The sequence below is a fragment of the Corynebacterium sp. HMSC074A01 genome, from assembly GCF_001831515.1.
In the GTDB taxonomy this organism is placed as follows: domain Bacteria; phylum Actinomycetota; class Actinomycetes; order Mycobacteriales; family Mycobacteriaceae; genus Corynebacterium.
Genome location: NZ_KV825615.1, coordinates 17,014 through 74,684 on the forward strand (window position 1 = coordinate 17,014; position 57,671 = coordinate 74,684).

At 65.6% G+C, this 57,671-nt stretch carries 46 protein-coding genes and 1 riboswitch (1 of these 47 running past the window's edge); of the genes, 24 read left to right on the forward strand and 22 right to left on the reverse strand.

Annotated features, from left to right (window positions below; genetic code table 11):
- The first annotated feature begins 100 nt into the window (after positions 1-100).
- From HMPREF2550_RS03900 to HMPREF2550_RS03930, 7 genes are all read left to right on the forward strand, one after another.
- Positions 101-382: a hypothetical protein gene (locus HMPREF2550_RS03900; protein ID WP_070789823.1), complete on the forward strand. Its 282-nt coding sequence runs from the start codon at positions 101-103 to the stop codon at positions 380-382.
- 29 nt (positions 383-411) lie between these two features.
- Positions 412-507, forward strand: a riboswitch (TPP riboswitch).
- Entirely contained in the window at positions 499-2,007 is a 1,509-nt protein-coding gene (locus tag HMPREF2550_RS03905) for a bifunctional hydroxymethylpyrimidine kinase/phosphomethylpyrimidine kinase (RefSeq protein WP_070789825.1), read from the forward strand. (Overlaps the previous riboswitch by 9 nt.)
- On the forward strand, positions 2,000-2,650 hold the full coding sequence (locus tag HMPREF2550_RS03910) for a thiamine phosphate synthase (RefSeq protein ID WP_070789827.1): 651 nt from the start codon (positions 2,000-2,002) through the stop codon (positions 2,648-2,650). Before HMPREF2550_RS03905 ends, HMPREF2550_RS03910 begins: the two co-directional genes overlap by 8 nt.
- Complete coding sequence (thiO, locus tag HMPREF2550_RS03915) at positions 2,647-3,732, forward strand: glycine oxidase ThiO (protein WP_070789830.1); 1,086 nt, start codon at positions 2,647-2,649, stop codon at positions 3,730-3,732. Before HMPREF2550_RS03910 ends, thiO begins: the two co-directional genes overlap by 4 nt.
- An 8-nt stretch (positions 3,733-3,740) precedes the next feature.
- Positions 3,741-3,938, forward strand: a complete 198-nt coding sequence (thiS, locus tag HMPREF2550_RS03920; RefSeq protein WP_070789832.1) for a sulfur carrier protein ThiS — start codon at positions 3,741-3,743, stop codon at positions 3,936-3,938.
- A 2-nt stretch (positions 3,939-3,940) separates the two neighbouring features.
- Positions 3,941-4,732, forward strand: a complete 792-nt coding sequence (locus tag HMPREF2550_RS03925; RefSeq protein ID WP_070789834.1) for a thiazole synthase — start codon at positions 3,941-3,943, stop codon at positions 4,730-4,732.
- Positions 4,729-5,817, forward strand: a complete 1,089-nt coding sequence (locus tag HMPREF2550_RS03930; protein WP_070789836.1) for a ThiF family adenylyltransferase — start codon at positions 4,729-4,731, stop codon at positions 5,815-5,817. Before HMPREF2550_RS03925 ends, HMPREF2550_RS03930 begins: the two co-directional genes overlap by 4 nt.
- On the opposite strand, the gene HMPREF2550_RS03935 is transcribed toward HMPREF2550_RS03930, so the two are convergent.
- From HMPREF2550_RS03935 to HMPREF2550_RS03955, 5 genes are all read right to left on the reverse strand, one after another.
- Complete coding sequence (locus HMPREF2550_RS03935; protein ID WP_070789838.1) at positions 5,814-6,164, reverse strand: DUF4282 domain-containing protein; 351 nt, start codon at positions 6,162-6,164, stop codon at positions 5,814-5,816. The two genes, HMPREF2550_RS03930 and HMPREF2550_RS03935, sit on opposite strands and share 4 nt — an antisense overlap.
- Positions 6,165-6,239: 75 nt before the next feature.
- The gene (locus tag HMPREF2550_RS03940) at positions 6,240-6,857 is read right to left on the reverse strand and encodes a DUF305 domain-containing protein (RefSeq protein ID WP_070789839.1); all 618 of its coding nucleotides are present in this window, start codon (positions 6,855-6,857) and stop codon (positions 6,240-6,242) included.
- A 60-nt stretch (positions 6,858-6,917) separates the two neighbouring features.
- The gene (locus HMPREF2550_RS03945) at positions 6,918-7,397 is read right to left on the reverse strand and encodes a YdcF family protein (protein WP_070789840.1); all 480 of its coding nucleotides are present in this window, start codon (positions 7,395-7,397) and stop codon (positions 6,918-6,920) included.
- Positions 7,390-7,893 carry a 5-(carboxyamino)imidazole ribonucleotide mutase gene (purE, locus tag HMPREF2550_RS03950; protein ID WP_070789842.1) on the reverse strand — a complete coding sequence of 168 codons (504 nt, stop codon included), beginning with the start codon at positions 7,891-7,893 and terminating at the stop codon, positions 7,390-7,392. The genes HMPREF2550_RS03945 and purE overlap by 8 nt, the downstream gene beginning before the upstream one ends.
- 16 nt (positions 7,894-7,909) lie before the next feature.
- Complete coding sequence (locus HMPREF2550_RS03955; RefSeq protein ID WP_070789844.1) at positions 7,910-9,070, reverse strand: 5-(carboxyamino)imidazole ribonucleotide synthase; 1,161 nt, start codon at positions 9,068-9,070, stop codon at positions 7,910-7,912.
- 41 nt (positions 9,071-9,111) lie between these two features.
- On the opposite strand from HMPREF2550_RS03955, the gene budA reads away from it, so the two are divergent.
- The gene (gene budA, locus HMPREF2550_RS03960; protein WP_070789845.1) at positions 9,112-9,864 is read left to right on the forward strand and encodes an acetolactate decarboxylase; all 753 of its coding nucleotides are present in this window, start codon (positions 9,112-9,114) and stop codon (positions 9,862-9,864) included.
- Here the strand turns inward: budA and HMPREF2550_RS03965 are convergent.
- Genes HMPREF2550_RS03965 through HMPREF2550_RS03975 form a run of 3 tightly spaced genes read right to left on the reverse strand, consistent with a single transcriptional unit; the run spans position 9,854 to position 11,432 of the window.
- Positions 9,854-10,309: a hypothetical protein gene (locus HMPREF2550_RS03965; RefSeq protein ID WP_371441168.1), complete on the reverse strand. Its 456-nt coding sequence runs from the start codon at positions 10,307-10,309 to the stop codon at positions 9,854-9,856. The genes budA and HMPREF2550_RS03965 overlap by 11 nt on opposite strands.
- Positions 10,310-10,318: 9 nt before the next feature.
- Positions 10,319-11,041, reverse strand: coding sequence for a biotin--[acetyl-CoA-carboxylase] ligase (locus HMPREF2550_RS03970; RefSeq protein WP_070789847.1), 723 nt, complete (start codon positions 11,039-11,041; stop codon positions 10,319-10,321).
- A gap of 10 nt (positions 11,042-11,051) precedes the next feature.
- Complete coding sequence (locus tag HMPREF2550_RS03975; protein ID WP_070789849.1) at positions 11,052-11,432, reverse strand: holo-ACP synthase AcpS; 381 nt, start codon at positions 11,430-11,432, stop codon at positions 11,052-11,054.
- A 142-nt stretch (positions 11,433-11,574) separates the two neighbouring features.
- Between HMPREF2550_RS03975 and HMPREF2550_RS03980 the strand changes: the two genes are divergently transcribed.
- Together HMPREF2550_RS03980 and HMPREF2550_RS03985 are read left to right on the forward strand one after the other, a co-directional pair.
- Positions 11,575-13,185, forward strand: a complete 1,611-nt coding sequence (locus HMPREF2550_RS03980) for an acyl-CoA carboxylase subunit beta (protein WP_371441169.1) — start codon at positions 11,575-11,577, stop codon at positions 13,183-13,185.
- A gap of 28 nt (positions 13,186-13,213) precedes the next feature.
- Complete coding sequence (locus HMPREF2550_RS03985) at positions 13,214-22,285, forward strand: type I polyketide synthase (RefSeq protein WP_070789853.1); 9,072 nt, start codon at positions 13,214-13,216, stop codon at positions 22,283-22,285.
- A 126-nt stretch (positions 22,286-22,411) separates the two neighbouring features.
- On the opposite strand, the gene HMPREF2550_RS12440 is transcribed toward HMPREF2550_RS03985, so the two are convergent.
- Positions 22,412-22,762, reverse strand: coding sequence for a restriction endonuclease (locus tag HMPREF2550_RS12440; RefSeq protein ID WP_246819749.1), 351 nt, complete (start codon positions 22,760-22,762; stop codon positions 22,412-22,414).
- Positions 22,763-22,783: 21 nt separating this feature from the next.
- Here HMPREF2550_RS12440 and HMPREF2550_RS03990 point away from each other — a divergent pair, with 21 nt between their 5' ends.
- Complete coding sequence (locus HMPREF2550_RS03990) at positions 22,784-23,257, forward strand: integrase core domain-containing protein (protein WP_246819750.1); 474 nt, start codon at positions 22,784-22,786, stop codon at positions 23,255-23,257.
- A gap of 18 nt (positions 23,258-23,275) precedes the next feature.
- Here the strand turns inward: HMPREF2550_RS03990 and HMPREF2550_RS03995 are convergent, their stop codons facing one another.
- The 6 genes from HMPREF2550_RS03995 to HMPREF2550_RS04020 all read right to left on the reverse strand — a co-directional run bounded on the left by HMPREF2550_RS03995 (position 23,276) and on the right by HMPREF2550_RS04020 (position 30,679).
- Positions 23,276-23,635 (reverse strand): ImmA/IrrE family metallo-endopeptidase, encoded by a 360-nt coding sequence (locus tag HMPREF2550_RS03995; protein ID WP_070789856.1) that lies wholly within the window; start codon positions 23,633-23,635, stop codon positions 23,276-23,278.
- 84 nt (positions 23,636-23,719) lie between these two features.
- Entirely contained in the window at positions 23,720-23,962 is a 243-nt protein-coding gene (locus HMPREF2550_RS04000) for a hypothetical protein (protein ID WP_246819751.1), read from the reverse strand.
- Between the two features lie 202 nt (positions 23,963-24,164).
- Complete coding sequence (locus HMPREF2550_RS04005; protein WP_210400211.1) at positions 24,165-27,152, reverse strand: type I restriction endonuclease subunit R; 2,988 nt, start codon at positions 27,150-27,152, stop codon at positions 24,165-24,167.
- Positions 27,152-28,432, reverse strand: coding sequence for a restriction endonuclease subunit S (locus HMPREF2550_RS12055; RefSeq protein WP_141760519.1), 1,281 nt, complete (start codon positions 28,430-28,432; stop codon positions 27,152-27,154). Before HMPREF2550_RS12055 ends, HMPREF2550_RS04005 begins: the two co-directional genes overlap by 1 nt.
- Positions 28,429-30,450, reverse strand: a complete 2,022-nt coding sequence (locus HMPREF2550_RS04015; RefSeq protein WP_246819752.1) for a type I restriction-modification system subunit M — start codon at positions 30,448-30,450, stop codon at positions 28,429-28,431. The genes HMPREF2550_RS12055 and HMPREF2550_RS04015 overlap by 4 nt, the downstream gene beginning before the upstream one ends.
- A 22-nt stretch (positions 30,451-30,472) precedes the next feature.
- Positions 30,473-30,679, reverse strand: coding sequence for a type II toxin-antitoxin system Phd/YefM family antitoxin (locus tag HMPREF2550_RS04020; RefSeq protein ID WP_070789863.1), 207 nt, complete (start codon positions 30,677-30,679; stop codon positions 30,473-30,475).
- 735 nt (positions 30,680-31,414) lie between these two features.
- Here HMPREF2550_RS04020 and HMPREF2550_RS04025 point away from each other — a divergent pair.
- A complete protein-coding gene (locus HMPREF2550_RS04025) occupies positions 31,415-32,485 on the forward strand; it encodes a 2,3-butanediol dehydrogenase (RefSeq protein ID WP_070789865.1) in 1,071 nt (356 codons plus the stop codon).
- Between the two features lie 7 nt (positions 32,486-32,492).
- Here HMPREF2550_RS04025 and HMPREF2550_RS04030 read toward each other — a convergent pair whose 3' ends face one another.
- On the reverse strand, positions 32,493-33,164 hold the full coding sequence (locus HMPREF2550_RS04030; RefSeq protein ID WP_070789867.1) for a Fic family protein: 672 nt from the start codon (positions 33,162-33,164) through the stop codon (positions 32,493-32,495).
- 164 nt (positions 33,165-33,328) lie between these two features.
- On the opposite strand from HMPREF2550_RS04030, the gene HMPREF2550_RS04035 reads away from it, so the two are divergent.
- The 6 genes from HMPREF2550_RS04035 to HMPREF2550_RS04060 all read left to right on the forward strand — a co-directional run bounded on the left by HMPREF2550_RS04035 (position 33,329) and on the right by HMPREF2550_RS04060 (position 43,885).
- Positions 33,329-35,131, forward strand: a complete 1,803-nt coding sequence (locus tag HMPREF2550_RS04035; RefSeq protein ID WP_070789868.1) for a flavin-containing monooxygenase — start codon at positions 33,329-33,331, stop codon at positions 35,129-35,131.
- Positions 35,132-35,207: 76 nt separating this feature from the next.
- Positions 35,208-38,039, forward strand: a complete 2,832-nt coding sequence (locus HMPREF2550_RS04040; protein WP_070789870.1) for a PD-(D/E)XK nuclease family protein — start codon at positions 35,208-35,210, stop codon at positions 38,037-38,039.
- Between the two features lie 21 nt (positions 38,040-38,060).
- Positions 38,061-41,420 (forward strand): UvrD-helicase domain-containing protein, encoded by a 3,360-nt coding sequence (locus HMPREF2550_RS04045; RefSeq protein ID WP_070789872.1) that lies wholly within the window; start codon positions 38,061-38,063, stop codon positions 41,418-41,420.
- Positions 41,421-41,512: 92 nt separating this feature from the next.
- The gene (locus tag HMPREF2550_RS04050) at positions 41,513-43,027 is read left to right on the forward strand and encodes an acyl-CoA carboxylase subunit beta (RefSeq protein ID WP_070789874.1); all 1,515 of its coding nucleotides are present in this window, start codon (positions 41,513-41,515) and stop codon (positions 43,025-43,027) included.
- Between the two features lie 48 nt (positions 43,028-43,075).
- Positions 43,076-43,291, forward strand: coding sequence for an acyl-CoA carboxylase subunit epsilon (locus tag HMPREF2550_RS04055; protein WP_070789876.1), 216 nt, complete (start codon positions 43,076-43,078; stop codon positions 43,289-43,291).
- A gap of 3 nt (positions 43,292-43,294) precedes the next feature.
- Positions 43,295-43,885, forward strand: coding sequence for a Maf family protein (locus HMPREF2550_RS04060; protein WP_070789877.1), 591 nt, complete (start codon positions 43,295-43,297; stop codon positions 43,883-43,885).
- Here the strand turns inward: HMPREF2550_RS04060 and HMPREF2550_RS04065 are convergent.
- Positions 43,882-44,406 (reverse strand): ankyrin repeat domain-containing protein, encoded by a 525-nt coding sequence (locus HMPREF2550_RS04065; RefSeq protein ID WP_070764631.1) that lies wholly within the window; start codon positions 44,404-44,406, stop codon positions 43,882-43,884. The genes HMPREF2550_RS04060 and HMPREF2550_RS04065 overlap by 4 nt on opposite strands.
- Before the next feature lie 89 nt (positions 44,407-44,495).
- Here HMPREF2550_RS04065 and HMPREF2550_RS04070 point away from each other — a divergent pair, with 89 nt between their 5' ends.
- A complete protein-coding gene (locus tag HMPREF2550_RS04070) occupies positions 44,496-44,891 on the forward strand; it encodes a DUF3151 domain-containing protein (protein ID WP_070789879.1) in 396 nt (131 codons plus the stop codon).
- A 6-nt stretch (positions 44,892-44,897) separates the two neighbouring features.
- Positions 44,898-45,548: a hypothetical protein gene (locus tag HMPREF2550_RS04075; RefSeq protein ID WP_070789880.1), complete on the forward strand. Its 651-nt coding sequence runs from the start codon at positions 44,898-44,900 to the stop codon at positions 45,546-45,548.
- A gap of 6 nt (positions 45,549-45,554) precedes the next feature.
- On the opposite strand, the gene HMPREF2550_RS04080 is transcribed toward HMPREF2550_RS04075, so the two are convergent.
- A complete protein-coding gene (locus tag HMPREF2550_RS04080) occupies positions 45,555-46,616 on the reverse strand; it encodes a Cj0069 family protein (protein ID WP_070789882.1) in 1,062 nt (353 codons plus the stop codon).
- A gap of 268 nt (positions 46,617-46,884) precedes the next feature.
- Here HMPREF2550_RS04080 and HMPREF2550_RS04085 point away from each other — a divergent pair, with 268 nt between their 5' ends.
- Positions 46,885-47,766, forward strand: a complete 882-nt coding sequence (locus tag HMPREF2550_RS04085; protein WP_070789884.1) for a sulfurtransferase — start codon at positions 46,885-46,887, stop codon at positions 47,764-47,766.
- Between the two features lie 129 nt (positions 47,767-47,895).
- Entirely contained in the window at positions 47,896-49,692 is a 1,797-nt protein-coding gene (locus HMPREF2550_RS04090) for an acetyl/propionyl/methylcrotonyl-CoA carboxylase subunit alpha (protein ID WP_246819753.1), read from the forward strand.
- Here HMPREF2550_RS04090 and HMPREF2550_RS04095 read toward each other — a convergent pair whose 3' ends face one another.
- Positions 49,693-50,586 (reverse strand): chymotrypsin family serine protease, encoded by an 894-nt coding sequence (locus HMPREF2550_RS04095; protein WP_070789886.1) that lies wholly within the window; start codon positions 50,584-50,586, stop codon positions 49,693-49,695.
- Between the two features lie 42 nt (positions 50,587-50,628).
- Between HMPREF2550_RS04095 and HMPREF2550_RS04100 the strand changes: the two genes are divergently transcribed.
- Entirely contained in the window at positions 50,629-51,117 is a 489-nt protein-coding gene (locus HMPREF2550_RS04100; protein WP_070789888.1) for a GNAT family N-acetyltransferase, read from the forward strand.
- Between the two features lie 38 nt (positions 51,118-51,155).
- Complete coding sequence (locus HMPREF2550_RS04105) at positions 51,156-52,268, forward strand: HNH endonuclease signature motif containing protein (protein ID WP_141760521.1); 1,113 nt, start codon at positions 51,156-51,158, stop codon at positions 52,266-52,268.
- On the opposite strand, the gene HMPREF2550_RS04110 is transcribed toward HMPREF2550_RS04105, so the two are convergent.
- The 3 genes from HMPREF2550_RS04110 to HMPREF2550_RS04120 form a co-directional block, all read right to left on the reverse strand.
- Positions 52,252-53,091: a chymotrypsin family serine protease gene (locus HMPREF2550_RS04110; protein ID WP_141760522.1), complete on the reverse strand. Its 840-nt coding sequence runs from the start codon at positions 53,089-53,091 to the stop codon at positions 52,252-52,254. The two genes, HMPREF2550_RS04105 and HMPREF2550_RS04110, sit on opposite strands and share 17 nt — an antisense overlap.
- Before the next feature lie 42 nt (positions 53,092-53,133).
- Positions 53,134-56,556 carry a pyruvate carboxylase gene (locus HMPREF2550_RS04115; protein ID WP_083319771.1) on the reverse strand — a complete coding sequence of 1,141 codons (3,423 nt, stop codon included), beginning with the start codon at positions 56,554-56,556 and terminating at the stop codon, positions 53,134-53,136.
- A gap of 212 nt (positions 56,557-56,768) precedes the next feature.
- Positions 56,769-57,671, reverse strand: the 3' portion of a protein-coding gene (locus tag HMPREF2550_RS04120; protein WP_070789896.1) for a bifunctional 2-methylcitrate synthase/citrate synthase. Its footprint extends 237 nt past the window's final position; only the last 903 of its 1,140 coding nucleotides appear in the window; the start codon falls outside the window, past its right edge; its stop codon occupies positions 56,769-56,771.

Here is a 57,671-nt window from a genome sequence, read left to right on the forward strand (position 1 = left end):
CAAATGTGAGAAGTATTCCACTTTCGCCCCAAAAGGGAACCGGCAGCCCAATTCATGCGTCTAATAGGGATACCCTTTTCCGCCTGCTACTAGTAGAAGCATGAAGTGCATCACCGCAACGTTCACCTCCTTGGCACTGCTCGCCGCCGCGCAACCGGCGCTCGCGCAGGACACGACCGACAGCAACGAGGTGGTCGTCAACGTCAACAACGTCAACGTCGACTCGAACGACACAGCTCCCGCCGAGACCACAAACGTGAACGTCGGCAAGAGCCTGGACGTCCTCGGCGCAGTGCTCGGCCTGCTCGCCGTCTTCGGCGCGCTCGCAGCCGGCTGGCTGTACTTCTCCGCCCCGGCGCTCGGCATCGCGCTCCCCTTCTAAGTGCGGCAGGGGCGCTGTGCTAGCGTCGCCAGTGTGACACGGGGTGCACCCAACATGGTGCTGAGATGAGACCCGTCGAACCTGCTCTAGCTCGAACTAGCGAAGGGATGTCCCACATGAATACACCTGCCCTGCCCCGCATTCTGACTATCGCCGGCACCGACCCGACCGGAGGCGCAGGAGTCCAGGCCGATATCAAATCGATCCAGGCCGCCGGCGGTTTTTCCTACAGCGTGGTGACCTCGCTCGTCGCCCAGAACACCACCGGCGTGCAGGAGATTTTCACCCCGCCGATCGATTTTCTGCGCGCGCAGCTGCGCTCGATCACCGACGACGTAGCGATCGACGCGATCAAGATCGGCATGCTCGGCACCACCGAAATCATCGAGGTGATGCGCGAGTTCCTCACCACACACGCGCGCGACTGCAAGGTGGTGTTGGATCCGGTGATGGTGGCGTCGTCAAGCGATAGGCTCCTCACGCGCGAGGCGGAAGAGGCGCTGCGCGAGCTCGCCTCGCTTGCCGACGTCATCACGCCCAACCTCCCCGAACTCGCCGTCCTCGCTGGCGTTGACCCGGCCGAAAACTTCGACGCCGCGATCGCGCAGGCGCAAGGCCTGGCGCATAAGCTGGGCACGACCGTCATTGTCAAAGGCGGGCACCTTTCCGGCCCGCGCGCGGACAACGCCGTGGTCACCGCGGACAGCGTGCACCACGTGCCGGTGACCCGGGTGGAGACGAAGAACACGCACGGCACGGGCTGCTCGTTTTCCTCGGCGCTGGCCACGCGCCTGGGGGCCGGCTTCGATACGCCCGCGGCGACCGAGTGGGCGTCGCGCTGGCTGCACGAGGCGATCGCGCACGCCGACGCGCTCGCCGTCGGGCACGGCCGCGGCCCCGTCGACCACGACCATGTGGGCCGCCGCATGCAGCGCGCCGCCGACTGCAACCCCGAGCACTTCTTGCTTATCGACGCCGGCCCAACCCCACCGCTCGCGCAACCTGCCGGCCCCCACACCCAGGCGCTGTGGGACGCCTCGGCGCCGTACCTCACCGCGATCATGGAGCTGCCGTTTATCCGCACGCTCGGCGACGGCACGCTCGACCACGCCGACTTCATGTTCTACCTCGAGCAGGACGCCTACTACCTGACCAAGTACGCGCGCTCCCTGCGTGCGCTCGGCGGCGCGTGGGCATCGGATGCGGACGCCGCGATCGCCGACGAGCAGGAGATGCAGCGCACCTGGCTCGCTGACCTGGGCCGCGAGACGCTGCCTTCGCAGGTCACGCGCGCGTACACCGACTTCCTGCTCGCTTCGACGTTGGGCGAGTCGGCCGCGATCGGGCAGGCGGCGGTGCTGCCCTGCTACTGGCTCTACTACGAAGTCGGCGCGCGACTGGCTGAGCGCAACCACGACGCGCACCCCTACCGCGACTGGCTGGCCACCTACGCGGGCGACGGCTTCTACGAGGCGGTGCGCGGCGCGATCGAGCGTTGCGAGGCCACGCTCGCGGCGAACCCCGACGCGCTGGATGCGGCGGTGCGCGCGTGCGCGGTCGCCTCGCGCTACGAGCTCGATTTCTTCGACCAGGCCGACCGCGCGTGGGTGGTGCGCGATGCCTAAGGCGGTCGACTTGCGCTGCTACTTCGTCACGGGCCAGCCTGCCGCCGATGTTGCGCGCGTCGCCGCTTCGGCCGCAGCCGGCGGGGCGGGTGTGATCCAGGTGCGCAGCAAGCCGATCGCCGAGCCAGCGCTCGAGCGGCTCGCCTGCGAGGTCGCCGATGCGGTCGCCGCGGCGAACCCGCGCACGCGCGTGCTTATCGACGACAACGTCCCCCTCGCCGCCCGCCTCATGGAAACCCACCACATCCACGGGGCGCATATCGGCCAGGACGACATGGACCCGCGCGCGGCCCGCGAGCTGCTTGGACCCAACGCGATCCTCGGGCTGACCACCGGCACGCTCGCGCTGGTGGAGGCGGCAAACGCGTACGCCGACGTGATCGATTACGTCGGCGCGGGCCCCTTCCGCCCCACCCCGACGAAAGACTCCGGGCGTGCCCCGCTCGGCCTCGACGGCTACCCGCCGCTGGTCGCCGCCTCGAAGGTGCCAGTCGTGGCGATCGGCGACGTGCACGCCTCGGACGCCGCAGCACTCGCCGCCACGGGCGTGGCCGGCGTGGCGATCGTGCGCGGGTTCATGCGCGCCGAGGACCCGCGCGCGATGGCGGCGGGCATCGTGAAGGATTTCGAGGCTGCGTCGTGAAAAGCTTTGCACACCTCATCGTCGGCGCCGGCATCATCGGCCTGACCACCGCCTTCGAGCTCACACGCCGCGGCGTCGACCCGCGCCAGATCGCGCTGGTCGACCCGGCCCCGGCAAGCGGCGCGACCAACGTCGCCGGCGGTATGCTCGCCCCGGCCGCGGAGGTGCAGTACCGCCAGGAGCCGCTCTACCCGCTGATGCTGGAGTCGGCGGCGTTGTACCCTGCGCTCATCGCGGACCTGCCGGGAGCGGAGGTCGGGTACCGCACGGAGTCGACCTTCGTTGTCGCCGCCGACCGCGCCGACGCCACCCACCTGCGCGAACTCACCGAGCACCAGCACGCCCACGGCATGGACGTCGACCGCCTCACGCTGCGCCAAGCCCGCGCGCAGGAGCCGGGCCTCAGCCCGCAGCTCGCCGGCGTGGTGGAGATCCCGGGCGACCACCAGGTCAACCCGCGCATGTTCGCCGCCGCCCTGCTGCGCGAGCTGCAATCGCGCGGCGCCACCCTCGTGCGCGAAAAAGCAAAAGCATTGCGCTGGGAGGGCGATAGGTGCGTCGGCGTCGATACCCTGCGCGGCGACACCGTCTATGTATGCAACGGCCTCGGTGCCAGCGCGCTCGGCTTGCCGCTGAACCTGCGCCCGGTGCGCGGCGACATGCTGCGCCTTGCCGGCCGCATGCCGGTCGGCCGCGTCGTGCGCGCCTTCGTCGAGGATCGCCCCGTCTACATCATTCCGCGCACCGACGGCACCGTCGCCGTGGGCGCGACCAGCCGCGAGGACGCGCGCGTACGTCCCGCGGTCGACGGCGTGTACACGCTGCTTCGCGACGCCATCCGCGTCGTCCCCGCCATCGAGGACTGCGAGCTTGTGGAGGCGCTCGTCGGCAATCGCCCCGGCACGCCCGACGACCTGCCCTACCTGGGCCTGCGCGGTGAGAACCTGGTGGTCTCGACCGGCTATTTCCGCCACGGGATCCTGCTGGCGGCGCTCGGCGCGCGCGTCGGCGCTGACCTCGGGCTCGAGCGCGAAACGGCCGTCGATATCTCCGCGTGCGACCCCGCCCGCCACGAATCTTAAGGAGCATCATGCGCATCACCATCAACGATCAGCCCCGCACCTTCGACACCGCGCCGACCGTGCAGTCGCTCGTCGACGAGGTCGTCGGCCACTCGAAGGGCGTCGCCGTCGCGGTCAATGGCAAGGTCGTGCCCGCAAGTCGCTGGGGCACCTCGCTTGCCGACGCCGACACCGTCGACATCCTCACCGCCGTCCAAGGAGGCTAGCCGTGCTACAGATCGCCGACAAGGAATTCGACTCCCACCTGATCATGGGCACCGGCGGGGCGACCAGCCAGCAGTTGCTCGAGGACGCGCTGGTCGCCAGCGGCACGCAGCTGACCACCGTGGCGATGCGTCGGCACGCTGCCCGCGCCGACGGTGGCGAGAGTGTCTTCGAGATGCTCACCCGGCTCGGCATCGACCCCCTGCCGAACACCGCGGGCTGCCGCACCGCCCGCGACGCGGTGCTCACCGCGCAGCTGGCGCGCGAGGCGCTCGGCACGAACTGGGTCAAGGTAGAGGTCATCGCGGACGACCACACGCTGCTGCCGGATGTCGTCGAGCTCGTCGACGCCTGCGAGCTGCTCGTCGCCGAAGGCTTCGTCGTGCTTGCCTACACCTCCGACGACCCGGTCGTCGCCGCCCGCCTGGAGCAGGTCGGGGTGCACGCGGTGATGCCGCTCGGCTCGCCGATCGGCACAGGTCTTGGCATTTTGAACCCGCACAACATCGAGCTGATCTGCGCGCGTGCGCAGGTGCCCGTGCTTCTCGACGCCGGCGTCGGCACCGCCTCCGACGCCACCGCCGCCATGGAACTCGGCTGCGACGGCGTGCTGCTCGCGAGCGCGGTCAACCGTTGCCAGGATCCGGTCGCGATGGCGCGCGCGATGCGCCACGCGGTCGAGGCGGGTCGGCTGGCCCGAGGGGCGGGGCGGATTCCGCGGCGGACGCATGCGGAGGGGGCGTTGGCGTCGTCAAGCTTTGAAGGCCTGGCGAGCTGGGCGGATGAGGTCCTATGAGCCTGCCTCACGCTGAGCTGCGGCGCACTGCGCGCCAAACACTGTTACCGGGCTTCGGGGTGGAGGGCCAGGAGGCGCTGAACCGGGCGCGGGTGCTCGTCGTCGGCGCGGGCGGGCTCGGCTGCCCGGTGATGCAGGCGCTGGTGGCCACCGGTGTCGGCACGCTCACGGTGATCGACGACGACGTGGTGGATGACACGAACATCCACCGCCAAATCCTGTTCAGCGCCGCCGACGTGGGCCGGCCGAAGGTGGAGGTGGCGGCCGAGCAGCTGCGTCGCCACCGCGCCGACGCCACGATCGTGCCGCTGCGCGAACGCCTCGATGCTTCCAACGCGCCCGAGCTCTTCCGCGAGCACGACCTGGTCATCGACGGCTCGGATACGTTTGGCACCAAGTTTCTTTCCGCCGACGCCGCCGAAATTACCGGCACGCCCTTGGTGTGGGGCTCGGTGCTGCGCTTCCACGGCGAGCTCGCGCTGTGGCGCTCGGGTCCGGAGGATCGCGGGGTGGGGCTGCGCGACCTCTACCCCACCCACCCGGCACCCGAAGACACGCCGGACTGCGCCACCGCGGGCGTGCTCGGGGTGACCACCTCGGTCGTCGGCGGGATGATGGCCACCGAGGCCGTGAAGTACCTCGCGGGCATGGACGCCGAGGTCGGCGTGCTGCACGTCTACGAGGCGCTCGCCGGGACGGTGCGGCGCTTCGAGGTCGCCGCCGACCCGGAGCGCGAGCTGGTCACCGAACTGGAAGTTCAAACTCCGTCGTGCGCGCTGCCGCAGGACGGTGAGAAAACGCGCCTGCTCGCGCAGGTCGCCGGCGGTAACGCCACCGCGCTGGACGTGCGCGAACTCGGCGAGAAGGCGATCAAGGACCTGCCGCAACAGTCTGTACACCTGCCCGCCTCGGTATGGCGCGAAGACCCGGACACCGCGACCTCGCTCCTCGATACGCTGCGTGGCGCGGGTGACGTCGTGGTCTACTGCGCCTCGGGAAAGCGCTCGGCCGATTTCGTGGAGCGCTTCGGCGAGGCCGCGAACGCGCGCGGACTCACGCTACACAGCCTGCCGGGTGGGCTTTAGCGGCGCTGCGCCTCTGCGATCTCGGAGGTGTTCTGCGCCGTCTTGATCGCCGAGACCATGAATTCCAGCGTGACCCGCGCACTGATCAGCGAGACCAGCGCGGCCAGCGTGCCGACGATGAGGAAGCCGATGAGCGCAAACAGGCCGGAGCCAAAGCCGTCGCTGAACGCTGCGAGCGACACGAGCAGGCCGAAGACCCAGCACAGACCGATGAGCACGGCGGAGATCAGGTAGATCACCCGCGCGAACTTCAGGGTGATGTACTGGGAGAACGAGAAGTCGAAGAGTGCGGAGAAGAAGCCGTCGGCAGTCTGCTTGCTTTGCGCGGCATTGAAGTTCGAAGTCATGTGCGTTCCTTTACAGTCGTACTACTGGTGCACTACGAACTTATACCCGGTTTGGCACTCCCCCGCGTCTTTTCTTTACTCAGTCAGCACGCTTTCGCCTTTGGCTTCTAAGCGTTCTTCCATCTCGTGCATCTCAGCGGTTTGGACGTCGACCATCTGCTGTGCCAGGTCCACGAGAGGCTGGTAGCCGCCGTTATCGATTTGGTCTTGAGTCATGGCAACGGCACCTGCGTGGTGAAAATGCATCAGCTGGAGGAACCGGGTGTCTGCATCCTCTCCAGAAAGCGTTTTCAGCTGGTCCATCTGCTCCGGAGTGAGCATGCCATTGGCAATGTGCGGGGCGTGGTGTGCCATTAAGTCGCCTTGGTCCCATTGTTCCGCCCAGCCGACCATGGTGTCGATTTCTTCTTGTTGCCCGACCTTAATCCGCTCGGCCAAGTCCGCTGTCGCTTCGCTGATGCCGTCGGCGGCCAGGATGATCTCGCTCATGTCCACGGCTTGCTGGTGATGCGGTGTCATCATCGCAATAAAATGCAAATCTACCCCGTTGACTTCTGCGGGTTGGCTGGCCCCGGCAGTCACCGCGGTACCGTCCTTGTCGGTCTGCGGCGCATTTGTGGCGCATGAGGCCACGCTGGCCCCCAGTAGTGCAACGGTGATCAAGCCGGCGATGCGGCGCTGTAAGTGTGCCATGAATGGAGCCCTCCTAGGCCTGAAGTACATGGTGCCAAAAGTAGCACCATCGGATTTACTCTAGCGCATTTTGTGCATAAGTCGCCGCCACACAACCCGCGCCGCGGAGTGCGGCAGCGCGATAAGCTCGCGCGCGTAGTTCTTCGGCCGGGAGCGGCGCGGGGTACGCGCGGGCACCATCTCCACCGGAATGCCTAGGTGCCAGGCCCACACGCGCGTGCGGCGGACGTGGAAGTTACTGGTCACCACGATCATGCGCGGCGCATGCGGGAAGAGCGCACGGGTGCGCTCGAGGTTTTCGTTCGTCGAGGTGGCGCAGGGCTCCTCAACGATGAGTTCGCGGGGCACGCCGCGCCCGGCGAGCCAGCTCGCCATCACTGCCGCTTCCCCGCGGCCGGTGACCACGATTCTGCGGCGCACACCGGCACGCGCGTCGGTGCGCCAGCGCACCAGCGCGGCGCAGAGACGGGCGTGCAGCATGCGCGACGGGTGGCCGTCGACAATGCGCGCGCCCAGCACCACGATTGGGCTGCTACTCACCCAGCAACCTGCTGCGCAGCGCCTCGTCCTTCTTCTCCACGGCCGCAGCCATGTCCTCCTGGTAGCGCACCATCTTCTCCTGCAGCTGCGCATCGGCCGCGCCCAGGATGCGGGCGGCGAGCAGGCCGGCGTTCTTCGCACCGCCGATGGACACGGTGGCAACCGGCACGCCGCCCGGCATCTGCACGATGGACAGCAAGGAATCCATGCCGTCGAGCGTGTCGAGCGCGCGCGGGATGCCGATGACCGGCAGCGGGGTCGCCGCCGCCACCATGCCGGGCAGGTGCGCGGCACCGCCGGCGCACGCGATGATCACGCGCAAGCCCCGCTCGTGCGCCTGCTTGGCATACGCGAGCATCTTCTCAGGCGTGCGGTGCGCGGACACGACGCCGACCTCGAAGGGAATGCCGAACTCGGCGAGTACTTCGGCGGCGGGTTTGACGGTGTCCCAGTCAGAATCGGAGCCCATAATCAGGCCGACGAGGGGTGCAGACATAGGTGCGAAAGCCTTTCTAGTTCCAGCGGGCCGTAATCAGGTACTTCGCGGCGTGCTCCGCGATCTTGCGGGTGGTGACCACGTCGTATCCGGTCACGTTCACGTGCCCGATCTTGCGGCCCGGACGCCAGCTCTTGCCGTAGAGGTGGATCTTGGCCTCCGGGTAGCGCAGCATCACTTCCTTGACGCGGTTTTCCATCGACATCTCCGGGTCCTCTTCGCCGCCGAGGACATTGACCATCACGGTGACCGGGGCGACGGTCTCGGTCTCACCCAGCGGCCAGTCCAGCACGGCACGCAAGTGCTGCTCGAACTGGGAGGTCAGCGAGCCGTCCTGGGTCCAGTGGCCGGTGTTGTGCGGGCGCATCGCCAGCTCGTTGATGGACACGGCGGTGCCGGTTTCCGTCTTGTACTCGAACAGCTCCACCGCCATCACGCCGGTGACATCCAGCTTGCGCGCAATCAGGCGCGCAAGCTTCTTGCACTCGCGCGCGAGCCGCGACGGCAGGTCCGGGGCGGGCGCGATCGCGACGCGGCAGATACCGTTGTCCTGGCGCGACTCCACCACCGGCCACACGCGCATCTCGCCGGAGCGGGAGCGCGCCACCATGATCGACAGTTCGCGGACGAAGTCGACCTTCTCCTCCGCGTAGAGCTCCATGCCGCGGCCCAGCAGGTCCTCGACCAGGTCGAGCAGCTCGCCCTGGGAGTCGGGGAACCAGACGCCTTTACCGTCGTAGCCACCGCGCGTGGTCTTCAGGCAGACACGGTGCTCGTGCTGCTCCCAGAAGGCACGAGCCGCGTCCACGGAGTCAATCGCGGCGTACTCCGGCACGGGCAGGCCCAGTTCTTCGAGTTTGCGGCGTTGCGCCAGCTTGTCCTGGGCGTACAGGAGTGCGCTGGGGCGTGGTTCGACGAGCACGTGCTCGTCGAGAAGCTGCTCCAAGTGCTCATTCGGCACGTGCTCATGGTCGAAGGTCACTGCCGACGCCCCGCGGACTACCTCCCGCAGGTCCTCCAGCTTGTGGTAGTCGCCGAGGCGCACATCACTGTAGACTTGGGCGGCGGATGCGTCCTCGCTCCCGGCGAGCAATCGCATGTGCAAACCGAGCTCGATCGCCTCGGTGTGCATCATGCGGGCGAGTTGGCCGTCGCCGACGACCACGACAATTGGCATTCCTTGTGCGTCATTCACACACCACACCTTACCCTGGTGCTATGTCCACGAACTCTCAGGCGGTTTCGCGCCACACGATTTTCCAGAACTCGCTCATGACCGCGCTCCTCGACGGCATCTACGATGGCGAGCTGACCATCGGCGACATCCTGGCCAAAGGCAACTTCGGGCTCGGCACCTTCGATGGCCTCGACGGCGAGATGATCATCCTCGACGGCACCTGCTACCAGCTCACCAGCGACGGCAAAGCCCGTATCGCGGACCTCGACCAGCGCACGCCGTTTACGGTGGTGACGAACTTCGTGCCGCGCATCACCGTCGACGCGCCGCAGGGCATGCGCCGCGGCGAACTGTCCTCCTTCATCGACTCGCTCGAGCCCAGCCGCAACTTCTTCTACGCCGTGCGCATCACCGGTACCTTCGACGAGGTGGTCACCCGCACCGTGAGCAAGCAGGAAAAGCCCTACCGCCCCATGACCGAAGCAATTAACGACGACGCCGAGCACCATTTCGAAAACGTCACCGGCATCATCGGCGGCTTCCGCACCCCGGCCTACGCCAAGGGCATCAGCGTGCCCGGCTGCCACGTGCACTTCATCGACGAGGCGCGCACCTCCGGCGGCCACGTCCTCGACTACACCGTGCGCGACGCCCGCATCGAACTGTGCCCCGGCACCGACATGGACCTGCACCTGCCGGTCACCGCGGAGTTCCAGCAGGGCGACCTCACGCCGGAGGACCTGGACAACCAGCTGCACGACACGGAAATCAAGGGCGCGCAGATCAACGGTTAAGCGCTTTCTGCAGCGCCTTGTCGACGGCGCGCGCCTTGCCCACCTGCTCGAAAACCAGCGGGCGGTCGTAGCCGTAGACCGCCACCGAGATCCCACCTTTGACGCGGCGGGCGGAGTGAATCTGCTCCAAGGGGATGGAGTCGACCGCGCCGCGGCGCCCGCGGGCGAGGATGCGGCGGTCGGTGAGCATGAAGCGCCGCCGTCGAGAGGCCACCAGCGGGCCGACGAAGCGCCACAGTGCGAGTAGCGCCCACAGCGCCACGGCGAGGTTGCGCAGCGCGGGGTCGATGCCCGGGGTCACATCCATCCAGCCGATCGCGATCCAGGCCACGCCCGTAATCACGATCAGCTCCATCAAAGGGAAGGTGAGGGTGGAAAGGGGTGCGCAGACGTCGACAAGCACTTGCTCGCCGTCGTGAGTTTGAAACCGCACCTTTTTTGACACGCGACCAGGCTACTGTTTCGGGCGCAGGTGATGCACATCGCCGACGGAGTAGGCGGTGCCGTCGATGATGACTTCGCCGTGCTCGTTGATGCCGTCGACCACGCCGTGGACATCGCGGTCGTGCAGCTCCATGCGCACGGTCTGGCCGATGGTGGAGCAGACCTTGCGGTAGTCGCTAAGCAGCTGCGGGTCGCCGTCCTGCCACTGCTTCAAGCGGCGGCCCATGGCGCGCAGGATGTCGATGGTGAATTCGTCGAAGTCGACGTCGATGCCCTCGAGGTTGAGCGCGGTCGCGGTGTCGACGGGCAGCTGCTCGGGGCGGAAGTTGACGTTAATGCCGATGCCCACGACCACGTTCGGCAGTGCGAGGTTGGACAGGATGCCCGCGATTTTCTTGCCGCCGATCTGCACGTCGTTCGGCCATTTCAGGCGCGCCTGCGGGACGACGTCGGTGACGGCCACGCCCGGCGCGATGGACAGCAGGCCGTAGTGGTTGGGGTCTGTACCTGCGTCGATGACCATACTCATGGCCAGCTGCGCGCCCTTCGGTGTGACCCACGTGCGGTTCAAGCGCCCCTTGGACGCGGTCTGCTCGTTTGCGATGAGCACCATGCCCGCCTCACCTTCTTTGACCATGTCGGCGTTGGTGGAGCCGGTGGTCTCGACGTAGCGCACCTGTGGCCAGTAGGAGGCGACGGCGTCTTGGATGCGGGCGAGGTCTGTGACTGTCATGCCGACAAGTTTAAGCGGTGGCGACAAGGCAGGTGGCAGTGGCGTAGTCGCCGTCGTGGCTCAGCGAAACCGACGCGACCGCCGGTGCACCCGCAGCAGCAAGCTGCGAACTCACTGTGAGGGTGGGGCGGGAGTGGGCGTCGATAAGCACTTCGAGCTGGCGAAAATCGATGGCCTCGAGCACGGGCGGGAGCCCGAAGCGGCTGGATCCCCACGCTTTGATGTACGCCTCTTTGGCGGCCCAGCGCGCGGCGAGTGAGGCGTCGCGGTCGGGCTTGGCCGCGCAGTCGCGCAGCTCGCGGTCTGTAAACGCGCGGGCGAAGGTGGTGCCGGGGGTGGCGAGCTGCGCGCGGAAGGTGGGGATGTGGACGAGATCGGTGCCGATGTGCACGCGTGGCCTCCCTTCGTAACACAAACGTGATCAAACTCACAGCGGGACGTTCTCCCACCTTAACGGGCGGGCGCACGCCCTGAAACCTACCGAAGCGTAGGTTATTCATGTTTTGTATAGCTAATTATTAGCACGAAAGCTTATGCTACCCCGCATGACAGTTTCAGCGAAGATGTCACACACGACACAAACCACCGCAGAAAAGCTCGACGACCTGCGCGCCCGCCGCGCCGAAGCGCTCGCCCCCATGGGCGAGCAAGCACACGACAAGGTGCGCGACGCCGGCCGACTCACCGCCCGTGAGCGGCTCGACTACATCCTGGACGAGGGATCCTTCGTGGAAACCGACATGCTCGCCCGCCACCGCACCCACGACTTCGGCATGTACGCCAAGCGCCCGGTCACCGACGGCATCGTCACCGGCTGGGGCACCATCGACGGCCGCGAGGTCTGCATCTTCTCCCAGGACGGCACCGTCTTCGGCGGCGCGCTCGGCGAGGTCTACGGCGAGAAGATGATCAAGATCCAGAAGCTGGCCATTGCCACCGGCCGCCCGCTGATCGGCCTCTACGAGGGGGCGGGCGCGCGCATCCAGGACGGCGCGGTCTCGCTCGACTGGATCGCCCAGACCTTCTACCAGAACGTGCAGGCCAGCGGCGTGGTGCCGCAGATCTCCGTGATCCTGGGCGCCTGCGCCGGCGGCAACGCGTACTCGCCCGCGCTCACCGACTTCGTGGTGATGGTGGACAAGACCTCCAAGATGTTTGTCACCGGCCCGGACGTGATCAAGACCGTCACCGGCGAGGAGATCAGCCAGGAGGAGCTCGGCGGTGCGTGGACGCACATGGCCACCGCGGGCAACTGCCACTACGTCGCCGAAAACGACCAGGAGGCGCTGGACTGGGTCATGGACCTGGTGAGCTACCTGCCGGCGAATAGTCGGGAGAAGGTGGACACGAAGGCGTCGATAAGCAATGAGCCCAAAGAAGCGCTGGATCAGCTCATCCCCGACTCCCCCAATACCCCCTACGACGTGCGCGAGGTCATCGCCGAGCTTGCCGACGACGGCGAGTACCTCGAGATCATGGAGCAGCGCGCCGAGAACGTCGTCACCGCGTTCGGGCACATTGACGACCAGGTCGTCGGTTTTGTGGCGAACCAGCCGCAGGTCTTCGCCGGCTGCCTGGACATCGACTCTTCTGAGAAGGCCGCGCGCTTCGTGCGTACCTGCGACGCTTTCAACATCCCGATTGTCATGCTGGTGGACGTGCCCGGGTTTTTGCCCGGCGCGGGCCAGGAGTACGGCGGCATCCTGCGCCGCGGCGCGAAGCTGCTCTACGCCTACGGCGAGGCGACCGTACCGAAAATCACCGTGACCATGCGCAAGGCCTACGGCGGCGCGTACTGCGTCATGGGCTCGAAGGGCCTGGGCGCGGACGTGAACCTCGCGTGGCCGACCGCGCAGATCGCGGTGATGGGCGCGGCCGGCGCCGTCGGGTTTATCAACCGCAAGGAGATCAAGGCCGCCCGCGAGTCCGGGATGGACGAGCAGGCCCTTAACGAGCTGATCGCCAGCTTCGAGCGCGAGTACGAAGACACCATCTTGAACCCCTACAACGCCGCCGAGCGCGGGCTCATTGACGCGGTGATCTTGCCCTCGGAGACCCGCGACGCGATCGCCGCGAACCTGCGTCTCTACCGCGACAAGACTGTCGCCCGCCCCGCCCGCAAGCACGGCAACATGCCGCTGTAAACCTCTCACCACCCTAAAAGGACGATTCATGACGATTAATCCCATTGCCGCGCTCAATTCCGCCCGCCCCGCGCTCATCTTCCAGGGCCAGGGAAGCCCCTGGCAGCGCGCCCTGCATGACGCCGTCTCGCCCACCGCGCGCGTCACACTGCGCTCGCTTCTCGACGCCGCACTTTCCCTCACCGGCCCCGTCGCCCGCCCCCTGGCCTCTGCGGTGCCGGGCACGGTCGACCGTCTCGGCGCGATCTTGAACGCCGACGAAGAGGTCGGGTCGCTGCCCATGGACGCGCACCCGGCGGTCTCGGTGCCCGGCATCGTGCTCGCCCAGCTCGCGGCGGTGCAGCACCTGCGTGACCTCGGCTTGGAGGTCGAAAACGTCGATCTCGCCGGCCATTCCCAGGGCGCGCTCGGCGTGGCCGCGGTGAAGCACCCGGAGCACGCGCTCGCCTTCGCGCTCATTCTCGGCGCTGCCGCTTCGACTGCCTACGGCGCGCGCGATACGGCCCCGCGGATGCTCAGCGTGCGCGGCATCCCGGTCCCGGCACTTTCCGACCTGCTCGTCGAGCAGGACGCCGACAAGCTGCTGTCCGTAGTCAACGGCCCGCGCCACGCAGTCCTCGCAGGCGAGCCCGCCGAGCTGGCGCAAGTCCGCGAGGCCATCGAGAAGCATGCGGAGGCCTTCAACGCCAAGCTGGAAGCAGCCGAGTTCGGCGGCTCCGAGCTCACCCCCATCTTCGACGAGCTGCCGGTTGCCTACCCCTTCCACCACGCAAGCGAGGCCAACACCCGCGCCGTCGAGCTGGCCGCCGAGTGGGCAAAGCAGTGTGGCCTGGATCTGGGCGAGGATTCCCCGCGCGCGCTCGCGCAGGCCATCCTGGTCGACCGCCACGACTGGCCCGTCTCCGTGCGCGGCCTGCTCGAGGACGGAGCAACGCACGTCGTCTCGCTCGACTCCGCGCTCAGCGGGATTACCTCCAAGCTCGTCGCCGGCTCCGGCGTGCCCGTGATCACCGCCGATAACGCGCGTGCCCGCGACGCGCTTGCCACCCCGGGCACCGAGATCCCCGAGGCGGTCTCCTACGAGAAGTTCGCCCCGCGCCTGGTGCGCCTGCCGGACGGCAAAGTCTACACCCAGACCCGCTTCTCGCAGGTCACCGGCCTGTCCCCCATCATCCTGGGCGGCATGACGCCTACCTCGGCGGACGGCGAGATCGTCGCCGCCGCCGCTAACGCCGGCTACTGGACCGAGCTCGCCGGCGGCGGCATGTACTCCGAGGAGGTGTTCAACGAGCACCGCGACACGCTCGCCGCACACCTCGCGCCGGGTCGCACCGCCCAGTTCAACACCATGTTCTTCGACCGCTTCCTGTGGAACATGCACTTCGGCCAGACCCGCATGGTGCCCAAGGCTCGTGCCGCCGGCGCCCCGTTTAACGGCGTGTGCATCTCCGCGGGCATCCCCGAGGTCGACGAGGCCACCGAGATCATCGACGGCTTGCGCGCCGACGGCTTCCCCTACATCGCGTTCAAGCCGGGCACCCCGACCCAGGTCCGCGACGCGGTCGCGATCGCCGCGGCCAACCCTGATGTGCCGGTGATCCTCATGGTCGAGGACGGCCACGCCGGCGGCCACCACTCCTGGGTGGACCTGGACGACATGCTGGTGGACACCTACGCGCAGGTCCGCGAGCACGACAACGCGATCCTTACCGTCGGAGGTGGGGTGTACTCGCCGGAGCGCGCCGCGGAGCTGCTCACCGGCGCGTGGGCGCAGCGCTTCGAGATGCCGCACATGCCGGTCGACGCCGTCTTCTTGGGCACCGTCGCGATGGCCACCAAGGAGGCAAAAGCCACCGATTCGGTGAAAGACCTGCTGGTCAACACGAAGGGGCTCAGTCCCGCGGACAACGGTGGCTGGGTGTCGCGTGGTTCGGGGCGCAACGGCGTGGCGTCGTCGCAAAGCCACTTGCTCGCCGACATCCACGACCTGGACAACTCTTTTGCCAAGGCCTCCCGCCTGATCACCAACATGCCGGCCGAGGAGTACCAGGAGCGCCGCGAGGAGATCATCGCCGCACTGGCTAAGACCTCCAAGCCTTTCTTCGGCGACATCGAGGACATGACGTATGCCGAGTGGGTTGAGCGCTTCGTCGAGCTGGCGCACCCGTTTGTCGACGCCTCGTGGGACGCCCGTTTTGTCTCCACGCTGCGCCGCATCGAGGCGCGCCTTGCGCCGCAGGACAGCGGCGAGATTGTCAGCCAGTTTGCCGACGGCCCGCAGGACCCGCACGAGGCGCTCGCCCGGCTCATCGAGGCCTACCCGCAGGCCCGCGAGATCCGCGTCTCCCCGCGTGATGCCGCCTGGTGGATCTCCCTGCACTACGAATATCCCAAGCCCATGCCGTGGGTCCCGGCGATCGACGGCGACCTGAAGATGTGGTTTGGCAAGGACACGCTCTGGCAGGCCCAAGACCCGCGCTATACCGCCGACGAGGTCCGCATCATCCCCGGCCCCGTCGCAGTCGCCGGCATTACCCGCAAGAACGAGCCGGTCGCAGAGCTGCTCGGCCGCTTCGAGGCCGCCACGACGCAGGCGCTTCTCGACGCCGACGTCACCCCCACCGACCGCTTCGCCCGCCTCGCTGACGCCGTGAGCGTCGAGGACTACCTGCGCGCGGCCCCGACCCTGTTCTGGCATGGGCACCTCATGGACAACCCGGCCTACACCATGGACGACGCGAGCTTCGAGATCGTCCACGACTTCTACGGCTCCGACGCCTCCGACGGGGACAACGGGCTGGCCATCCGCATCCACACCGACTCCTATTGGGACGACCTGCCGGAGGACCAGCGACCCTTCTACGTGCGCGACGTGACTATCCCGATCCACCTGCCCGAGGGCGTGCACACCGGTGCCTCGCCGGTCGTCGACGACGCGCGCCTGCCGAAGGCCGTCTTCGACCTGCTCGCGGGTCTGGCCGGCGTGGGCTCGGTTTCTGAGGCTGGCGATGCGATCACCGAGCTGCCGTCGATTATCGCGGGTTCTGAGGATACGGCGCACCCCTTCGGGCTTGCGCGCACCAGCTTCCACGTCCCCGCCTCCCTGCTTAAGGCGCACACCGCGGTCACCGGTGCCGCCCTTGGCACCGACGTGCCCGACGGCACGCCCGACGCGCTGGTCGGCCCATGCTGGCCGGCGATCTATACCGCGCTCGGCTCCGCCACGCTCACAGACGGCTACCCAGTCATCGAGGGCCTGCTCAACGCCGTCCACCTCGACCACCTCATCGCGCTTGCACCAGGCACGGACCTGCACGCGCTTGCTGACGGCCGCGAGCTCGCCGTCACCTCCTGGTGCAGCGGCATCGAGGAGTCGGTCTCCGGGCGCATCGTCACGGTCGAGCTGCGCATTGCAGACGGTGAGCGCGACGCGGTCAAGCAAATGCACCGCTTTGCCATCCGCGGCCGGGCGACGACCTCTACCCCGCCGAGTGTCGCACCCGAGTTCGGCGGCGTCGAGGCCGCAATCGAGGCGACCCCGCGCTCCTTTGTCGACCGCGCAACAGTGACGGCCCCTGCCGACATGACGCCTTTCGCCCTGGTCTCGGGCGACTACAACCCGATCCACTCCTCCTACAACGCCTCCGGGCTCGTCGGCTTAAGCGCGCCACTGGTGCACGGCATGTGGCTGTCTGCCACCGCACAGCACCTCGCCGGACGCCACGGGCGCGTGACCGGCTGGACCTACTCCATGTACGGCATGGTGCAGCTGAACGACGAGGTGGAGCTGACCGTCGAGCGCGTCGGCCGCGCCGGCATCCAGCCCGCGCTCGAGGTGACCTGCCGGATCGGCGGCGAAGTCGTCTCCCGCGGCCAGGCGCTGCTCGCGCAGCCGGCGACCGCCTACCTCTACCCGGGCCAGGGCATCCAGTCCGAGGGCATGGGTGCCGGCGACCGCGCGGCCAGCCCCGCCGCCCGCGAAATCTGGCGACGCGCCGACGCGCACACCCGCGAAAACCTGGGCTTTTCCATCCAGCGCATCGTGGACGCCAACCCGACGGAGCTCACCGTGCGCGGCGAAGTGTTCAAGCACCCCGACGGCGTCCTGCACCTGACGCAGTTCACGCAGGTCGCCCTCGCCGTGGTGGCCTACGCGCAGACCACGCGGCTTCGCGACGCGAACGCGCTGGCCACCGGTGCCATGTACGCGGGCCACTCGCTGGGCGAGTACACCGCGCTCGCCTCGCTGGGCAACATCTTCGACCTGGAATCCGTCATTGATGTGGTCTACTCCCGCGGCTCCTCCATGGGCTCGCTGGTCCCGCGCGATGCGGAGGGTAACTCCGACTACGGCATGGGTGCGCTGCGCCCCAACATGATCGGGGTGTCCGACGCTGAGGTCGCCGACTACGTCGCCAAGGTGGCGGCAGACACCGGCGAGTTCCTGGAGATTGTCAACTACAACATCAAGGGCCAGCAGTACTCCGTCGCCGGCACGAAGCGCGGCCTCGCCGTCCTCGCCGAGCGCGCGGGCGCTGTGCACGAGCGTGCCTACGTGCCGGTGCCGGGCATCGACGTGCCCTTCCACTCGCGCGTGCTGCGCTCCGGCGTGGCCGACTTCGCCGCCAAGCTCAACGAGCTGTTGCCCGCGCGCATCGACGTCGACGCCCTCGAGCACCGCTACGTCCCCAACCTGGTCGCGCGCCCCTTCGAGCTCACGCAGGAATTCATCGACGCCGTGCGCGCCGAAGTGCCTGCCGACGACCGCGCCTCCCAGGACGCACTCGCCGCGCTCAACCCAGACACCATGGACCGCTCCGACGTCGCTCGCGTCCTGCTGATCCAGCTTCTGGCCTGGCAGTTCGCCTCGCCGGTGCGCTGGATTGAGACCCAGGACCTCATCTTCGCCCGCGTCGAGCAGGCCATCGAGGTGGGCCTGGCGTCCGCGCCGACTTTGACCAACCTGGCCAAGCGCGAGATGGCGGTGACCGGCCACCACATCCCGGTGGTCAACGCGGAGGCGAACTGGGAGCAGGTCACGCTCAGCGACACCGTCGCCGCGCCCGAGCCGGAGGCCGCGGAAGAGGACACCACCGAGGCAGAAGCACCGGCCGAGTCCGCGCCTGCCGAGCCCGCACCGGCCGCACCTGCAGCCCCCGCCGCGGCACCGGCAGCCGCGCCCGCGCAACCGGCCTCCGACCTGCCGTTTCACGCCGCCGACGCAATCAACGTGCTCTTCGCCTTCCAGAACAAGATCCGCCCCGAGCAGATCACAGACGCCGACACCATCGAGGAGCTCACCGGCGGCGTCTCCTCGCGCCGCAACCAGCTGCTCATGGACATGTCCGCGGAGCTCGGCGTGCCCGCCATCGACGGCGCCGCCGAAGCCGACGTGGTCACCCTGCGCGAGCGCGTGAACACCGCAGCACCCAGCTACACCCCCTTCGGCCCGGTGCTCACCGAGGCGATCGGCACGCGCCTGCGCCAGGTCCTCGGTGCCGCGAGCCTGGCCCCCTCCCACGTCGCCGACTACGTCACCGGCACCTGGGCGCTGCCCGCAAGCTGGGTCCCGCACGTCGAGGCCGCCGTCCTGCTGGGTACCCGCGAGGAGGACTCGGTCCGCGGCGGCACCCTTGCCACCCTCCCGCCGGCCAGCTCGAAGGCCGAGGTCGCCACGCTTCTCGACGCCGCCGTCGAACTCGTCGCCAAAAACCACAACCAGGAAGTCGCCAAGGCTTCTGCCGCGGCGTCCTCCGGCGGCGGGGTCGTCGACTCCGCAGCGCTCGACGCCTACCGTGAGGAGGTTTCCGACACGCTCGTCGCCACCGCACGCACCCTGCTGGAGAAGCTCGGCGTGGAGTCCGCGGCCGCGGACACCTCCGTCGACGCCGAGGCCGCCGCCGAGGCCCGCACCGTCCTCGACACCATCGAGGCCGAGCTCGGCACGAACTGGGTCGCGCAGGTCTCCCCGGTCTTCGACGCCCGCCGCGCAATCCTTTTCGACGACCGCTGGGCCCAGGCCCGCGAGGACCTCGCCCGCATCGCCACCGGCGACACCGGCGAAAACACTTCCCGCTTCGCGCCCGCACGTTTCACCGGCACCGGCCAGACGATCGCCGACCAGGCACGCTGGTACGCCGCGCACACCGAGGGCGCACCGCGCAAGGTCCTGGAGGACATCGCGGCCAACGCGCTCGAGACTCCAGAGCTCGAGTACGCAGGCGACGTCGCGCTTGTTACCGGCGCCGCACCTGGCTCCATCGCCACCGCTCTGGTCGAGCGCCTGCTCGAGGGAGGCGCGACCGTCATCATGACGGCCTCGCGGATCACCCAGTCCCGCAAGGAGTTCGCGCGCAAACTCTTCCGCGACCACGGCACCCCGGGTGCCGCGCTCTGGCTGGTCCCGGCGAACCTGTCGTCCTACCGCGACGTCGATGCGCTCATCGACTGGATTGGTTCTGCCCAGCGCGAGACCGTGGGCAACGAGGTCAAGCTGATCAAGCCCGCCCTCGTCCCCACGCTCGCCTTCCCCTTTGCCGCGCCTGGTGTCTCCGGCTCGCTGGCCGAGGTCGGCGGGAACACCGAAACCCAGGCAAGGCTGCTGCTCTGGTCGCTGGAGCGCACCATCGCCGGTCTGGCCCGTCTCGCCCAAGACGCGGACGTGCCCACCCGCGCACACATCGTGCTTCCGGGCTCGCCGAACCGCGGCACCTTCGGCGGCGACGGCGCGTACGGCGAGGTCAAGGCCGCGCTCGACGCGATCGTGAACAAGTGGCACGCCGAGACCGGCTGGCCCGAAGGCGTGACGCTGGCCCAGGCGCGCATCGGCTGGGTCGCGGGCACGCACCTGATGGGCGGCAACGACGTGCTCATCCCTGCCGCCCGCGAAGCCGGCATCCACGTCTGGGACCCGGAGGAGATCTCCTCCAAGCTCATGGGCCTGGCAAGCGCCGAGTCGCGCAAAACGGCGCAGGAGCACCCGCTGGACCTCGACCTCACCGGCGGACTCGCAGACTCCGGCGTGTCGATCGCCGAGCTCGCCCGCGAGACGAGCATCGAGGCTGCCCCGGCTCAGGTAAACAACCCAGACACCGACGCCCCGCGCATCAAGGCGCTGCCGAACGTGGCCAACCCCGCCCAGCCGGACGGCTCGGCGATCGGCCAGCTCGGCGAGGTCACTTGCCCGCTGGACGACATGATCGTCATCGCCGGTATCGGCGAGGTCTCCTCCTGGGGCTCCGGCCGCACGCGCACGGAAGCCGAGTACGGCATCCAGCGCGACGGCACGGTCGAGCTCACCGCCGCCGGCGTGCTCGAGCTCGCCTGGATGACGGGCCTTGTCCACTGGGCCGAGGACCCCACCCCGGGCTGGTACGACGCCGACGGCCAGGAAGTGGCCGAAGAGGACATCGCGAACCGCTTCCGCGACGAGGTCATCGCGCGCGCCGGTGTGCGCCGCCTGAGCGACAAGTACTTCCTCACCGACGGCGGCTCCATCGACCTCACCGAGGTCTTCTTGGACCGCGACGTCACCTTCAGCGTCGCCAACGAAGCCGAGGCCCGCGAATTCGCCGAGGCCGATCCGGACAAGACCCGCATCACCTGCACTGACGGCGAGTGGCAGGTCACCCGCCTGGCAGGTGCCACCGCGCAGCTGCCACGCAAGGCCACGCTTTCTCGCTCCGTCGCAGGCCAGATGCCGGAGGGCTTCGACCCCGCCAAGTGGGGCATCCCCGCCCAGATGGTGGACAATATGGACCGCATCGCGGTGTGGAACCTGGTCACCGCAGTCGACGCGTTCATCTCCGCGGGCTTCACCCCCGCTGAGCTGCTGCGCGCGATCCACCCGGCGGATGTCGCGTCCACCCAGGGCACCGGCATCGGCGGCATGGAGTCCCTGCACCAGGTCTTCGTCTCCCGCTTCATTGGCGAGGAGCGCCAGTCCGACATCTTGCAGGAGGCCCTGCCGAACGTGGTGGCCGCGCATGTGATGCAGTCGCTGGTGGGCGGCTACGGATCCATGATCCACCCGGTCGCCGCCTGCGCTACCGCCGCGGTATCCGTGGAGGAGGCCGTGGACAAGATCAAGCTTGGCAAGGCCGACTTCGTCGTCGCCGGCGGCATCGACGATGTCCAGGTCGAGTCGCTCCAGGGCTTCGGCGACATGAACGCCACCGCTGAGACCGCGAAGATGACCGCGCAGGGCATCGACGACCGCTTCATCTCTCGCGCGAACGACCGCCGTCGCGGCGGATTCCTCGAGGGCGAGGGCGGCGGCACCCTGCTCGTGGTGCGCGGCTCGCTCGCCGCGGAGCTGGGCCTGCCGGTGCATGCTGTGGTCGCCTACGCCGATTCCTTCGGCGATGGCGCGCACACCTCCATCCCGGCACCAGGCCTGGGCGTGCTCGCCGCGGCTCGCGGTGGCAAGCACTCGCGCCTGACCCGCAGCATCACCTCGCTCGGGCTTTCGCTTGACGACGTCAACGTCGTCTCCAAGCACGACACCTCCACCAACGCCAACGACCCGAACGAGTCCGAGCTGCACTCCCTGCTCTGGCCCGCCGCCGGCCGCGACCCGCACGCGCCGATGTACGTCATCTCGCAGAAGTCGCTCACCGGTCACGCTAAGGCGGGCGCAGCTCTGTTCCAGATCGGCGGGCTGATCGAGGTCTTACGCACCGGCCGCCTGCCGCAGAATGCCTCGCTGGACTGCGTCGATCCGCTCATCGGGCCGAAGGCCACCAACCTGGTCTGGCTGCGCGACACCCTCGACCTTGGCGAGGGCGCAGTGAAAGCAGCGGCGCTGACCTCGCTGGGCTTCGGCCACGTCGGCGCGCTCGTCGTACTCGCCCACCCAGGTGTGTTCGAGGCGGCACTCGCTGCCGAGGGGCGCGACGTCGAGGCCTGGCGCGCACGCGCCACCGAGCGCCTGCGCTCCGGTGCGGGCCACCTGGAGGCAGGCATGGTCGGACGTGCCGCCCTGTTCGAGCAGGTGCACAACCGCCGCTTCGCCGAGGGCCACACCCACAACAGTGAGATCGCCCTTCTGCTGGACGCGGACGCCCGCTTGGGCGAGGACGGTGTGTACCCGGTCGCGTAGCACCACCGGCGGTGTGTGCCGCCGGTAACACCATCCGAACTTGCAGGGATAGATCCTCTGCACACACGTAACGGGGTGGGCCACTTCCCCGGCCCACCCCGTTGGTGTGTGTTGGGGGCGACGTATCTATACGTTCCAATTCTTCGGCGAAGACTTCGCGTAATCAATACCAATAGCTTCGAAGTGTTTCTCCGCCGCAGCGATCTTGGCACGCTCAGTCGGACGAAGCAGGTTCGGGTCAGCCGTACTCTTCGTCTCACGAACCATGTAGATCTTGTCTTCACCGTCCTCGTGCTTCACAATCGCCCAATCCGGGTTATACGGGCCGACTGGAATATCAATCTTGAACTTCGCAAGACCACACGCACCACCGTTGCTGATCCCTCCGCCGAGCGTTTCCCGGATCGTATTCAACGGGCCTGATCGCAGGCTCAGCGCCCCGATCAGTAGTGGGTCGCGGATTTCACGTATGTGCACACCAGCTGCGGTTTCAGCTACGTGGCTTTTGTCACCGACGTGTTCACCCGTGAGATCCTGGCGTATGTCGTGGACACCCGAACCACGACATCGTTGGTCATCCGTGCGCTGCGACAGGCACTGGCGCTACGCCAGCGCCGGGACCCGTACTTTGAGTCGGCCGGGGTGATCCATCACTCGGATGCGGGCTCACAGTACACCTCCACAGATCTCCGCCGGCTGCTGGCCGTCCACCAGATGGACGGGTCTATTGGCACCGTCGGCGACGCCTACGACAACGGTCTAATGGAGTCAACGATCGGGCTGTACAAGTCTAAGCTCATTGATTTCGAGGCAGGGACGTGGGCGGACTGGGGTGAGGTGGAACGCGCCACAGCCGGATGGGTCCACTGGTACAATCACGAGCGGTTGCATTCCTCGCTCGGGCATATCCCGCCGATCGAGCACTACACCAACTACCAACGAGAAAACTTCGCAGACCTTCACGCCGCATAACACGCCACTCTCAAAAAATCAGGCCGATTCAATTAGCGGATCTCGATAGTAGATGTTTTGATGCAAGATCAGGTGTGCGCATTCGTGGGCGATAGTGAATCGGGCACGACTCGCCGGAGAATCCCGTAGCGCCTCATGGTCGATGACGATTGTCTGCGCTGGGAATACGATGTCAGCTTTGGCCCCACCTTCGCGAACGATTGATTTCTTGAGGTCCTGGAACACCGACATTTCGAGGATGCTTCCTTCCAAGGTGAGTTCTTGGTAGTCAATGTTGGCGTCAAGCTGAAACTCGGCAAAATGCCCAATATCGAGTGGTATTGCCTCGCGCAGGTGAGCGCCATCGCGGTACTTGGCAAGCAGTCTTTCCGCCTTCATTTCAAGCTTATTCTTGCTGAGGTAGGGGTGGCTGGAGGGGCACTAGTTTGAATCCCCGCCTTCAATAATGTTGATGATATTCTCCTACTGCCTGTCACTGAGATCCTGCTCTTTGGCGCGGCGAAGGGCAACGCGAGCAACTTCGGTTTCCATGATGTAGCCGGACAGATCTGCGGAAACTTGGTTCTCGCGAGTCAGTGCGGCGAGGTCAAACATTTGCTCGCGCTCAGCCTTACTCAGCTTCAGAGCAGTTGCAATCTCCTCCAGCTTGCCATCGGGTGCGGCGCGACGGCCTTTCTCAATATCACTGCGATAAGGCGCAGTCACGCAGTCACGCCGAGCATGTCAACGAAACGTCTCATGGCGCATTCATGCCGTTTACGACGTTCGGCGACGAATCTCCCGAACTCAACTTGGTCGCTCATGTATCCTCCTAGCGTGTTCGCTACCATGCGAACACGCGAATCCAGCGGGCTGCAAGAGGCCTTCTTGGGGCGCGTCGTGCGGTCCCTACAGGCTGTCCGGGCAGCTACTCCCTGCAGCTGAGACGATCGTGAATCAGGGGCAAGAGCACGCGGTCAATATCTGCTTTGAACTGCGGGTCGGAGAGGTACTTGATCGCAAAATCCTGGTTCTGGTTCATGCGTTCAAGCACGATGTCTTTGATGCGCTCGTCGTAAACGATGGCGAACATGTCCAGCGAGTTGCGAGCACGTGACTGAATCTCAGGGTCGTCAACCATGTCCTCGGTCAGCTGCTCAATGACTTTGTCCATGTGGGTGAACTCGGTACCCCAACGGTCGTTGAGCTTGGAGAGGATGTTTGACAAAGTGTCCTTCTCGTCCTCGCTGGCCCCACCCGTATCGGGATTGTTCGACAGTTCGCCTTCCTCATCAGCGAGGTCGATCGAACCTTCGTACACCTGCTGCAGGCGGTAGTACTGCAAGGCGACCTCGCCCTCAAGGCTCGGCGCGGGGTCACCGTCGATGTGGAGCTTACGCACTAGGAGCCTGGCGTATGCGGCAAAGCGGTGGAGGCGCTCGTCGTCGTAGCGGATGATGTGGGTCAGGAAGTCATAGTTGCGGGTGAACTTGTTCATCCTCGCGCGCACGTCAAGTTTGTCTTCTTCGTCAAGCTCGTTGAACCGGCCTACCGCCGGGTCAAGGTAGGCGTTGAGCTTGCTGAAGTCGAGATTCGTTTGCTTCTTCTGCTCGGTGAAGAACACCTTGGCAAAACCCTCGATTTCCTTGTCTGTCCATAAATGGTAAGAGGCAAGGAAGTGGTACAGGTCGTAAACGATATTGGGGTCGGTTTCTTCCGTGATACCAGTCGAGATGTAGTAGTCCTGGAAGGACCTTTGAATGTCCTCTGCGGAGTTGACGAAGTCGAGCACGAAGGTGTCGGTCTTTCCCGGGTGCATCCGGTTGATCCGTGACAGCGTCTGAACGGATTTCACTCCGTGGAGTTTCTTATCCACGTACATGGTGTGCAACAAGGGCTGATCAAAGCCTGTCTGGTATTTCTCGGCAACCAGCAGCAGCTGGTACTCGCCGGTAGCAAACCTCTCGGGTAGTTCAGCTTCTGGGATCTGATTGAGCTGTTCTTCGGTGTACTCGGCACCCTCGTCTACGACAGTTCCAGAGAATGCCACCAACACACCAAGATCAGCGTAACCTCTCTGCGCAATATAGTCGCGGAAAGCGAAGTAGTAGCGCACCGCATGTAGCCGAGAGCCGGTAACGAGCATTGCCTTAGCGTTCCCGCCGATCTTGTGGGCAACGTTGGTACGGAAGTGCTCGATGATGATCTCCGCTTTTTGCCGTAGGTTATACGGGTGCAGGCTCAGATACTTGCCCAGGGCTTTGTTCGCCTGCTTCGTGGAATACTCGGGGTCATCAGTCGTGGTCTTCCCGACCCGGTAATATGTCTGGTACGTGGTGTAGTTCTTCAACACGTCGAGGATGAATCCCTCTTCGATCGCCTGACGCATTGAATACACGTGGTAAGGGCGTGGAGTAGCATCCGGTACCGGAGTGCCGAAGATCTCTAGCGTCTTCTGTTTCGGCGTCGCAGTGAACGCGAAGAACGACAGGTTCTGCTGACGTCCCTGTGTGCGCAGCTCCTCGGCGATCTGCTCATCAATCTCGAGCTGTTCCGCTTCAACCTGGGCTTCGGCGGCCGCGTAGCGTTCAAGCAGGTCCTCCTCAGACTCCTTGCCAGCAGTGGCGGTGTCTGCGAGCACTTGCTTGAGCTTCTCCGACGCCTCGCCTGTCTGTGACGAGTGAGCCTCATCAACGATGACGGCGAAGCGCTTACCAGTCGTCGCCACATTACTCACGTCGACAAAGGGGAACTTCTGCAACGTGGAGATGATGATCTTCGCGCCATCGGCGAGCGCCTCTGTTAGTTGGCGTGCGTTCTTGTCTACCCTCACCACCACGCCAGCGGTGTGGTCCATCGCGTAGATCGTATCCTGCAGCTGTTTATCCAGCACGCGCCGGTCTGTGATCACAATGATCGAATCAAAGACTGCGCGCTGCTGGTCATCATGAAGGTTCGACAAGTGGTGGGCAAGCCAAGCAATCGTGTTCGACTTACCCGACCCAGCAGAGTGCTGCACCAAATAGTTCTTCCCGGCACCATGCGTCTTCGCGTCGGCCACGAGCGCGCGGACGGCATCAAGCTGGTGGTAGCGCGGGAAGATCAACTTGTCTTTGCGCCGGTCACTCTCATGCGGGATGAACTGGACGAAACGATGCAAAATGTCGAGCAAAGAATCTTTGGCCAGCACCTCTTCCCACAGGTAAGACGTCTTGTACTTACCTGGTACTGGCGGATTCCCAGCACCATTTTCAAAGCCACGGTTAAACGGCAGAAACACCGTATCCATCCCTGCCAGCTTGGTAGTCATCCACACTTCGTCAGTATCAACAGCGAAGTGCACCACCGCGCGGCGGTTCAGCCCGAACAATACCTCGCTGGCGGGCCGAGAACGCTTGTACTGGTCAACAGCATCCCTATAGGTCTGGCCGGTGAGCTGATTCTTCAACTCCATCGTCACCACCGGGATACCGTTGACGAACAACACGGTGTCAACGGAGTTGGAGTTCTTCGTCGAGTAGTACAGCTGACGGACCACAGTCAATCGGTTCGCCCAGTACTTCTCTGCCAGCAGCTCATTGAGGTCAGAACCAGGGGCGAAGAACACCAGCTTGAAACGGGCACCAAGATCCTCCACGCCGCGACGTAGCACCTCCACGACTCCGCGTTTGTCGAGTTCGCGAGCAACACGCTTGCAAAACTTCTCCCCAGCCTTCGCCCCATGAATGCGCTCTAGGCGCTCCCACTGCTGAGGTTGGGTCTCGCGCACAAAATCGAGTAGATCCTGCGGATACAGGCCGAGCTGCTTATCAAAACCTGCCGACGGCTTCGATTCATAGAGGTCGAACTCAGAAGGGCCGACGTGAGTCAACCAATACTCGATCTCATCTTCGAACCTGCGCTCCGACGTATCCATCACGCTACCTCTCCCACACGAACCTTGCCAGTCACAACATCATTAATAACCTGCTTGCGATACTTACCCAACAACTCAATCTGCTTATTGATCCCCTCTATAGAGGAATCGATTACTTCCGTTTCTCGCTCTAGGTACGCAACAATTTCATCTTGCTCGTCGATAGTTGGGGAAAAGAATGGAATCGAACGAAGTGCAGACATCTTAAAATCCCACTGGCCCGTTCTGATTCCATAGGAGTCGCGGCTAAAGAAGGGCACGTATGCATCAGACCTGATCGCCCAGTTGAAAAACTCGGGGTTGGGGTGATTCAGGTCAAACACGTAATATGCAGGGCTTACGATCCCGTCCAGCTTGGAGACGCCGTAAGACCCACGCCACGCCTTCATTTTATTCATAGCAAACTGTCCGCGATCCACGGCTAAATACCCACTCAGATCATCTGATAGCCGGTTGTGATTATCCGGGGACCCCTCAGTTTCTCGGTCTACGACCCCATTCACTCGTTCCACGGATAGAACTCGGCGTTCAGGCTTGTTTTTGATACTGACTCTCCGAAGTATGGATTTGAGGGAGTCTTCTGACCAAGCTGAAGGAATCTCCCCGATCCATTCGATTCCGCTGTCGCGCATCGGCGCATCCGGATCAAGACCGCGAGTTACCGTGCGGGCGATCAACTCCCGCCGATACCTCTCCAACAGCTCCATCTGACGAGTGAGCTTTTCGATGAGAGTGTCAATCTCAGCGGTCTTGCCATCCAAATACAGAGCAACTGTGTCGGCCACATGTCTTGGCGGAAGAATGCATAATGCATCTTTTATCACTCTTTGCGAGGGGTGAAACACCTTCGTGCCCATCATGTGTGGCCTTATCTGCTCGCGAAAGAATAAGGAGTCAAATAAGTACGCAATAAACCTGTCTGGCAACTTACCTCTTGGAGTAAGTACGATGGTATCTGTGCCTGCGATACCGCGCTGCGCACCTTGTATCAGCGTAAAATTACCGCTACCTTCGTAATCTTCCGAAGATCCTGCGAAGAGGAACTGACCCTTTGATACGAAGTCATTCACTCCATGATTCCCTGGTTCCGCGACGCGACCAAGCCTGGCCGTATCAAGGTCAACCTCAAACCCGTAATCAGTGTGAATATCTCCATAATGAACGCAGGGAATGCCACTACTTCCCATTTCTGCTCTGCCAATGGCATAGCCACGTGTAAACCGAAATAGGTATCGTGTTGGAATCTTCTTCCAGTCTTCTAACGGGGACGTGGCAGTCATGAATTCACCTGCTCGCTGAACAGTTTCGCGATGTCGGCTTGAATGTTCGCAGAGAGCGCTTGGATCTCAGTGAGGGTTTCTACTGGGTCGCCGAGTTCTTCGTACTTGTAGAAGTAGCGGGTGAAGGGGATCTCATGGCCGATCTTGGTTTTGTCGTGGTCGATCCAGGCGTCGGGAGCGTAGGGGATGACTTCGCGCTGGAAGTATGACTCGATGTCCTCTCGGTGTGGGATCTGCTCGGTGTCGCGTAGATCCTTGTCTGGCTCCGGGTTACCTTTCGCATCGACGCAGATGTCCGCAGCAGGATTCTTTGTGCCAAGCTCGGCAACAATCTTGCGTAGCGATGCGATGCCGATCTTCTCACCGTGTTCCTTGATGCCTTTACGGATAAGGTCGGTGAACTCGTCCCGGTTGAGGTACACGTGCTCAGCATCGAGCGCCTCGAGGGTGGCGATGATCGCTGCCTGCACTCGCTTGCCCGCCTCGATTTCTTCGGTACGTGCTGGCTCGGTTCGTTTCCTTGATGTGGCTAGGTCAGCAAAGGGCTTGGCGTCCTTGAGCGCTTCGAGCGCCTCAGGGGCGGCTTGGAAGCTCAACCGTAATGGACGCTCCACAACGATTTCGCGGTAGGCAAAGTCCTCGGTGTCAAAGATCTTCGACACCTCAGTTTCCCGGAAGTCTCCATAGATGCGAGTGATATCAGCGATGTGCTCGGGCGTGAGTTCCTTGCGCTTTTCCCCCAAGGGCTTACGCATCCGCTGAAAGTAACTGGTCGCGTCGATCAGTTGCACCTTGTTCCTGCGGCGACGTTCCTTCTTATTTGAAAGAACCCAAATGTAGGTGAGGATTCCGGTGTTGTAGAACATCTGATCGGGGAGCGCGATAATCGCTTCCAACCAGTCATTTTCAAGGATCCAACGGCGGATCTCAGATTCTCCCTGCCCGGCTCCGCCTGTGAAGAGGGGCGAGCCATTGAATACGATGCCAATCCGTGTACCAGGAGCATTCACGAAGTCCTGTGGATCGTAGGGCTTCATCTTCGAGATCATGTGCTGCAAGAAAAGAAACGAGCCGTCTGAAACACGAGGCGTTCCAGCGCCGAAGCGACCCTGGTACCCCTTTCGTTCAGCTTCTTCATAAATCGGGCCAGCGTACTTCTTCCAATTCACACCAAAAGGTGGATTGCACAGCATGTAGTCAAAGCGGAGGCCCGCCGTCTGGTCATTGGTCAGCGAGTTACCAAAGTAAATGCGTTCCTGCCGTTCGCCTTTGATCATGATGTCCGACTTCGCCACCGCATACGTCTGCGGGTTGAGCTCTTGTCCGTAAACCTCGAGGCGAGCCGTGTCATTTAGATCCTCAACATGCTGCGCAGCGATCGAGAGCATTCCACCGGTGCCGACCCCGGGGTCATACAGCGACGCCATAGCACCGTCTGCACAAAGCCGGTTAATGTCTTCTTCTGGGTTGAAGAGAAGATTGACCATCAAGCTAATGACTTCGCGCGGGGTGAAGTGTTCACCAGCGGTTTCATTCGACAGTTCGGAGAATCGGCGGATGAGCTCTTCGAAGATGTAGCCCATCTGGTCGTTACTGACTACGTCAGGATGAAGGTTAACCTTTGAGGACGTGAACTCGCTGAGCACCTGATAGAGCAGGCCTGCTTTGTCGAGACGCTCGATGACGTTGTAGAAGCTGTACGCCTCCATCACTTCACGCGCGGCAGGCGCGAACGCTTGCACGTAGTAGCTCAGGTTCTGCTCAAGATTGTCCGGGTCATCCAGCAAAGTCTTGAGCGTGAAGTTCGACGTATTCCACAACGGATAGCCAGTAGCCTTGGCGTATTGCAACTCCTTGATCTTGCTCGGAACTGAGGTGGCCTTGATATCGAGGACCGCTTGCTTCGTATCCACGAGAACGGAATCGAGGCGGGTCAGCACAGTGAAAGGCAACACGACGTCGCCGTATTCGTGTTCCTTGTAATCGCCACGCAAAATCTCTGCGATGCTCCAGATCAAAGCAACGTGGCTAGTAGGTCTGTCAGTGCTCACTCGGGTCGATTCCTTCACTCATTAGTCTCTCGTAGCGTTCGTTCGAGATCACCACGGCGATCGGTTTTCCGTAGCGCAGAACGTAAGCGGGCTCGTCCTTGTCTGACACATCCTTGATCAGGCGTGATGCCTGACCACGCGAAAGATCACCGATGTTGATGTGACGCATCGGAACCTTGCGCTTCTTGGTCGCCATGAGTCTCCCTGTCGTTCATACGGGCCGTTCTTAGTATCCCACACAAGCTGGGGTCATGGACGGAAAACACGGCAACTTTACATGTAAATTCCCACAAATAGTTACATGTAAATAGGGGGATCTGCAGTGTTCAGAAGACTGAAATGGTAGCGGTGTGGTGAGTATCTGGTGAGTGAGTACCCGGTAGCGGATCTCACTCAGGCGTTGCCGGTGGTTATGCGTTGGTGGTCAGGCGCATGTTTGGTCCTTCGCGTGTGATGACCTCGGCACTGGAGACGATTCGGTTGAGGATTGATTGACTCGGAGATCACGGCGTCGGGGATGGACTTGTACCACTCGTGTGGGGTGAAATGTGCGGTCACAATGGTTGAGACTTTGCGTTCCCGCCTGGCGAGGATATTGAGTAGTTTGCGCGGTCGAGGCATCAATAGGGCCCGGCCCAAGCTAAACGGCTACACCACTCCACGGGACTTGACCCTCCTAAGACCGGCGTGCCGCCGGCTTCAGCGCAAGTTGCGACGGCCAGGCCCATCGTGACGCGCCACCGCGAAGGCAAAAGACGTATGTCGATCACACCGAAGTTCCGCGAGCTCGCCAACTACGAGGATTTAGTAAACTTCGGTGCCCCAACCTCCCCAACTCCTCACCAAAATGCAGGCACGCAAACCTCTTTTCCCTGGCTACACCAGGTAGCCAAGCGTAGAATCGAGGTCACACGGACCGAAAGGATTTGGCATGAAGGCAGTTCGTTACTACGGAAAAGAAGACCTACGAATCGACGAGATTGCAGAGCCTGAGGTTCGCCCCGGCACAGTCAAAATCGCTCCTGCCTACACAGGCATCTGCGGCTCGGATGTCCACCTCTACTTCGACGGGCCCATGCCCCCGGCTCCGTCCGAGGAAGACCCCCACCCCGTCTCCGGCGAAACGCTGCCTGTGGTGATGGGTCACGAGTTTTCCGGTGTCGTTGAAGAAGTCGGCCCGGGCGTGACCGGGATCAGCGTCGGCGACCACGTCGTTGTTGAGCCTTTCATGGTTGACGGCACCTGCCCCTCCTGCAATCGCGGTGACTACCACCTGTGCGACCAGATGGGGTTCATCGGAATTTCCGGCCGCGGCGGTGGGCTCTCGGAGCACATCGTTGTGGAAGAGCGTTGGGTTCACCCCACCGGCAGCATCCCCCTCGACCAGGCAGCGCTCATCGAGCCGCTTGCAGTCGCACACCACGGCATCGCCCACGCCGGCTACGCCAACACCGACCACGAGGGCGAGTGGGCGCTCGTTGGCGGCGCTGGCCCCATCGGCCTGCTCACTGGCGCAGTCCTCAAGGCGTATGGGATGAAGGTCATCATTTCGGAACCATCTGGCGCACGTCGTGACAAGGCGCTCGAAGCTGGGGTCGCAGACCACGTGGTCAACCCGCTCGAGGAGGACCTGCACGAGAAGGTTACTGAGCTCACTGACGGCGAATTGGTCTCCGTGTCTTTCGACGCAGCGGGTGTCCCCCAAGTGCTCCACGACCTTATTCATGCAACACGCCCGGCGGGCCGGATTGAGGTCTTGGCCCTCCACATGCACCCCTACTCCATGGACATCATGGGAGAGCTCACGATGAAGGAACGCGTCATGGGTTCTTCCATCGGCTACTGCAACGATCACCCCACAGTGATCAAGCTTGTGCAGGACGGAAAGGTCGATCTCGCGCCGTTTATTACGTCCAAGATCAAGGCAGAGAACGTTGTCGAGGACGGGTTCAACGCGCTGCGCAACCCGCAAGAGGTCAAGATCCTGGTTTCGATGGACTAGCGCTGAGCTACTCCCCCGCAGGCTGGTGGGCCAGCATGAATTCGACGACCGTGTGGACTGCCGCGCGGTCGTCGTCGCCGTAGATGTACGCGCGGGCAAGCAAGTCATGAAACGCGGACTCGATCTCGCCGCTTGCTTCTGTGCCGTGCGGGACGACAAGCACAGTGTCTTCGGGGAGGAGGGCGTTGGCTGCCAGGATCGCGGTGCGCTTGTTGCCGTCTTCGAAGGGCTGCGCCATAGCCAGACGAACGAATAGCAGCGCTGACCGCGCAAGCATTGAGTCAGGCTCAAAGGACTCAGTCTCATTTTCCTCCACGAGCGCCCGCAGCTTTTCCATCGTGAGCGCCGGAGGCATGTGGTCGCCGTAGGCCGTGCGCACGCCGATGCGCTGTTCTGCCCGGCGCAGTTGCCCCGGGTGCAGCGCCGCAGAGCGCGTCATCGCGGCATTAAGTGCGCACACGAGCTCGGCAGTCACCGCCTGCCGGTCGTGTTTCGCGCGCAGCGCAATTCGTGCAGCGTCCCGGAGGTCTTGGAGCAGCTGCAGGTCAGCACGCGAGGCGATTCCGTCGGTGCTGCCGTTGGCCAAGAACTCCTCAGTAGCAAGCCGTCCAGTACGGAGGTTGTCGAAAACCTTGCCCGCCGAATAGATGACCGGGGCAAACGCAACCATCCGCATCATGGGCTGCAGTGTAGTGCTTGGGCGCTGCGTAGCGTCGGCAAGCAGGCACTCGGGCGAGTGTGTACCCCCGTTTGTTCACGAGCCGGGCGCGCGCATAGTGTTATCTGGATCTCAATTCACAGGCGTGCCACGTTAGTTCACGCACCTGGCTTGAAAGGGCTCCATTGAAGTACCGGCTCGCGCACTCTGGCATACAGGTTGACCTCGAGTTTTCCCCGGATGCACTCCGCCGCCGCTACCGCGAGGAAAACACCAAGCGCGCGGGCACTGCCTCCCCGAAGCGCACGCACGCGCTGGAGGATAACGACCCGTGGTCGACGCCCACGCCGCGCCAGCCTTTCAACCGCGAGGTGGACATCCTCGTCATCGGCGCAGGCTTCGCGGGGCTGACGCTCGGCGCGAAGCTGCGTAAGGCGGGCCTGGAGGACTTCCTCATCGTGGACCAGGCGGGTGACTTCGGAGGCACCTGGTACTGGAACCGCTACCCGCGCGCGCAGTGCGACGTGGAATCTTACGTCTACTACCCGCTGCTGGAGGAGACGGGCTATGTGCCGTCGAGTAGGTTCCCCATGGCGCACGAGACCTTCGACTACTGCCAGCACATGGCCCGCTTCTTCGGCCTCTACGACAGGGCCGTCTTCCACACCGGTGCAACCCGCGCGGTGTGGGACGACGCAGACCAGGTCTGGACGGTTGCGACCAACCGTGGCGACACCATCCGGGCCCGCGTGGTTATCCGCTCCAACGGTGGTTTCGGTGCGCCGGTCACCCCCGCCATCGAGGGGATCGAGACCTTCCCGGGCAAAATCTTCCACTCCTCGCGTTGGGACTACGGCTACACCGGGGGTTCGCCGGAAGATCCGACACTGTCCAAGCTTGCCGACAAGGTCGTCGCCGTCGTCGGTTCCGGTGCGAGCGCCGTCCAGATCATCCCCGCGGTCGCGGGCCAGGCGCGGCACACCTACGCCATCCAGCGCACGCCGGGTCCGGCGATCGGCAACCGGGACACTACCCCGACCGACCCCGCGTGGTGGTCCACGCTGCCCAAGGGTTGGCAGCAGGCCCGCATGCAGAATTTCGACGCCAACACCTCCGGCCTCCTGCAGGACGAGGACATGGTGAACGATCACTTCACCGGCTACGTCAAACGCCTGGCCACCGCCTGCGACATCGTGCCGGACCTCGCACAGGTCGACCCGGCCGACCGGCCCGAGGTCTTCGAGCTGCAGGACATGGCGCTCATGGAGGATATTCGCGCAGCTATCGACGCCACCGTCACCGACCCCACCACCGCCGAAAAGCTCAAACCCTTCTACAAGCACCGCTGCAAGCGGGTTACCTACGACGACGGCTACTTCGCCGCCTTCAACCGCGCCGATGTCACGCTTATCGACGCTCCCGTCAACGGCCTCGAGAAGATCGAGGGCAACCGCCTGCATGCTGGCGGCGAGGTGTTTGAGGCGGACTGCATCATCCTGGCGACCGGCTACGACACTACCCGGGATCCGTTCTCCCGCACAGGCTTAGACGTCATCGCCGCCGACGGCGAGACCCTCTCCGAGCACCACGGACAAGGCCTGCGCACCCTCCACGGCGCGCTTACGGATAACTTCCCCAACATGTTCCAGATCGGGACGAGCCAGATCGCACTGTCACACAGCAATACCTCGGGCATTCTCATCCAGGCCGAGCACATCGTCGACATCATCTGCGAGACCCGCCGCCGCGGCGCCACCTCCGTCGTGCCTACCGCCGAGGCCACCGCAGCCTGGGCCGCACAGGTCAAAGAGAAGGGCGCGCCGCTGCGGGCCGCGTTCGCCCAGTGCGTGCCCGGCTACTACAGCGGCTACGAGCACGGCGACGGTGCCTTTACTTCCCAGATCTACGGCGAGAGCATCGTCGCTTTCCGCCAGCTGCTGGAGCAGTGGAGGGCATCCGGCTACGAGGGCCTCGCTTTTCGACGCTAACCCGCCCCCCCCCCTTACGAACAAACATTCGACCAACTTCCTGCCGCTGTTCGACCGGGCAGATACTGTAGTGCGCATGACTCCATCCCCGTACGCCGCCGCACTGCTCAACGCCGTCGATACCGCCCAAGCCGATAACCCGCTTGCGCCTTGCACCGTGCTGTGCCCCACACCAGCCTTCGACGATGTCGTCGCCGCGCTCGCCACCGGCAGGCCGCGCCTCGGGGTCGACGTGGTCACGCTCGACATGCTGCTTTCCCGCGCCGCCCGCGACCTGGCGCCGCGCACGCTCTTGCAGCGCAGCGACGTCGCCGCCTTCGTTGCCGCAGCGCTTGCCGAGGGTGCGACGCCAACGCCCTTCCACGAAGCGCAGCTGCACACTTCCGCGGCCACGCACGAGGCGCTGACGGATGCCCTGTTTGTACTCCTCAACAGCCCCGCAGAATGGCGCACGCAGCACGGTAACGCTCGCCTTCCCGAAACTGTGGCGCAGCTCGCCGAGCGTGCCGACGCGCACTTTCACGACAACCACTTCACCTTCCCGGACGCAGTAGGAGCGGCCGCCGCCTCCCGCCGTGGGGCGCTTGTCACCGTGGGCGCGTGTGCCCACGACACCCGCACTGAGTGGGCGCTTGCCCAGTTCCCGGATGCCACACCCGTGGAGCTGTCGGACCTGCGCGAGCACACCGAACGCGTCTCGCTAATCTCCGAGCCGGACGAGGCGGCTTACGTCACCGGCCGCATCCTCAACGCCGTGGCCAGCGGCACTCCACTGCACGCCATCGCGGTGGCCTACTGCGAGGACGCGGAGCTGCCCTTCCTCACCCACGCGCTCGATGAGGCGGGCATCCCCTACCACGCGCCCGCGCGCGAGGTGTGGGCGCAGCACAACGTGTTTCGCGCGCTGCGCGCTCTGCTCACGCTGCGCCCCGAGGAGATGCACCGCCACCAGCTCGTGGAACTGCTCTCCACCGGGGAGATTAACGACTCCCCCGGCCTACGCGCCTTTGACGCCGGTGCGCGCGACCGCCTCGGCACCGCGCTGACCGGCCGCGATTGGGACGCAGTCCTTGCCACGGCCGCGCGCCAGGCCGAGGACGCTACCCCGGATCGGGAGCGTGTCCCCGAGCGCAGCATCACCGCCGCCCGCTGGGTTGTAGGCCTGCGCGAAGTACTCACCCCACTCTGGGAAACGAAGAGCTGGGAGACATTCGCCGACGCGTTCCGAGGCGTGGCAGGCGCGGTACTCTCCGACCAGTCCCAGCTGGCCGCCTTCCTAGACCCGCTGTGCGAGCAGCTCGCCGCCCAGCAGGGCACGCCCAAACGCGAGCGCGCGCTCGAGATCGCCAGCGCCTTTGCCGCCCGCCCGACGCGCGCCACCACCACCGGCGTGCTCACGGTCGGCCCGCTGGAAAGCCTGGACGGTCGCAACCTCCAGCTCGCCTTCATCACCGGCACCACCGACGCGGCCCTGCCCGGCACGCTGCACCCAAGTGCGACGCTGACACAGGCGCAACAGCAGACCACCCCGGAGCAGTTTCTGGCTAGGCGGGGCCGTACGCTTGCGGCAGCGCTTGAGGCGTCGAGAAGCATTGTGCTCACGCGGGCCCGATCCGGCATTAGCGGCGGAGGACTGACCGAGCCCTCGACCTGGCTCGAAGGGGAGGAGGTGCCCATCAACGCGCTGCACCCGGCACTTGCAAGTGGTGAGCGCACACCGATCAGTCACGCGGAGCTGGCGCTGGCGAACGCGCTGGCAGGTACCCCGAGCGAGCGGGCGGCGCGCTACGCGCAGATCATGCGGGCGCGACAAGCTGGCGAGGCCGGCGAGTTCACCGGTTTTGTCGGCTCCGATGTTGGCCTGCGCACGCTGACAAAGCCGATCTCCAGCTCCGCGCTGGAGGGCTTTACTAGGTCTCCGCTGGCGTTTTTCATCGAGCGTGTCACCGGCAACTGGGTGCTGGCTGACGACGCGGCGGAGATGGAGGTCGCCGCCGCGGATACCGGCACGATCCTGCACGCCGTGTTCGAGCGCTGGACCAACGAAGTGTGGCTGGACAACCCCGCGCGCCCCGCGCGCTACGCCGACCTGGACTGGGACGGTACGGCCCGCGCCGCGCTCGAGCGCATCCTTGATGAGGAGCTCGCCGCGCGCCGCACCGACCAGGTCAACCCGCTGGTGTGGGAAACTTTCGCCGCACAGGCGCTTGTCGACGTGCTGACCTGGCTGAAAGCCGAACAAGGCGCAGCCGAGGACGGGTGGACCCCGCTTGCGACCGAGTTCGCCTTCGGCAACACCGAGGACGAACCCGCCGCGCCGCTTCCGCTGCCCGAGCTCGGCGTCGAGCTTCCCGTCAAGGGCTACGCCGACCGCGTGGACTACAAGGTAGAAGACGGCGCCGTCACCCTGCGCGTGACCGACTACAAGTCGGGCAAAGGCAAGACGACGGATTCGTACGTGGGCCAAGAGACGCCGACCGGACAGGTCAAAGACGGCGCACCGCACTACTACTTCCAGCTCGCCCTGTACGGCTACATCGTGCGCACCCTCGCCGCCACCGGAGATCCGACCGAGCTTTTCCCCGGCGGGCCCGGCCTGTGGCCCGGGGACATCGCCGCAGTGCAGGCGCGCTACTGGTTCTTCCGCGACCCGAAGGATTCGCACGTCAAAATCACCGTCGACGACAACGCGGTCGCGACGCTGCAAACCAACCTGAGCAACGTCTACCGCCACATCCAGCGCGGCGCGTTCCCGCCGCACGCCATCCCGGAGCGCTGGGCCAGCGACGAACGCCTGCGCCTCGGCGTGGCCAACTACAACGCGCTGACCGCAATCCTGCCGCCGCTGGACTTCGACCAGCCGCTGCCCACCGAGCACACAGAACCCACCGAGCCCGCCGACGCTTAGCCCGCGAGAGGAACACCAAAAATGACTACCGCACAGTTTGCCGACCGCCTCGCCGAGGACGAAGCCAACCGCGAATTCATCCAGAACCAGGTCAACCTTTCCTGCTTCGTCGAGGCGGGCGCCGGCTCCGGCAAGACCGTTATGCTCATCCAGCGTCTGCTCACGCTCATCATCGAGCACGGCGTGCGCATCGACGAGATCGCCGCCATCACCTTCAACGAAGCCGCCGCCGCGGAGCTGACCGCCCGCCTGCGCCGCGCACTCATCCAAGTCTGCGACACTGGCGAGTACACGCTCGGCAACGGAGCGCCCCGCACCTTCGCCGACGCTGCGCTGGCGAAAACCCGCGCCGCGGACGCGCTCCAGGGGCTGCCCGGCGCGGCGCTCGGTACGCTGCACTCCTTCTGCCTGCGCGTGCTCAAGCAGTACCCACTCGAGGCGGGCCTGCCGCCCAAGGTCGATGCCGTCGACGACCTCGCCGCCTACTTCTCCCCCGCCCAGCACAGCGAGGCGATCATTGAGACCATCACCGCGCTGTTCGAGGGCGACGAGGAAGCGGCAGCAGCCATCGACGCCCTGCCGACCGACATCTCCGCAGCCGAATTCCTCACCCAACTGCAGTTCCTCCTGGGCGAGGGCGTGACCTTCCAGCACATACAGGAACTGGCTGAGTGGATGGATGCGCACTGGGGCGAGCTCGACGCCACCATCGCCGCGCCCGCCTTCGAGGCCCCGTCGGAAGACGAGCTCCGCGCCAGCCTGCGCAAAGAGCTGCGCCTGATTCGCGACCGCGCCCACACCTCTGGCGTTTCCGACAAGCTCCTCGCGTTTTTCGACGAGAGCCTCGCCGACCTCGACGCAGCAGACTCTCTTGCCGAGCTCAGCCTGCCTACGCCACGCACGCTCGGCGGCAACGGCGCGGAAGCCAAGGAAGCCAGAGCGGAATACAAGACCTTCCGCGAGCGACTCGGTGCGCTTGGGCTCTACGCCGGGTACGCGGCGACGTCGACAATCGCCCCCGTGCTCGCAGCGCTTGTGCGCGAAGCCGCCGACGCCCGCCGCCGCACCGGCGTGCTCGAGTTCCACGACATGATCTACCTGACGCAAAAACTCGTAGACAACGATGAGGTGCGCGCGAAGCTGCACGAGCAGTACCGCGTCATCTTCGTCGACGAGTTCCAGGACACCGACCCCGCGCAGCTCGACATCGTCACCGCGATCGCCCGCGGCCCACACGATACCCCGCAGCCCGGCCGCCTGTTCATGGTCGGCGACCCGAAGCAGTCGATCTACAAGTTCCGCAATGCCGACATCGACACCTACGTCGCCGCTCGCACCAGCGCCGCCGCCCGCGACGCCGACCACGGTGTCAAGCAGCTCTCGCGCAACTTCCGCTCCTCGCATGCCGTCGTGGCCGCCGTCAACGAGCTCTACGGGCAGCTTTTCGACGCCCACACGACCCCCACCGACGGGCCCGCCCAAGCCCACTACGTTCCCATGCTCCCCCAGGACGCCACGGACGGACGCGAGGGTGCGTTCATCGTCCTGCAGGATTCGGACGCGCAGGATCTTCCACCAGCTGAGCTGCGCGAGCGCGAGGCGGCGGACGTCGTCGCGCTCATCCGCGCGGCGACTGCCGGTGCGGACCCCCGCTTCGTTCACCACAGCGGGGCGCACGCGGGTCAGCCCATGCGCTACTCCGACATCGCCATCGTCGTACCCACGCACAACGATGCGCTGCGCCTGATGCAGGTGCTTGATAGCGCCGCCATCCCCTGGGTCTCCGAAGGCTCCGGCGCACTCTTTGCTACCCCGGAACTCAACGATCTGTTCACCGTGCTGCGCGCGATCGCCGACCCGGCCGACGACTTCACCCGCGTCGCCGCCCTGCGCACCGCGCTTGTCGGCTGTTCGGACGCGGAGATCGCCCGCTGGGCGCAGCAGGACCCGACCGCAACGCGCGTTGTGGAGGCCGAGGCACAACTGCGGCGCCTGGCCGGGGAAGCGCTGCGCACCGACGCGGCAAGCATGGTGCGCAACGTCGTTTCCGAATTCGGGCTCGCGGAGGCCTACGCCGCCAGCGGCCACCCCGACCACCTCCCGCGGGTGGAGACGCTGCTCGCGCTTGCCGAGCGTTTCTCCGCCGCAACCGGGCTGGGCCTGCGTGAGTTTGTCCGCTGGTCCGACGCCCAGGCCGAAACTAACCAAGGTGTCACCGAGCCGTTGCTCGATACCGGCACCGACGCAGTCCGCTTCATGACGATCCACAAGTCCAAGGGCCGCGAGTTTCCCATGGTCATCGCCGCCGGCATGTCCGGACACACCACGGGCAGCCGCGCAGTCCGGGCTTTCTCCCGCAAGGACCGCACCGCGCAGTTCAAACTCAAGGACGCCCAGACCCCCGACTACCTGACGGCCAAGGCCTTCGACGACGAAGCCGACGCCAACGAGCTGACCCGTTTGCTCTACGTCGCTATGACGCGCGCCAAGTCCGTCCTGGCGATCCCGCTGCAGCTGAAGAAGAATAAGCCCCGGAAGAAGGGCGGACCGCGTGACTACGCCAAGGCGCAGCGTGGCGCGAAGCTCGCCGCGGTCATCGACGACTCCACCCAGTACACCCCGATCACCCGCGAAGAACTGCCCGGCTTTGACACCACCGCAGCGCCCGCGACACCAGACGCGGAACCCGGCGCGCCGGCCGCCGAACGCTTCGCAGCCAACGCCGAAGCTCTCGCCGAGGCAACCGGTTTTACCCAGCGCATGGGGGTGACCGCGATTGCGCACGCCGCGGACCAGGCCAACGACACCCCACGGCACACGCGCCTGACCGGCACCCGCCTGCGCGCATCCCTCGATGAGCAGGTAGCACGCGCAGGCTACCCGGCGCGCCAGATCGCTACCGGGCTGTTCCGCGATAACGCGGGAACCGAGTTCGGCTCCGCCGTCCACGACGTGATGGAGCATCTGCCCACCGGCGGCGAGCTCGAGCAGATCGCGGCGACCGTCGCCTCGCTCTACGAGCTGCCGGAGGGGGCGGCGAAGGAGGTGGCGCGCGTCGCTGACTGCTTCGCGCAGTCCGCCCCGTACGCGCGCAGTCTTGAAACGGAGTCGCGCCGGGAGGTCCCCGTCATCGGCACTGTCGGTGACACCGCGGTCAACGGCTACATCGACCTGCTCTACGCCGACGGCGACGCTTGGGTCATCGCCGACTGGAAGACCGACGTCACCGCAACCCCGGAGACGGTGACCAGCTACTTTGTGCAGTTGGACATCTACGCCACGTTCCTCGAGGAAGCGCTTGGTCAAAAAGTCACCCGCCTCGAGCTCATCTTCGCGGGTGCGGAAGGACCGCAGGTCGTGGTGCACGAGCGGGGCGCGTAGCAACGCCCCCGAAACACCCGTGCCCGATCGGACGATAGGCTCTGTGGTTTCATCTTTGTTGCATGACAGATAGGGGCATAGACTGAGGGCTTATGGGCGAAAAGACTGCTAAACCCGATTTGAAGACCACTGCGGGCCGCATCCAAGACCTGCGCAACCGTCTCGACGAGGCGCGCACGCCTGCGGCCGAGCACGCGGAGGCGCCGACTGAGGGCGCGATGACGGCTCGCGCGCGCGTGGAGAAGCTGCTCGATGAAGGTTCCTTTGTAGAGACCGACGCGCTGGCCCGCCACCGCGTCGAGGCCTACAAGATGGACCGCACCAAGCCCGCCACCGATGGCGTGATCACGGGCTATGGGCTTATCGACGGCCGCCGGGTCTGCATCTTCAGCCAAGACCCCGACATCTTCGACGGTGCCATCGGCGAGGTCTACGCCGAGAAGATGTTGAAGCTTTATGACCTGGCAACCAAGACCGGCGTGCCGATCATCGGCATCTACGACTCTGCCGGCCCACGCTGGCAGGAGGGTATTGTCACCGCGCACATGCAGGCCAAGCTGCTGCGCGCGGCCACCCAGGCTTCCGGGCTGGTGCCGCAGATCGCACTGATCGCCGGCGAGGTGGCAACGCTTGCAGCCACCACGGTGCCGCTTGCCGACGTCACCGTGATGGTCGAGGGCGCGAGCCTGCACCTGGCGGACACCGACATCGTCGGCCAGGTCTCCGGCACCCCAACCACGGCCGAGGCGCTCGGCGGCGTGGGTGTCCATTCCGCGGAAACGGGCCTGGCGCAGGTCACGGCAGCCGACACGGCGGACGCGCTCGACGCAGTCCAGCGCATCGTGGGCTACCTGCCGCTGAACAACCAGGCCGCCTCCCCGCTCGGCACGGACAGCGCAGCGTCCGAGACGGACCTGGACGCGATCATCCCCGACGACGACGCGCAGCCCTACGAGGTCACCGACATCATCGCCGCAGTCACAGACGGCGACTTCTTCGAGCTTTCCGCCGCCCACGCCGGCAACGTGCTCACCGGCTTCGCGCACGTCAACGGCCGCGCCGTCGGCGTCGTCGCAACGCAGCCGAGCGTGCTCGCCGGCTGCCTGACCGCGGCGGGCGCGCGAAAGGCCGCCCGTTTTATCCGCACCTGTGACGCGTTCAACCTGCCCATCGTGCAGTTCGTGGACTCCCCCGGCTTCGTCCCCTCGGAGGACGAGGAGCGCACAGGCGCGGCCGCCGGTGCCGCCGCCCTCGCCTACGCCTTTGCCGAGGCCCAGGTCGGCACCATCACCGTGATCACCCGCAAGGCGCTCGGTACCGCATACACCGTCCTCGGCTCCAAGGGCCTGGGCGCGGACCTGGTGTTCGCATGGCCGACCGCGCAGATCGCGCTTGCCGACGCCCCCACCGCCGCCACCCGCCTCGACGTCGACGCCGAGGCCTACGCCGCGGAAAACATCAACCCGTACGTGGCGACGGAGCGCGGCCTGGTCGACGCGGTCATCCCACCCTCGGAGACCCGTCACCACGTCCTGGAGGGCCTGCGTCTGCTGGAACGCAAGGTGGTTTACCCGGTGCAGAAGAAGCACGGCAACATTCCGCTGTAGCCGCTATACTTTTGCTACACTAAATGCTTTCTTGACGAAAGGATGGCTATGACTGCACCAACCGCGACCCTGTTCACCGTCACTAAGGGCAACCCCACCGAGGATGAGCTCGCCGCCCTATCTTCGCTCCTCGCCGATATGCAGGCCGCCGCCAAGGCGAAGCAGCAGCCCGCGGACCGCAACCGCTGGGGCGCGCCCGCCCTGCCGCAGCACCAGAACGTGGTGTTTAACCCGCACGCCTTCGCCAACGTCACCTACTTCTAATTCATGCGCCTCGTCCTCGCCTCCCAATCGCCCTCCCGCCGCATGCTGCTCGAGCAAGGCGGCATCACCCCAGTCCTCCGACCCGCCCATATCGACGAGGACGCGATCATCGCCGAACTCGGCGAGGCCGAACCGCGCATCATCGTCCAAAAACTCGCACAGGCCAAGGCCGCCACCGTCGCCGGAGATTTCCCCGCTGACGTCGTCGTCGGCTGCGATTCCATGCTGCTTCTCGACGGCGAACTGCTCGGCAAGCCCCACACCCGTGAGCGCACCATCGCGCGTTGGAAAGCCCAGCGAGGCCAAGAAGCGCACCTGCTCACCGGCCACGCCGTGGCCTATCAAGGCGAGTGGGTCGTCGACACGGTGGCCACCGCGATCCGCTTCGGCGACGTCTCGGACGCCGACATCGCCGCCTACGCCGCCTCCGGCCAACCGCTCGAGTGCGCAGGCGCGTTCACTCTCGAGGCGCTCGGCAGCTGGTTCATCGACTCCATCGACGGCGACCCCACCAGCGTCATCGGCCTCTCCATGCCGCTTTTGCGCCGCTGCCTCTACCGCTTCGGCCTCAACGCCTCCGACTTCTGGGACTAGTACCCGCGAGCGGCAAGGAACTCGTCGAGCACCGCAAGCCCTTCGGGGTTCGCGTCCACGCACATGCGTAGCCAACCACCGATCGTGTTTTTCGGGTTGCGCACGCTCGAAGGCTCGCTCAGGTCGAGCGCGCCCGTGCCGAACAACGCCTCGTAGATCGGCCGACGCTGTGCATCATCCGTCCCCATGTCAATAGCCAGCTTGATGGGCACGTCCCCACTACGGTTGCGGAAATTCACGTCCGCGCCGCCGTCGATAAGCCTTTGCACTAGCGCCGCGTCGCCCTCCCCGAGGTCGCGATGCCGACCAAGCAGGATCGTCAGCGCGTTCTGCCCGTATTCCTCGCGCGACGCGTCAGCGCCACGGCCCAACATGTCGTTGCAGATCTTCGCGCGCGCCTCCGGGTCACCGTTGGTCAGTGCTGCGAACAGCATGTCGGTTACGTCGTTTTTCGCGGGATCGAAGACCTCGCAGAACTCTTCGTGACTGCCCTTCTTTGCAACATACAGCGGGCTTGCCATGAGGACTCCTTCGCGTCGGGTTGCGCACTACTGTAAAGCCTCTGGTGCGTGGGCGCTCGTCGAAAAGCGCAAACTGCTAGCCTGGCGCCATGGAAATCAACGACATGCTCGCACCACCGCCCCTGCACCTGCCCGAAGACCCCGCGCACGGCAAGGACCTCTTAGACCGCGAGACCGCGCTCGCGCACCCGGACTCGCCTGCGGTATGGGCCGCCCGCGCCGAGGCGGAGCTCGACAGCGGCGACGTGCTCGTCGCGTACGCGTACGCGCGCACCGGCTACCACCGCTCGCTCGACCGCCTGCGCGCCAACGGCTGGAAGGGCTGGGGCCCGGTCCCCGCCTCCCACGAGGCGAACAAGCCTGTGCTCAAGGCCATCGCGATGCTCGCGCTTGCTTCCAAGGCGATTGGCGACGATGCCGAGTACGACCGCTGCCGCCAAATGCTCTCCGACGCCGACCCGGCCAGCGTCGACGAACTCCTCTAAGAACCCATGCAACGCTTCGTTCCCGCCACTGTCCTCACGGCACTGCTCCCGCTTGCCGCCTGCAGCACCGAGCCAGCCGACCCGCCCACCGTGACGGTCACGCAGACCACCGCGGTGGAGGAGGACGTCGGCCCGGAGAGCGCTGCGCCGTCGGCTCAGCAAGCCCAGGACAACGCGGAGACCTGCGCGCAGCTGCCGAAGGACCCCCGCGAGGCTTACCCTTCCGGTATAGCCCCCGGCCGCATGCCCGCCGACGACGGCAGCGACTACAACTACTGGATCGATGACATCGATAACGCCTACGACCCGTGCGCGCCCCTGAGCTGGATCGTCTTCCGCGGCTCGCTTGGCGACGAGCACAGCCACGCCGGCACCGCAGCCTCAATCGCCGACGGGCTGGCGCTCTATATCAACGGCGAACCGGCCAAAGAGATGAAACTCTTCGGCAGGATCGACAACATCACGCCACTCGAGGACGGCGGCGCCACCTTCGAGTGGTCGGAGCGCGGCCAGTACACCGCCGACGGCTACGTCAACCACTACTCCGCAGAACTCCGGGTCATCGACGGCGCGGTGACAGCCGTTGCCGGTGACACCGCGAAGTTCCACGAGTGGTGGGACTACCCCGTCAGCTACCTACTGGGCACGTACGACTAACCGCGCTTACGCAAGCTTCGCCTCGATGCGGCTGATGGCTTCCTTGGCCACCAGCTCTTGGATGCCCATGTCCAGCTCCGAGGTGAAGCCGACGCAGGAGCAGTTGATCTCGCCGAGCACGTAGGTGTCCTCGCCGGTCTCGTCGTCGTCGGCAAGCATGAAGTCCGCGGTCCAGATCAGCGGGATGTTGTCGCCGCCGAGCTTCTCCGCAATCACCGGGCGGGCCTCGGCGAACATGTCGATGAGCTCCTGCCACTCCTCCGGCTTGTTGTAGGTGTACTTCGCGCCGGAGAACAGGGTCGCGGAGAACGCGTCGCCGCCCTCGGCCGGCTTCTTGTGCACCACGAAGACGGGGTGCGGGCCGACGAGCAGGATGCGGATTTCGCCCTCGGTGATGCGCGGCATAAACCGCATGTCCACGAGCATGCCGTTGTCGCCCACGATGTACTGGTCGCAGAAGTCCATGAATTCACCCAGCTGGCGAACCTCGGTGTGGTTGTCCACGGCCTCGGTGCAGCGCAGCTTGGTGTCCAGCGGCAGCGCGGTGCCCGGTTCGACGCTGGCGGCGGCCTCCTCGTCGTCGAGGCGCACGCGCCAGATGCCAGAGCCGGTGGAGCCGCGGTTCTGCTTGAGCACGCGCTCGCCGTAGGACAGCGACGTCGGGAACGTCTCGTGGAAGGTTTCCACGTCGTAGTAGGCGGCGGTGTCGGCGGGCACGAGGTCGGTGTCGTTGAGCTTGACCAGGGCGTCCTTGGCACCGTAGGCCATCATCTCGCCCGGGGTCGACATGCCGACCAGGCCAGCGACCGACAGGCTGGTCAGAAGCTGGAAGTAGCCCTGCTCGCCGCCCGGGATGTTGCCGGGGTTGACGCGCGAGATGTAGCCGTCGAAGTTCTCGCTGACGTAGGCGTAGATGTCGTCGCTCCACTCGGGGCGGTAGTAGACCACCTCGGCGTGCCAGCCGGCATCCTTGATGGCGTTGACGATGGGCATGGTGTCTTTGCGGTGGCCGTCAAAGTACTTGTCGGATCCGCCTTCAACCTCGAAGACAACAATTGCTTTGTGCACGGGGTGGCCCTTTCTCTCTTGGTCCGGCTATGTTCCGGCGCCAATCAGCTCTTACCCATCAAATTTTAAGGCCAATGCCACGTTTTCTCTCCACGAGCGCGCCCCAAGTGGGCAAGTTCACACCCGCCGCCCTCCCCCTGCGCTGAACCGTGCGCAAGGCACCCCCGCGCGGCGATTTTGCCTCGCCGGGGGCGTACATTCTGTAGGGTTGGGGCGGAGAAAACCGGCGTTGGAGCGTCGATAAGCATGCAGATGAAGGGGAGCAACCATGGCCATTGAGCTCGATGATCACCCGAAGTTTAAAGACTTCGCGCACCCGGAGAAGTTCGTCTCCGCAGCGTGGCTGTCCGCGCGCCTGGGTAAGCCGGGGCTGCGCGTGGTGGAAAGCGACGAGGACGCCTACCTCTACGACATCGGGCACATCCCGGGCGCCGTGCGCATCGACTGGCACCGCGATCTGAATGACCCCGTCACCCGCGACTTCATCGACGGCGAGGCCTTTGCCAAGCTGATGAGCGAGCGCGGCATCTCCCGCGACGACACGGTCGTGGTCTACGGCGACAAGTCCAACTGGTGGGCCGCCTACACTGCCTGGATCTTCGAGCTGTTCGGTCACCCGGATGTGCGCCTGCTCGACGGCGGCCGGGATGCGTGGATGGGCGAGGAGCGCGACACCTCGTTCGCCGTGCCGGAGTACCCCGCCACCGAGTACCCGGTGGTTCAGCGGCAGGACAAGCCGTACCGCACCTTCGCTACCGATCTGTTGCAGCACACTCCCGCCCAGCTTATCGACGCCCGCCACCCCGGCCAGTACGACGGCACCGACGGCAACGCCTCCGACCGCGCCCCCGGCAAGTCGCCCTCCACGCTGCGCCACGGCCACATCCCGGGCGCGGTGAACGTGACCTGGGGCCGCTCCCTGTTCCCCAACGCGCTGTTCAAGGACCTGCCGGACATCGCCGCGATCTACGAGGACTTCGACCCGGACGCCGAAACGGTGGTGTACTGCCAGCTGGGCGAGAGCTCCGCGCACACCTGGTACGTGCTCAACCACATCCTGGGCTTTAGCAACATCTCGCTCTACGACGGCTCGTGGGCCGAGTGGGGCAACATGGTGCGCGTGCCCGTTGAGCAGGGCTCGGGCGCCTAGCCCGCTTGTCGACGTCGCGTTGGCCGCCCAGCCTCCGCGACGTTTTTTCATGCGAGTTGTAACATGGGGCGTCGAGAACCGATATAGTTTGGCATCACTAATCGCTTGCAAGAAAGACGGGATGTTTTCGTGCCTACTTCAAACGACGCTTCTACCGCAGACGCCACGAACCTGAGCCACGCGCTTACGAAGGTGCTGGTGGCCAACCGCGGCGAGATTGCTGTCCGAGTCATCCGCGCGGCGAAAGACGCAGGTATTGCCTCTGTCGCCGTGTATGCGGAGCCGGATAAGGATGCCCCCTTCGTCGGGCTGGCCGACGAGGCCTTCGCCCTGGGTGGCGCGACCGCGGCGGAGTCTTACCTGGACATGGACAAGCTTCTCGACGCCGCGGCGAAATCCGGCGCCGACGCCATCCACCCCGGCTACGGCTTCTTGTCCGAGAACGCCGAGTTCGCCCAGCGCGTCATCGACGCGGGCCTGACCTGGATCGGCCCCTCGCCTTCAGCCATCGCGGCACTGGGTGACAAGGTCACCGCCCGCCACATCGCCGAGGCGGCCGACGCCCCGATGGCCCCGGGCACCAAAGACCCCGTCGCGGACGCCGAGGAGGTCCTCGCGTTTGCCGACGAGCACGGCCTGCCGGTCGCTATCAAGGCAGCGTTCGGCGGCGGCGGGCGCGGCATGAAGGTCGCCTACACCCGCGAGGAGATCCCGGAGCTGTTCGAGTCCGCCACCCGCGAGGCCACCGCCGCGTTTGGCCGCGGCGAGTGCTTCGTCGAGCGCTACCTGGACAAGGCCCGCCACGTGGAGGCCCAGGTGCTCGCCGACCAGCACGGCAACGTCGTCGTGATGGGCACGCGCGACTGCTCCCTGCAGCGCCGCTTCCAGAAGCTCGTCGAGGAGGCCCCCGCCCCGTTCTTGACCGACGAGCAGCGCGAGCGCATCCACTCCTCGGCGAAGGCGATCTGCCGCGAGGCCGGCTACTACGGTGCCGGCACCGTGGAGTACCTCGTAGGCTCCGACGGGCTGATCTCGTTTTTGGAGGTCAACACGCGCCTGCAGGTCGAGCACCCCGTCACCGAGGCCACCACCGGTGTCGACCTGGTGCGCGAGCAGTTCCGCATCGCCCGCGGCGAGAAGCTGCGCTTTGACGCCGACCCCACCCCGCACGGCCACGCCATCGAGTTCCGCATCAACGGCGAGGACGCCGCGGCGAACTTCATGCCGGCACCGGGCACCATCGCCGAGTACGCCGAGCCGGCCGGCCCGGGCGTGCGCGTCGACTCCGGCGTGCGCGCAGGCTCCGTCATCGGCGGCCAGTTCGACTCGATGCTGGCCAAGCTGATCGTCCACGGCGAGACCCGCGAGGAGGCACTGCAGCGTGCCCGCCGCGCGCTGGGTGAGTACGTGGTCAAGGGCCTGCCCACCGTGATCCCCTTCCACCGCGCGATCGTCGACGACCCGGCCTTTATCGGCGACGGCGACTCCTTCGGCGTCTACACCCGCTGGATCGAGGAGGAGTGGGTCAACGAGCTGCCCGCCGCCGACGCGGATTCCGAGACCGAAACGGACACCGATGCCGCCCGCACCTTCGCCGTGGAGATCAACGGCCGCCGCATCGAGGTCGCACTCCCCTCCTCCCTGTTGCTCGGCGGGGCGCAGCGCAAGCGCCCGAAGAAGCGCCGCTCCAGCGGCTCGAAGGCGGCCATCTCCGGCGACGCCGTGGCCGCGTCGATGCAGGGCACCGTGATCAAGTGCAACGTTTCCGAGGGCGACACCGTCGAAGAGGGCGACGTCCTCGTAGTACTCGAGGCCATGAAGATGGAGAACCCAGTCAAGGCTCACAAGGCCGGCACCGTCACCGGTCTGGCCGCCGAGGAGGGCGCCCAGGTGAACAAGGCCGCCGTGCTGATGGAGCTGAAGTAGCTAGCGCGGCAGCAGGCCGTCGATGCGCCACTGCGCGACGGTCTGCAAAATCTGGCCCAGCACCGGTGCCGAGGCCGCGAGCACGCCGACGATAATGATGGCGATGACCGGCAGCGTCCCCTCATCCATATTGCTGCTGGCCTCGATGCGCCGCGCCGAGCCCGCTGCCGCGCCGGACAACGCGTCGTCAGGCAGCTCCGCGCGGTGGTCGTTGACCTGCGGGGCGCGGAAGTAGTCGGCGATGAGCCGGATCTCCTCGCCTTCGGTCACCTCGTCGCCGTTTTTCGGCACGGACGCGCGCGAAAGCCGGTGCTCCCCGCCGCCCTTGGTGGAGATGATGCTCACGCCCGAGTACACGCCGAGGAACCCGCGCCGCGGCGACCACACGGGTCCGCCGGAGTCGCCGTGCTGCCCGCTGACCCCATCGAAGTACAGATTATTGTCGATGCTACCAGCAAACGTCCCGCACTGCACCTGCCGCGAGGCCACCCCAAAGGTGCAGACTTGCTCGCCTTTCGCCATCTCGCTTAGCGACGCCACCGCGTCCCCACTCCGGCCATTCACCCCCACCCGCACGCCCGGATCCCAGCGGATCGCGGCCCAGTCGTTGCCGGTACCTTTGCCCCACTTTGAGGACGGGTAAAACGTGCCAACCTCGCCCGTAGTCGACCCGTCCGCGCGCTTGAGCCGCACCCGCTCGCCGGTGAGCCCGCAGTGCGCGGCGGTGTAGCTGATGTTCTCGGCGCGGTCGTTGTAGGCGATCGCGCAGCTTGAGGCGTCCGCCACGACGATCTGCGAGCCCTGCTGCACCACTTCTGCCGCCCCCGCAACCGGCGGGGCGGCAAGGGCGGCAGCTGCGGCGAGGACGGCGGCGCGGCGAGCAACGGTATGCATGGGCCAAATAGTACAACCTATCGCCTTGCTATTGTGGGGCGCATGGAGTTCCACTTCCGCAGAGCCAAAGAAGCCGACCGCACCTACCTCCAGCGCCTGAACTTCCTCACCGAAGTCTTCGGCGACGAGACGGCCCCGATGCACCCGCAGGAGCGCGAAGGCATCGTCGCCGGCGTGCACGAGTACATCTACGGCTGGGACCCGGATTCCGACGGCGGCATTATCGTGTCCGACGAGTTCCACACCCCGGCCGGCGGCATCTGGTTCCGCTACTGGGCCTCGCCTGATCAGGGCCACGCCAACCTGGGCCCGGATATCCCGGAGCTCGCCATCGCGGTGGAGGGCCGCTACGCCGGCCACCGGCTCGGCGCGCTCCTGCTCGAGCAGGCCGTCCTTCTGGGCCAGGAGCAGGGTGCCGAACGCCTCGCGCTGTGGGTCGACCCGGACAACCCGCGGGCCCGCCACCGCTACGAGCAGTTCGGCTTTGACGACGTCAAGGGCAAAGCCAACGTTATGGCGCTCAACCTTTAAGTTGCAGGGGTCCGCGGCCTGCGCTAGGTTGTGGGCCTATGGGGGATCAACAACAATTACGGGCCTTTTTGGCCTTCAAAGCAGGGGGAATCGGCGCACTCCGGCTTGTCTACGAGGCAGGCCTCGACGCGGATACGCTTGTCGGGATGGGCGCGGCCGACGACTACGCCGACACGCTCGTGCGTCTCGCGCGCCGGTTTTTCCGGCCCACCAGCCACTCGCGCTACCAACTCGAAGCCCGAAGCGCGGCCGAGGCCAACCGGCACTGCATCGAAACCCTCGAGCTGATCGAGCGCACCGCACGGAGGATCACCAACCCGACGAAGCGCTGGGAATACACCGCGCAGCTGTGCGCCACCGAAGGTGACACCACCACCATCTCGAAGAAAGCCACCCGGCTGCGCAAAGAGTATCTTCCACCCCGCCCACCACAAGACGGGGTACGCATCCAACGCAGCGACAAGCACGACAAGTTCATCATTCGGCTCACCGGCCCCACCAACGACCTACAAGACCTGGTCACCACGTTTGAGACCCCCGGCGAGGACGGCAAACCCATCGACCCGATCGACTGGCTGGTCAACAACCGCCACATCGTCCAAGCACCGGTGGCGATACACGCGATTATCACCGACAAGGACATCGACCACGTCCTCGCCGGCACGGATGACCGACCCGACCAGGAGCCCGTCGTGGTCACCAACACTGGTGTGAAGATGACCACCAGCCAAGTCCTGCGCCGCCACATCCTGCCTGATGGCTACATCACCCTCGCCGCACCGCACCTCGGGCCGATTAATACTCACCGGGCACGCCTTGCCTCGCCGGTGCAGCGCCTGGCGATCGAAGCGGACTCGCCAACCTGCTGCTGGCCGGACTGCACCACCCCGATCGCCAAGTGCCAGGCCCACCACCTGACCGACTACGCCCAAGGTGGGGAAACGCACCCGTCGAACATGTGCTGGCTGTGCCCACACCACAACGCGGTCAACGGCCAACCCGAACGCGGCCGTATGGCACGCATCGACGGCCGGATCGCCTGGATCGGCCCCAAATACGGCACACCACGATTCACCGGCCGCGACTACGTTGACGCCGAAACCATCATCGGCGGACCCGCCCAAGGCACACCACCTAGAGGATCAGGTTAATCACCACGGTCAACAGCGCGACCACCCCGATGAGCGCCGCCATGTACCAGGAATCGGACTCCTGCGGCGCGCTGTCCTCGGGGATCACTCCACCCGCCGCCGTCGGCGGGGGCTTCGGCGCGCCCGCCGACGGCGGGGGCTTCGGCGCGCCCGCAAACGCCGGGCTGACGGCGAAGTAGTCGACGAACGCGTCTGACAGCGCGTCTGCGATGTCGTCGCCGTCAGCGGTCGTCGCGCCGAGCAGCATCGTCTTCTCCTCGCCGTTGAGGTTGTTGCGCCCCGATACGGTCGCGGAATGCACGCCTAAGAACCCGCGGCCCGGGATCCACACCGGCCCTCCGGAATCGCCGGCCTTGCCCGGCGCAATATCGACGAGGAAGGAGTTGCCCACCCGCGCGTGAAACACCCCGCACGTAGTCGCCCGCGTCGCCTGGCCGTAGGTGCACACCTGCTCGCCGGGGCGCACCGAATCCAGCGCCACTGCCCCATCGCCGCTGTACTCGTTGGGCCCGACCTCCACGCCCGCGTCCCAGTCGATGCGCGCCCAGTCGTTCGTCGTGCCCTCGCTGGCGGCGGAGGTGGTGAGGGTGCCGGTGGGCGGGGTGACCGTGCCGTCGGCAAGCAAAAGGCGCACCCGGTCGCCACTTTCCCCGCAGTGCGCTGCGGTGTAGCTGGATGCGCCAAGGTTAAAGCCGACGGTGCACGCAGAGCCACCAACGACGATCGCGTCGCCCTGGTCCACCACCGTCGGCTCCGCCGCGGACGCTACGGTGTGAGACAGCGCAAGCGCCGCCACACCGCAGGCCACAACGAGTTTTTTCACCCCACCGAGTCTACTCGAGCGCCCGGGTGGGCAAAATAACCGCTAGGCGATGACGACCACCAGGTCGCCACCCTCCACCTTGGTCGGCTGGGTAAACGCGAGGCGCTCGATCGTGCCGTCCTTGGTGGCCGAGATGCCAGCCTCCATCTTCATGGCCTCGATCGTGGCAACCTGGTCGCCGGCCTTGACCTCGTCGCCCACCTTCACGGTGACGTTGACCACGCCCGCGAACGGCGCAGCCACGTGGCCCGGGTTCGACGTATCAGCCTTCTCGGCCTCCGCGACGGTGGATTCGGCGTTCTCGTCGCGCACCAGCATCGGGCGGATCTGGCCGTTGACGGTGAGGATGACCTGGCGCATACCCTTCTCGTCCGGCTCGCCGACAGCGTCGAGGCGCACGGACAGCGGCGGGCGCTGCTCGTCGATCTCGCCGTACCAGATCATGGTCTCCTCGCCCTCGACGAGGCCGTAGAAGAAGGTCTTGTCGGAGAGCTGGTCGGTCACGCCGTAGGTGCGGCGGTGCTCGAGGAACTCCGCGTACTGCTTCGGGAACAGCAGCTTATCCAGCGCCGCGCGGCGGGTGGTGTGGTCCTCGGATACCAGGTCGCCCTCAAGCTCGGCCGGGACCTCGACGGTGTGGTCGACGGGGCTGCGGTCGGCGAGTGCGGCGTCGCGAAGCAGCGGCCAGCCGCCCGGAGGCGTGCCGAGCTCACCCTGCAGGAAGCCGATGACGGACTCCGGAATGTCGTACTTGCGCGGGTTTTCCGCGAAGTCCTTCGGGTCCACGCCCGCGCCCACGAGGTGCAGCGCCAGGTCGCCGACGACCTTCGACGACGGGGTGACCTTGGTGGGGCGGCCGAGGATCTCGTTGACCGCGGCGTAGTAGTCCTCGATCAGCTCGAAACGGTCGCCCAGGCCCAGGGCGTTGGCCTGCGTGCGCAGGTTGGACAGCTGGCCACCCGGGATCTCATGCTTGTACACGCGACCAGTCGGGCCGGGGATGCCGGACTCGAACGGCGCGTAAACCTGGCGCACGGCCTCCCAGTAGGGCTCCATGTCGGAGACGGCCTGCAGGGAGATGCCGGTGTCGCGCTCCGTGTTGGCGAACGCCGCGACGAGGGCGGACATCGACGGCTGCGAGGTCGTACCGGCCAGCGGCGCGGACGCCACGTCGACGACGTCGGCACCGGCGTTGGCGGCGGCGAGGTAGGTGGCCAGCTGGCCGCCCGCGGTGTCGTGGGTGTGCACGTGAACCGGCAGGTCGAAGCGCTCGCGCAGGGCGGAAACCAGCTTCGCCGCAGCGCCCGGGCGCATGAGGCCGGCCATGTCCTTGATGGCAAGCACGTGGGCACCGGCGTCGACAATCTGCTCCGCGAGCTTCAGGTAGTAGTCCAGCGTGTAGAGGTCCTCGTTCGGGTCCAGCAGGTTGCCGGAGTAGGCCATGGCGACCTCGGCGACTGTGGTGTTGGTCTCCAGCACGGCGTCGATGGCCGGGCGCATCTGGGAGACGTCGTTGAGCGCGTCGAAGATGCGGAAGATGTCGATGCCGGAGTTCGCCGCCTCCTGCACGAACGCGCGGGTCACGCTATCCGGGTACGGGGTGTAGCCGACCGTGTTGCGGCCGCGCAGCAGCATCTGGATGTTCACGTTCGGCATCGCCTCACGCAGCTCGTCCAGGCGCATCCACGGCGACTCGTGTAGGAAGCGCATGCCGACGTCGTAGGTCGCGCCGCCCCAGGCCTCCACCGAGGTCAGTTCCGGTGTGAGGTGGCCGACGTGCTTCGCCGCTGCCACCAGCGTGTTCGTGCGGATGCGGGTGGCCAAAAGCGACTGGTGCGCGTCGCGGAAGGTCGTCTCGGTCACGCCGAGCGCGGTCTGGTTGCGCAGCTTCTCCGCCCACTTTGTCGGGCCGAGCTCGAGCAGCTCGTCGCGGGAGCCGCGCGGGGTCTCGCCGTAGTCAGCGGTGGGCAGCTTCTTCGACGGGCGGATGGCCGTCGGGCGCGGGCCGTTCGGCTGGTTGACCGTCACGGAGGCGAGGTAGTCGAGGATCTTGCCTGCGTCGTCGGCAGCCGGCGGGGCCTCAAGCAGGAAGGGGTGCGCGGCAATGTAGCCGGTGTTAATGCGCTCCTTCTGGAAGTCCTGCTGCGACAGCAGCGCGCGCAGGAAGCCGATGTTGGTGGAGACACCGTTGACGGTGAACTCGTTGAGCGCGCGCAGTGCGCGGTCGACGGCGACCTGGAAGTTGCGGCCGCGGCAAGTCATCTTGACCAGCAGCGAGTCGAAGTTCGGGGTGATCACGGTGCCGACGGCCACGGAGCCGTCGAGACGCACGCCAGCGCCGCCCGGGGAGCGGTAGCCGGTCACGGTGCCGGAGTCCGGGCGGAAGCCGTTGTTCGGGTCCTCGGTGGTGATACGGCACTGCAGGGCGGCGCCGTTGACCTCGATGAGGTCCTGCTCCAAGTGGATGTCCGACAGCTTCGCGCCCGCCGCGATGTACATCTGGTTCTTCACGATGTCCACGCCGGTGACCTCCTCGGTCACCGTGTGCTCGACCTGCACGCGCGGGTTCATCTCGATGAAGACGTGGTTGCCCGCCTCGTCCACGAGGAACTCGACGGTGCCGGCGCCCTCGTAGTTGATCTCCTTACAGAACGCCACGGCGTCGGCGCAGATGCGCTGGCGCTGCTCCTCGGTGATGTGCTGCGCCGGCGCGATCTCGACGACCTTCTGGTGGCGGCGCTGCAGGGAGCAGTCGCGCTCGAAGAGGTGGATCACGTTGCCGTAGGAGTCGGCCATGATCTGCACCTCGATGTGCTGCGGGTTGATCACGGCGCGCTCGATGTAGACGTTCGGGTCGCCGAAGGCGGCCTCCGCCTCGCGGGACGCCTCGGCGGCGAGCGCCTCGACGTCCTCCGGCTTCTCAATGAAGCGCATGCCGCGCCCGCCGCCACCGGCGACGGCCTTGACAAAGACGGGGAACTGGAACTCCTTGGCGTACTCGGCCAGCTGCTTCGGGTCGGAAGAGGGCTCGGAGTCCTTCAGCGTGGGCAGGCCGGCGCGCTCGGCGGCGTGGACGGCGGCGGCCTTGTCGCCGGTCAGGTCCAGGGTCTCCGGGGTGGGGCCGATGAACTTAATGCCGTTGGCGGCACAGGCGCGGGCGAGGTCGGCGCGCTCGGAGAGGAAGCCGTAGCCCGGGTAGACGGCGTCAGCACCGGTCTCCTTCGCGGCGCGGATAATCTCGTCGATATCCAGGTAGGCTTTCACCGGCTGGCCCTCGGTACCGATCTGCACCGCCTCATCTGCGAACGGGCGGTGGAAGGAGTTGCGGTCCTCCCGGGGGTAAACGGCGACTGTCTTCGCGCCGGTCTCAAACGCGGCGCGGAACGCGCGGACGGCGATCTCACCGCGGTTCGCAACCAGAATCTTCTTGAATGCGGGCAGGTCATTGAGAGGAAGCGTGTCCACTGGAGGTAGGTCCTTTCGCTTTTGTGCCAGGAGCGCGCGGTTCGCATATCGAACACAGCAGATCGATCATACCGCTAATCCCGACTGTAATGGTCATTTTTATGTGGGAAATCTGCGAAAACGGGGGGTGCGTCCCGCACACGCCGCAGCCCGCCGGCGGCGAGGCGGCGCGGCGGGCTGGGTCAAGCGGGGCGTCGAGAAGCGGCAGGCGCTTAGAGGTGACGCTCCTCCGGGCCGTTGTAGGCGGACAGCGGGCGGATCAGCGAGTTGTTCTCATACTGCTCAATGATGTGAGCGATCCAGCCGGTGATGCGCGCCATGACGAACAGCGGGGTGAAGAACTCGATGTCGAAGCCCAGGATGTAGTAGGCCGGGCCCGACGGGAAGTCCAGGTTCGGGCGGATCTTGATGGAGGTGTTCTCGTACATGGTCTTGGCCATGATGTCGTAGATCTCCACCCACTTCTGGGCGTCCTTCTCCGGGTGCTCGGCAGCCAGCTTCTTGAACGCAGCCTCCATGGTGGGCACGCGCGAGTCGCCCTTCTTGTAGACGCGGTGACCGAAGCCCATGACGAGCTCCTTGTTCTTCAGCTTGTTCAGCGTCCACTCCTCCGCGTTCTCCGGGGAGCCGACCTCGACCATGTTGTGCATGACGAACTCGTTCGCGCCGCCGTGCAGCGGGCCCTTCAGCGCGCCGATGGCCGCGGTGATGGCAGACCAGGCATCGGCCTGGGTGGAGGTGACGGTACGCGCGGTGAAGGTGGAAGCGTTGAAGGAGTGCTCCGCGTACAGGATCAGGGACTTCTCAAAGGCCTCGATGTCGGACGGGATGGTCGCAGGCGAGCCCTCCTCGTCGCCGAAGACCATCCAGAGGAAGTTCTCGGCGAAGCTCTTGTCCTTGGTCGGGGCGATGTAGTCCTTGCCCTGGCGGCGGCGGATGTCGGTCGCCACGACGGTCGGCAGCTGGGCGAGCAGCTGGGTGCCGATCTTGCGGATGTGCTCCGAGTTCGGGGTGAACTTGTACTCGTCGCGGGTGCCCAGGAAGGACACCGCGGTGCGCAGCACGTCCATCGGGTGGCAGTCCTTCGGCAGGAAGTTGATGACCTGGATGAGCTC

Coding starts and splice junctions, on each gene's coding strand:
- HMPREF2550_RS03900 (WP_070789823.1), top strand. CDS start 101: ATGAAGTGCATCACCGCAACGTTCACCTCCTTGGCACTGCTCGCCGCC.
- HMPREF2550_RS03905 (WP_070789825.1), top strand. CDS start 499: ATGAATACACCTGCCCTGCCCCGCATTCTGACTATCGCCGGCACCGAC.
- HMPREF2550_RS03910 (WP_070789827.1), top strand. CDS start 2,000: ATGCCTAAGGCGGTCGACTTGCGCTGCTACTTCGTCACGGGCCAGCCT.
- thiS (WP_070789832.1), top strand. CDS start 3,741: ATGCGCATCACCATCAACGATCAGCCCCGCACCTTCGACACCGCGCCG.
- HMPREF2550_RS03930 (WP_070789836.1), top strand. CDS start 4,729: ATGAGCCTGCCTCACGCTGAGCTGCGGCGCACTGCGCGCCAAACACTG.
- HMPREF2550_RS03935 (WP_070789838.1), bottom strand. CDS start 6,164: ATGACTTCGAACTTCAATGCCGCGCAAAGCAAGCAGACTGCCGACGGC.
- HMPREF2550_RS03940 (WP_070789839.1), bottom strand. CDS start 6,857: ATGGCACACTTACAGCGCCGCATCGCCGGCTTGATCACCGTTGCACTA.
- purE (WP_070789842.1), bottom strand. CDS start 7,893: ATGTCTGCACCCCTCGTCGGCCTGATTATGGGCTCCGATTCTGACTGG.
- HMPREF2550_RS03955 (WP_070789844.1), bottom strand. CDS start 9,070: ATGCCAATTGTCGTGGTCGTCGGCGACGGCCAACTCGCCCGCATGATG.
- budA (WP_070789845.1), top strand. CDS start 9,112: ATGTCCACGAACTCTCAGGCGGTTTCGCGCCACACGATTTTCCAGAAC.
- HMPREF2550_RS03970 (WP_070789847.1), bottom strand. CDS start 11,041: ATGACAGTCACAGACCTCGCCCGCATCCAAGACGCCGTCGCCTCCTAC.
- HMPREF2550_RS03980 (WP_371441169.1), top strand. CDS start 11,575: ATGCTACCCCGCATGACAGTTTCAGCGAAGATGTCACACACGACACAA.
- HMPREF2550_RS03985 (WP_070789853.1), top strand. CDS start 13,214: ATGACGATTAATCCCATTGCCGCGCTCAATTCCGCCCGCCCCGCGCTC.
- HMPREF2550_RS03995 (WP_070789856.1), bottom strand. CDS start 23,635: ATGAAGGCGGAAAGACTGCTTGCCAAGTACCGCGATGGCGCTCACCTG.
- HMPREF2550_RS04005 (WP_210400211.1), bottom strand. CDS start 27,152: ATGGATACGTCGGAGCGCAGGTTCGAAGATGAGATCGAGTATTGGTTG.
- HMPREF2550_RS12055 (WP_141760519.1), bottom strand. CDS start 28,432: ATGACTGCCACGTCCCCGTTAGAAGACTGGAAGAAGATTCCAACACGA.
- HMPREF2550_RS04020 (WP_070789863.1), bottom strand. CDS start 30,679: ATGGCGACCAAGAAGCGCAAGGTTCCGATGCGTCACATCAACATCGGT.
- HMPREF2550_RS04025 (WP_070789865.1), top strand. CDS start 31,415: ATGAAGGCAGTTCGTTACTACGGAAAAGAAGACCTACGAATCGACGAG.
- HMPREF2550_RS04030 (WP_070789867.1), bottom strand. CDS start 33,164: ATGATGCGGATGGTTGCGTTTGCCCCGGTCATCTATTCGGCGGGCAAG.
- HMPREF2550_RS04040 (WP_070789870.1), top strand. CDS start 35,208: ATGACTCCATCCCCGTACGCCGCCGCACTGCTCAACGCCGTCGATACC.
- HMPREF2550_RS04045 (WP_070789872.1), top strand. CDS start 38,061: ATGACTACCGCACAGTTTGCCGACCGCCTCGCCGAGGACGAAGCCAAC.
- HMPREF2550_RS04050 (WP_070789874.1), top strand. CDS start 41,513: ATGGGCGAAAAGACTGCTAAACCCGATTTGAAGACCACTGCGGGCCGC.
- HMPREF2550_RS04055 (WP_070789876.1), top strand. CDS start 43,076: ATGACTGCACCAACCGCGACCCTGTTCACCGTCACTAAGGGCAACCCC.
- HMPREF2550_RS04060 (WP_070789877.1), top strand. CDS start 43,295: ATGCGCCTCGTCCTCGCCTCCCAATCGCCCTCCCGCCGCATGCTGCTC.
- HMPREF2550_RS04065 (WP_070764631.1), bottom strand. CDS start 44,406: ATGGCAAGCCCGCTGTATGTTGCAAAGAAGGGCAGTCACGAAGAGTTC.
- HMPREF2550_RS04070 (WP_070789879.1), top strand. CDS start 44,496: ATGGAAATCAACGACATGCTCGCACCACCGCCCCTGCACCTGCCCGAA.
- HMPREF2550_RS04075 (WP_070789880.1), top strand. CDS start 44,898: ATGCAACGCTTCGTTCCCGCCACTGTCCTCACGGCACTGCTCCCGCTT.
- HMPREF2550_RS04085 (WP_070789884.1), top strand. CDS start 46,885: ATGGCCATTGAGCTCGATGATCACCCGAAGTTTAAAGACTTCGCGCAC.
- HMPREF2550_RS04095 (WP_070789886.1), bottom strand. CDS start 50,586: ATGCATACCGTTGCTCGCCGCGCCGCCGTCCTCGCCGCAGCTGCCGCC.
- HMPREF2550_RS04100 (WP_070789888.1), top strand. CDS start 50,629: ATGGAGTTCCACTTCCGCAGAGCCAAAGAAGCCGACCGCACCTACCTC.
- HMPREF2550_RS04105 (WP_141760521.1), top strand. CDS start 51,156: ATGGGGGATCAACAACAATTACGGGCCTTTTTGGCCTTCAAAGCAGGG.